The organism is Cyclobacterium roseum (genome assembly GCF_010119225.1).
GTDB classification, from domain to species: Bacteria; Bacteroidota; Bacteroidia; order Cytophagales; family Cyclobacteriaceae; genus Cyclobacterium; species Cyclobacterium roseum.
This window is the reverse complement of sequence record NZ_WNKF01000001.1, coordinates 57,672-115,342: the sequence shown is the minus strand read 5'-3', so window position 1 is coordinate 115,342 and position 57,671 is coordinate 57,672. Positions and strand designations below refer to the sequence as shown.

Here is a 57,671-nt window from a genome sequence, read left to right as displayed (position 1 = left end):
TATTTAAATGAAACAATACACCATTTCACGCTAAGACCGCAACGAAACGCTGAGAAGGCAGTGAGAGGCAATCCATGAAACTTGACAATTAGATTGCCCGATTGTCTTCGGGCAAATAAAAGCTGAAGCATGAACCTTCGCCAAATTTGCTCTGCGCCTGAATGATTCCCCCGTGCAACGCTACGATTCGTTTGCAAATAGAAAGTCCTAACCCATTACTTTTTTCCGATCCGGTGGGTAAGGTACTCGTTTTTTGAAAAGCAGAGAAAAGTTTGTCCATGTCGTCCTCGCGAATACCCTGGCCTTGATCAAAAACGCGGAAGTATAGCTGACCTTCCTCCAATTCGACCACCAATCGCACCGTTGTATCCCTGTGCGAATACTTGATTGCATTGCTTAGCAAATTATCCAGAACCTGTTCAACCCGTTGGGGGTCGAAGGTCCACGAATCCGGACCATCGAATTGCAATTCAAGCAGAATGTCTTTCTTCTCCGCAGACCGCCGGTTCAACCGTATCACCTTGTCCAGAAATCCTCTTAAAGGCACTACTTTTTTCTCAAGAACAAGCTGTCCCGTCTCGATTGCAGAAACATCAAGCAAATCGTCAATCAATCGCAGTGATTTCTCAGCTAGCTCATCTATAAGTTTAAGAAACTCTTTCCTTGTTGCGGTATCAGTCGAATCTTCGGCAATCACATCATGGCACATCTTGATGGTTCCAAGGGGCCCTCTGAGATCATGAGCCACCATACCTATCATTTGGTCCTTCTCCTTGTTGAGCTTAGTCAGTTCAATAGTGCGTGCTTTGACCCGCTTCTCGAGATCCTTGTTTGCTTCCTGCAATTGGTTCACAAGCTCCTTATTACGAACAATTAAATTGTGTCGCTCGAAGGCTTCGCGAACGATTGTATCAAGCTCAACGGGATCCCAGGGCTTTGTAATATATCGGAAGATGTTCCCCTCATTAATGGCTTCAATTACCGACTGTATATCAGCATATCCAGTCAACAAAAGGCGAGTTGCCTCCGGATAGTCATTTTTTACTTCATCAAAAAACGCTGAACCGTTCATTCCCGGCATCCGCTGGTCGGAAATAATGACCTGAATTGATTGTATTTTCATCAATTCCAGACCCTCCTTTGCATTGTGGGCGATATGAACCTGGTAATTTCTACGAAATTGCCGTCTCAATGAACTGAGTATCGAAGGTTCATCGTCAATGATTAGTAAGTTGTTGTCCTTGTCACTATTTTTATCGATTTCAGTGCTATTTTCATTCATGAGTTCATGCGTTTTTAGGTAAACTGATGGTGAAGGAGGTTCCTTTTCCAACTTCACTGTCCACGGTGATTTTTCCATTATGGCCATCTGAAATAATCTTGTAGGCAATCGACAGTCCCAAACCCGTCCCTTCGCCTACTGGCTTTGTCGTAAAAAAAGGATTGAAGATTTTCTCTTGAGTAGCCGCATCCATCCCGATACCATTGTCCGTAAAGGTCAAAACCAATGCATCTGTCGTTTCTGAACCTTTAATTTCGAGGCGGCCATCCTCTTTCACCGCCTGAGCCGCATTCATGATCAGGTTAAGGAAAACCTGATTCAATTCAGACGGGCGGCATTTAATCGGGGAGAGATCATTAAGCTGACAGTCGATCACCAAACGATTCCTAACAACGGACCCTGCAATCTCCAGCGTACTCTCGATGCACTCTTTCATTGATGCAACCTTCTCTTCTGCTTCATCCAGCCGGGAGAAATTTCGCAGGCTCCCAACTATACCCTTGACTCTCTTCAACCCATCGATTGAACTATTAATCAAATCATCAAGATCCTCCGAGATAAAGTCCACATCTGCCTCCTGGCTAAGTTTCCTGGCCAATGCTTTCAAATCCTCATTGCCAGAGGCATCAACAGCCGTATTTAATTGTTCATAAGCACCTTTCAGGTCTTCAGCCATCTGTTTGAGCGCATGCATATTGCTTGCAACAAAAGCCACGGGATTATTTATTTCGTGTGCAACCCCGGCCACCATCTGCCCTAATGCGTTCATCTTCTCCGAATGGATCAGCATTGATTGCGTTTCCTTAAGCCTCTCCAGCGTCTTTTCCAGCTCAATCTGCTTGGCGGCCGTTTCCCTACGCGCCTCCTCCCGGTCTGTTACATCGTTTTGAACGCCAACAAAATGAGTAAGCTGGCCCTCTTTGTCGCGAATCGGAGATATGATTAAGTCATTCCAGAAAAAAGTGCCGTCTTTACGGAAATTTTTTATAAGTACCTGGCAGTGGTTACCTGAATCCAGCGCCTCCCGAATAATATACCTGGCTTTCTGATCACGATTTTCACCCTGAAGGAATCGACAGTTCTTGCCCACAACTTCTTCTTCCAGATAACCACTCATTTCACAAAATGCCCGGTTCACATAAATCAACGGCATATCCGGTTTGCGTGCATCCGAAATAGAGATACCGCAACTCGTAGATTCCATGGCTGCATCATGAAGTTCCAGCTCTTGTTGGATAAAATTATAATCCTGGGATTCATGTTTTTTCATAGTCCTTATCCTCTATTATCACCTCAGTATTTTCGAACTTAATTAGATAGTATTTGCTACAATTAAGAAGCCGGTACAAATATCGTAATGATGCTTTCTTAGCTGCAGCATACCCTATCTATCTCTTTCTTTCCATCACCAATAAATTAGCAAATTGCCTGACATACAGGATCAAAATAAAGCTCATTCCAATTAATGTCCACTTTCGTCATAATACCAACCCAAAGTTTGATTGAATTTTTGAACTTCTCACCATAGGAAGAATATCAAATTGTCAAAATATATATCAAGCACCTGATTTACAGTAGGTTTAACCTGTAGAATAAATGTCTTAAAAAATGAACAGAATCAAAGCCTGATAATTTTTTTCTTCCAAAATAGATCTCATGAATTAAATGTGATGCAATTTCACCCCACAATTTTTTAACATGCCAAAGTTATTTTTTCATGAACAATGAGCCCGAAAATAGCTGTTTAAAGCTTTCTGTAACGTTTAAATAACCCAAAAACCAAAGGATTACCCGTAGGTGTAGGCTTGACACCAGGATGGATAGAAAATAAAAAAGCCAATATACAAGCCCATATCACATGTTCAATTTTTATGCTTAGGGAACCCCAAATTGGATCAGGTGCTGGTCCAGGTGCTTGTAAAATAGGTTGTTCCACTCTTGTTTGGACAACTTACCGAAGGACAAGGATTCCCTTCCTTCGAAATGGTCTGCTCCCAACTCCACGGTTTTATGCAAGTACTGAATCAGTGGCTCTTTTTCCACAGCAAAATCCCGCTCATCCGCAATAACTATTGCCAGTGCCGTTTGAACGTTATTCCTTTAAGGCATTTCGTTCACCAGCATCTTTTTAATAAATACTTTGAGGATCAACCCCATTAAAAGGCTTCCGATTCCGTATATTTTCTTCGGATAGTTTTTTCCAGGGACACCAACACAAAGAGGCACACACCTGCACCCAGCACCCTAATCCAGGAATCCAGACCAATGGGGGCCGAGTGGAACAAGGTATTCATCACCGGCGCATGAATGAATACGAGTTGCAGGAGTAGCATGGTGAAGGCACCCACATACACCCATTTATTGGAAAACCAGCCGATTTCCCGGACCGATCTTCGCAAAGAGCGGCAGTTAAACAGGTAGAAGCCTTCCAGCACGATAAATACCGTGGTGGCCACCGTCTGGGCTTCGGCCAGGCTGGCCCCCAGGGACAACTCGTAACGAAATAGCAAAAACGAACTGAGCATCAGCAAGGTCCCGACCAAAAGGGTCCGCATGATCAGGGGAAAGGTAAGGATGGGCTTGTCCGAGGGAACCGGAGGCCGGTCCATGATGCCTTTTTCCTTGGGCTCAAAGGTAAGCATCAATCCCAACAGCACGGCGGTGGTCATATTAATCCAGAGAATTTGAACCGGGGCTAAAGGCAATTGGGTACTAAAGGCAATGCTGGCAAGAATGACCAGGGCCTCTCCCAGGTTGGTCGGAAGGGTCCATACAATAAACTTAGTCAGGTTGTCCAAGACTCCCCTTCCCTCTTCCACAGCGGCCTCTATGGAAGCGAAATTGTCGTCGGTAAGCAACATATCGGAAGCATCCTTGGCGACTTCGGTGCCTGTAATGCCCATGGCAATGCCAATGTTCGCCTGCTTTAAGGCCGGCCCATCGTTTACCCCATCACCGGTCATGGCCACCACCTTGCCACTGGCCTGCAGGGCCTTCACCAGCCGGAGCTTCTGATCCGGGCTGACCCGGGCAAAGACCGCCACCGCTCCGGCCACTTCCTGCAATTGCTCGTCCGAGAATCCCTGCAGTTCCAGCCCGGTAAGGGCCAGGAGTCTTCCGTTTTCGGTTTGTCCACGGATCCCCAGTTGCTCGGCGATGTTGGCTGCGGTAAGGGCATGGTCGCCGGTGATCATTTTTACCTGTATGCCTGCTTGTTGACAGAGGGAGACGGCGTCTACCGCTTCTTTTCTCGGCGGATCAATCATGCCCTGAAGTCCGGTAAAGACCATGCCTTCAGACAGGTCCTGGTGGTCCAGTTGATGTTGGTCGGGGTTGCTCGTTTTAAAGGCAAAGGCCAGGACCCGCAGGCCTTCTGCAGCCATTTGATCGGCGGCCTGCTGAACAGCGGAAAAATCTAGGGGAACGATTTCTCCGGTTTTGTCCAGCGCCCGATCTGCATAGCGGAGCACCGACTCCACCGAACCCTTTAAGAAAATCACCGTCTGATCTTCGTGCCGGTGAAGGCTGCCCATGTATTGGTTTTCGGATTGGAAGGGAACCTCGTCCAGGCGGGGATATTGCAGATCGGTTTGCTGCCGGGTGATGCCGGCTTTTTCGGCGGCACTGATCAGCGCTGCCTCGGTGGGATCGCCTTCCGCTGTCCACCGCCCCCCTTCTTCCACAATGCGGCTATTGGAGCAAAGCAGCCCTGCAGTCAGCACCTGATGCAAGGCCGGCTTTTCAGAAAGATCTACCGCTTGCCCGTAAAAAAGCACGTTTCCTTCCGGATTGTAGCCTATCCCGGTAAGCTCAAAGGCCTCCCCGCCGGCCAGGATTTTTTGAACCGTCATTTGGTTTTCCGTGAGCGTTCCGGTTTTGTCCGAGCAGATCACGTTGGCACTGCCCAGGGTTTCCACGGCCACCAGTTTGCGGATAATGGCCCGCCTTTTGGCCATCTGGGCCACGCCAATGGCCAGCATGATGGTCACCGCTGCCGGAAGGCCCTCGGGTATGGCACCCACCATCAGCGCCACGGCCACCATAAAGGCATCTGCCAGGCTCTCTCCCCGCAGGTAGGCCAGCGCAAGTATCAACAAGGCCAGGCTCAGAATGACCCAAAGTAAGGTATGACTGAATTTTTTGATTTTCAGGGTCAGGGGGGTATCCAGTTCTTCCGCAGAAGCGATGGATTGGTTGATCTTGCCTACCTCTGTGCGGTCCCCGGTAGCCACCACCAGGCCCTTTCCCGTTCCGTAGGTCACCACCGTGGTGGCAAAGCCCATGTTGTGCCGATCCCCGAGCAGGGCATCCCCGTCTGTGGTCTCCGGATTTTTTTCGGTGGCCACCGACTCTCCGGTCAGGGCCGATTCGTCCACCTGCAGGTTTTTGACGGCGAAGAGGCGCAGGTCGGCGGGAATTTTATCCCCCGGCTGCAACAACACAACATCCCCGGGAACCAGGCCCAGGCTGTTTATCTCTGACTGCCTTCCGTCCCGGATAACGGTGGCCCGGGTGCTCATGCTTTTGGACAGCGCATCGATGGCCTTCAGGGCTTTGGTCTCCTGTACATAGCCGATGATGGAGTTGATCAATACCACGGCAAAAATAACGGCGGCATCGGTGTATTCCTCCAGGAACAGGGTAAGGGCTGTAGCGCCCAGCAAAATATAAATCAGGGGTTGGTGAAATTGGAGCAAAAAGCGAACGATGCTGCTCTGGCTTTTTTTGGTGGTAATGCGGTTTTCCCCATACTGCTGCAAACGTGCCTGCACCTCATCGGGCGAAAGGCCCTGTTGCAGGTTGGTTTTCAGCGCTTCTGCTACCTGCTTGTAGCTGTGTGTGTGCCAGTGCTGCTGCTTGTGTTCCATTCCTATTTATATTATCCAAAAGTCAAAAAAACCGATGGTGAATATAACCTAAAAACGGAACGAATCAAACGGATACGCTTTTCTCGGAGGGGGATTCGTTCACGTTCGGATTTACGGTATTCAAAAGCCTTACCGTCTCCCGGCCCGATTGCATACGAAGCGCACAAATACAGGCTAGTTTCCATACCTTCCGATAAACCCATATCTTTCGGCTTCCTTGGGATTACACAAAAAAGATGATAAATTTACAGCATAATTACAGCAGTTATGGGTAGAAAAACAATCGATTTTGGCGAGACCTTAGATCAGTATATTGATTTTGCCGTAAAGCAAGGTGGGTATAAAACCGAAGCTGAATACTTGCGGTATTTGGTTCGGAAAGATGAAGAGCGCAACAGGGCGTTTTTGATTACCAAAGCGGCTGTTCAGGAAGGACTCGAGAGTGGTGTCAGTCCTAAAGTCAGGACCGCAGAAGAAATCGTAACACTTGCCAAGAAAAGAGCGTTGGGAAAAACGGATGTAAACCAGCATGGCTAATTACGTTTTATCTGTCAAGGCAGACGAAGATGTGGATGCTATTGCTGACTACTCTTTAGAGAAATGGGGTGAAAAACAAACCCTTGTTTATATTGAAGAGTTGTTCAACTGCCTGGAAAAAATCGCTATTAGTCCTGAAATTGGGCGAGATGCATCCGAATTTTCCACACACCTTAAACGCTATAACTACAAAGCCCACAGTATTTTTTTTGTACGTTCCGAATCGAAGATACTGATTGTGCGTATTTTAGGGCAGCAACAAGATTTTCAACGTCACTTATAATCGAAATCCCTGGGAGCGTCCACACTAGAAGTAAGCTTAATTTTATGTTCTCTATCAGCTGCGTAGGCAAGACAGGCCTTAATATCATCAACTGTAAGTTCCGGGAAATCGTAAATAATTTCATCCTGGGTCATTCCGGCAGCTAACCATCCAAGGACATCAAATACGGTGATTCTGGTATCCCGTATGCATGGCTTTCCAAATCTTTTGTTTGGATTGCGTTTGATTATTTCCTTATAATCGATCATATCATTATTGCTTTTTACAAAAATACTAAAAATTAGACATACGCCGATTTTTAATTGACAGACCCTGATTTTGTCAAACTTTTCATCCTGAAAGCTCAATGGCCGCTTGTTTTGATCGTTAGCGAGTTCTCCACTCCTCCACACCACCGAATCGGAATACTGCCAGGGACTGATCAATTCCATCCAACCGGACTAGTTCCGGATGCCCTGCTCCTGGTATTCGAAGGCGAAAAAGTGAGGGAAGTGATGTGGAAGCTATTTGTAGCCGGCTTTGGGTGGACGAACTATACCAACTAATTTCAATTTGCTTTATTGCAGGCAATTCCCATGAACAGAATTTTAATAACGTCCCATACGCAGCATATTGCAAATTTCTTTTTAAATTTAGCTTCTTCCCCTTGATGGAGCTGTTTCTTGTAACGTCCCCCATCGTGGGATAATATGTCTGTACAATAGAAGTCGAATCCATTGAATGTTTTTGACGGTAATAAAATGTTGGGCCACTTACTACTTCAAGCCATTTTTTTTTGACGTTGAGACATTTTACGTTCTATTACCGTCTCGATGCTAAATATCGTTGATCATGAGGAATCTCTTGTTTTTAGTATTGGTTATTTTCTTTCTTTCCTGTGAGGAAGACAAAGCCAATCCGTATGTGGTAATACCCTACGAGGTAGAGGAGGTTCAAACCGATCTTTTCCAATCCTGGGGCTTTCTGTACTTTACCGATCGGATAAGGAACAGGCGCGATCACCCACCGGCGGATTTGGTTCGCTTCAGCAGCGAAGGGTTGTTTGGGCGCATTAGGGTGCGTTTCACCAAAAACCCATCAACCCTTTCAGAGGATGAAGGGATGTGGACTTTTCACGGAGCCGGACCTGTCAACGGCTTTGGAGGAGCGTATCAGGTGGATGAGGAAAAGGGTAAAATTTGGTCGAACGGAAGAATTGGCTCAACCTACAAAGGCTCCACTAAGACAATGATGGATTTTGAAGACCGGTATTTTTCCGCCCTTCGGTCGATGCGAAGTTTTTCTATTCACAAAAACCTACTCACGATCCGCTTTGGCGATAGTACCGACGAGATGGTCTTTGCCCAGATTAATCTTCCTGAAACCCAGACGAGTGATGAATTCAAATTAAATCAGCCTTCGCTTCCTCAGTAAGTCTGTAATGGCCCATTATTGATTGCCCAATTCTTTCTTTGATTGTGCAAGGATTTCTTCGGGACTCGTGTTTGTAAAACCACTATGTTCTGCTTTGATAAGTTTCCTGCGTATCCAGTCTATCTGCCTTTGTTGGGCACGTGCTTGTCGGATTAAATCGTTGACGAGCTCACTTTTGCTGGAATACTCTTCACTATCGACCTGGGCTTTGAGCCAATCGTCGTTTGGTTTGGTTAAAGAAATACGCTGTCTTGCCATGGTTTTATTCTTTACTAGAATTGTTGATGCAACAAATACATCCTTTCAGCACCAAAAACAATTCTATCCTAATTTTGTCGTCTACTATATTTCTAAAAAGAATCCGGTCAAATTTTTTCACCTTAAAAGGTAATGCCATTTGTGTTGATTAGTAGCATTTCACCCCTCCTCCACAATCACCACCGAATCGGTGTATTGCCAGGGACTGATCAGCTCCATCCAGCCGGACCAGTTCCGGATGCCCTGCTCCCGGTACTCGCCTGTAAAAATATTGAACCAGGTGATTTTCATCTTTCCACTAGCCGGCTTGGGAAGCACCGCATTGACCCGCTCGCTGTCTTTGGGAATAAACATCAGGTACAAGCCCTCCCCATTGCTTAGCGCATAGCCATTGGTGGCCAGGTTGTCCGTTCCTACCCGGCTATTGGTAGTAATCTTGGGATAGCTGGGTTGCAGCTCGTTGAAGTTGTATCGGGTAAACAGGCCGGCGAGGTGCTTGTAGTAGTCAAACCGCGGCGGCTCAAAATCCTGCCCCTCCGCAAAAGGATCGTGGACCACGATGTTCCAGGAGCTGTTCTGCCAGTAATAGGAACCGTACACCCCGGCAAATACGCATTCGTAGGTCCGCACCAGGCAGGTTTCGGGGCTGGTGTAATTGCCAACAAATGTTTGGTAGGGGCCGATTTCGTAGCCTCCGTGTTCGATGTTGACCACCGGCTTACCGGCATGAACGGCCCTTCCCTGCAGCATCAGGGAATACAGATTGGAACGCCAACTCTGGATGGAAATAAAATCCACCAGCTCCCCGTACCGGGAATTGAATTCGTAATCGTGCACGGTGATCAATCGGTTGTATCGGTCTTTTTCCCGAATCCGGCGAATCCGTTCCTGAATGTAGGGCGGATCGGCCCGCTCGTAATCCAGCGCTTCTTTGGAAACGTCCCAGATCACGTTGGAAAAGGCTTGGTAGCGGTGAATGATGTAGTCAAAATACAGGTTGTCCCCATGGGAGTACATTTCCGGCCAGTTGACCAATTTGTTCCAGACATAGATCATCAGATGGGCATCCAGCCCTTTGCCTTGCATGCTGGCCAGCACCCGGTCCCAATGCTGAAAAAGGTCCAGGTTCAGGCGGCTGAAATCGGGGTTTTCGTTGCTGCCTTCCCATGCGGTATAGGGTGGTTTGCCGTAGAAGTATTTTTCTGGCACGTCGTCGGCCACTCGCCAACCCACATCGTAGGCGTAGATATTTGCCACCACGTGATTGAATCCGTTTGCTTTTACCTGGTCCAGGAGTTGCTCGGTCTTAGGAAGGCCGGATTCGTTGCCGTAGTCCAGGGCAAACAACCAATCCAGTTCAAAGGCCAGCATAAAATGGGGATCGCCGTTCGCATAGGCAAAGGCCTGGGGATTTTCCGGGTCGATGCCCACCGCTCCTTTTTGCCGGGGCCGGGAGTTCGTTTGCACCTGCAGTTCCCCGGTAAGTCCACTGAGTTTGGGTTCGGAGGAATAGGTCACAAAGGTCCAGTTTCCTTCCCCGGCAGCCGAAAAGCGGCTGATCCATTCGTTTCCGCCATTGTAAAAGCCGGTAAGATCTAGGAGCTGCCCATCGGGTCCGGTATAAATGGCCCCGAATGTGATGTCAAAGGGATTATCATCGGGATCAGTTTTGGCAGAAAAGACGATGTCGTTTACCTGCCATTGATCGATTTCCACTAGGGCTCCCTTTCTGAATGGAGAGGTTTGTATTTGCGCACTGGAAAAATACGGGAGTACCAATACCCCAATCAATAGTAGTAGCAACGTTTTCTTTACCATGAATCCTTCCGATATATTTAAAGTAATGAATATTCGCTACTAAATATAAACGATTTTTGATCGGGGGACGAAAATTGCCCCGGTTTTTATTCGGTTGTCGGGTAGCACCTTGATTAGGTAAATGGGGATACGAACGGAAAGCTGGTTTGTGTACGTTTGAATGGTCGGTATCTTACTTTAAAAGCCTTGCCTTCCCCAACCCGATTACGTCACAAAATTTCAGTGACTCGTCCTGAAATAGGTTTACGCAAATAATGAGGTAAATGGAAAAAAAGAGTAAACCTAATTTAGGACAATGGTGCGTCACCCGGCCTGAAACTGGTCAAAAGACAAAAAAATCCCCCTTGCCCCCTTGATAAGGGGGAATTGTAACCGTTCGGATTAACGGAATTCAAAAAACTTACCATCTCTCTGCCCGATTACATCACTCCATTTAAGCAGAAAACACCCTTTTCAGACACGAAAAAAAACCCTACCCCTCCGCGGAGGGAATTGTAACCGTTCGGGATTACGAAATTCAAAAGCCTTGCCGTCCTTCAGCCCGATTACATTACCTAAATTCAATCTCCTTCCTTATCCTGAATCCCTGGATAGGCAACGCTGCGGGACGTTGATCCTCCAAGTATAGCGACCACCATCCCACTCCTATTTTAGGGCAATGCGCGCTACATAACTATCGGCCGTGACAAAGAGCATATCTTCTTTTTCGTTTAATGCCACATTGGAGCAAAGTTCTCCGAGACTCAACCTTCCCAATACCTGCCCCTCCTGATCAAAGACCCAAACCCCGCCGGGGCCGGTAGCAAAGACGGTTCCGTCGCTGCTAACTTTCAGACCGTCCGGTAGGCCGGGCTGGTTTGCTAACACTTCACTAGCATCATAATAAATCTCTCCTTCGGTGGGAAATCCATTTTCATCCAGGGAATACCGGTACCAATAGGGTTTTTCCGGGTCTGAATTAGCAATCAACAATCCCTTTCCATCCGGTAAAAAGGCCAATCCATTGGGACGGGAAAGGCTGTCCAATAGCAAATCCAATTCGCCGGTGTTGGAGTAACGATACACGCCTTGAAATGGGATGGCTTTTGCGGGATCATCCATTCTGGATTCCAGCCCATAGGGCGGGTCCGTAAAATAAAGATTCCCATCCGCATCGTAAACGGCATCGTTAGGACTGTTAAATGGCATGCCTTCGTATTCGCCGACGATGGTTTCAAAATTGGATGCGGGTTGGTCTAAAGGAGCCAGCATCCTTGCCATCCGCCGGTCTCCATGCTGGCAAAGCACCAGGTTGCCTTGAGGATCGAGCAACAAACCGTTCGACCCCAATTCCCCTCCCCGACTTCCATCTCCGGTAAATCCGGCCGGATCCAGGTAAACTTGCGGGGCTTCTCCTTCTTTCCAGGAATGCACTTTATTGCCTGGAATCTCCGAAAACAGCAACATGCCTTCGGAGGGAATCCACAAAGGCCCTTCCGTCCAGGCATAGCCACTGCCAATAATAACGGTCCTGGCTTCCGGGTCAATAATAGCACTCAACGCATCTTGTGCATCGAAAATCTCCAGGGGAAGGAACGCTTCCTGTACGGTAGCATCGGCCGGGTCCTGGTCTGTCGTATTTTTCGTGGAATTACCCGAACAGGCCGATAGAAACACCAGCAGTACAAAGCCTACTATTTTCCGAGATTCCATTAGTCAATTACTGAAAATTTGTAAATACATTCGTGGGTGTACGTCTCTTCTGGATTCAAGGTCACCGACGGAAATTCCGGTTGATTGGGAGAATCCGGGAAAAACTGGGTTTCCAGGCAAATAGCTCCCCTCTTGGCATAGGTTTTATCTCCCTTGGAGGCAGAGGTTCCGTCCATAAAATTTCCGGTATACACCTGAACCCCGGGTTGGTCGGTGTAGACTTCCATTTTCCGGCCATTTTCAGGCACCCATACCGATGCCGCTAAAATGGTTTCATCGTTCCCTTCTTCTCGATTAATCACCCAGTTATGATCGTAGCCTCCGCCCTTCTGCAACTGCTCGTAGTCATCGTCTATTCTTTCTCCTATCAAATGAGGTTCTGTAAAGTCCATCGGCGTACCGGCCACTGGACGCAATTCACCCAAAGGGATTAGCACCTCGTTTACGGGTGTGAAGCGGTCTGCATTCAATTCCAGCATGTGGTTGTTGACATTTCCTTCCCCATGACCGTTCAGATTGAAAAACGAGTGGTGGGTCAGGTTCACAATGGTCGGTTTGTCCGTTTCGGCTTCGTAGGTGATTTTAAACTCGTTGTCATCGGTCAGGTAATAATTCATCAATACGGTAAGCTCTCCCGGAAAACCGGCCTCTCCATCCGGAGAAACGTACTTCATGGCCAGCTTCTGATCGGTTGCTTCCAGTACCTCCCATACCACAATGTGATAGCCCCCCGGCCATCCATGCAGGTTGTTGGGTCCGTTATTGGCTTCCAGGGTGTAGGTCTCGCCATTGAGTGTAAATTGGGCATCGGCAATGCGATTGCCGTACCGGCCTATGGGCGCGCCATAATAGGAAGTAGGGCTATTGATGTAATCTTCCAGGTTGTCATATCCCAGCACCACATCTTCCAGGTTTCCGCCGCTATCCGGAGCAAAAAGCTCCACCACCCGGGCACCGAAGTTGGTGACGGTCATTTCCATGCCATTGGCATTGGTCAGCCGGTATAATTTCACTTCTTTTCCGTCGATTGTTTTTTCAAATTTTGCTTGGTCCATTTTCGATAGGGTTTTGGTAGTTTGCTCTTCTTCCACTTGTTGCTTTTCTGCTGGCCCGCAGGCTAGCAGCAGTCCCGAAATGGCCAAGGCACTAATGAAGGATATTCTCATTTCATAGGGATTTTAATAGTGTATAATTCCTGGTGCTTGTTCCGCAAAAAGGCGGGGTCAAACTTGATTACTTTCCGGTCATAGGTCATCAATCCGTTTACTTCTACTTCCACGTCGGTAGTTTGCGTGTAGATGGCCGCCGACAGGCCTCTTGGGATCAAGGGTTTCAGGTCCCGGATCAAGCGACTGTAGCGCTCCTGTAGCTCTGATTCATTCTTAAAGCTCTGGTAGCCCCAGTTGTCTTTCTCCTGCCAGGTGTGTCCATCTACCGGCAAGCCCAGGCCGCCATATTCTCCCAGGACGATCACCTGTTCCTCGCCCCAAATTTGGGGATCCGGCATGACCGGGTCCGGATAGTTGTGCATGTCCATGATCTGTCCTTTCAGGGTGTAATTCCCTCCACTGGCACCATTTACCAGGCGGCTGGGATCGTAATCTACTGTCCATTGCACGATTTCATCGGTATCAAACTGCCCCCAGGCCTCATTAAAGGGCACCCAAACCACAATAGAAGGAAAATTGTAATTGGCATCCATGATGGCTTTCCATTCCTTCCTGAAAATTGCTTCCGATTCATCCGTCCGGTCCTTCTCGGTTCCTTTCCCAACTACCCCTGGTCTAGATTCCCAGCGATTTCCCATGTCTCCGCTGGGCATGTCTTGCCAAACGAGCACTCCCATCCGGTCGCAATGGTAATACCAACGGGCGGGTTCGACTTTCACATGCTTCCGGATCATGTTGAAACCCATATCCATGGTTTTCTGAATATCAAAAAACAATGCTTCGTCCGTAGGTGCTGTATACAAGCCGTCCGGCCACCAACCCTGATCCAGGGGACCGTACTGGAAAACAAATTCATTGTTTAGCATCATCCGCTGAATGCCATCGGCATCCTTTTCCATACTTATTTTACGTAAAGCAGTATAGCTGTTTACCTGATCTACTTCCTTTTTACCCTCCATAAGGGTTACTTCCAAATCGTATAAAAAGGGATTTTCCGGACTCCATATTTGAGGATCATCCAGGGTGAATACCGCTTCCTGCTGGCTAGCGACAATGGCTTCTCCCACTTGCACCTCATCTGACAGCAGGCGGACGCGGACGCGGTGATTTTCCCCAGGGGAGGAAATATTGGTTTGCACCCGGATTTGATTATTGTCAACGTCTGGTGTGTTTTTCAGGGAAGCGATGTATTGGTCGGGAACCGCTTCCAGCCAAACCGTCTGCCAGATGCCCGTAACCGGTGTGTACCAGATGCCCCGGGGTTCATTTACCTGCTTGCCTCTGGGCTGCGGTCCCTCGTCGGTAGGATCCCATACCCGAATGGCAATAGATTGCTTTTTTCCGGATTGCAGGGATTCACTGATTTCAAAGGAAAAAGGATCGTAACCGCCCTGATGCACGCCAACGGACTGTCCATTGACAAAAACTTCCGCTTCCCAATCGACTGCCCCAAAGTGCAAAAGCACCTTTCCGCGACGCATGGATCGTTCGATTTCAATGTCCCGGAAATACCATAATTCCTGGTCCTTTCCTACCCGGCTACCCACACCTGACAAGGCCGATTCGATGGGGAAGGGCACCAAAATCTCCCCCTCATAATCCTGGGGCATGCTAGCCCCTTTGGCTGCCAGGGCATAATTCCAAAGCCCGTTTAGATTGGTCCAGGCATCCCGTGTCATTTGCGGTCTGGGGTACTCCGGAAGCGGATTGGCCGGGTTAATTTCTTCCGCCCAGGGGCTTAGAATTTTGGCATCCACCGGGCTCCAGGTTTCCTGCTGGCCAATAGCCGGCAAGCTAAGGAGTAAGGTAATTAGCCATAAGGTAAGAATAGATTTCATAGAATCGGTTAGGTTTACGTAATTGATTTTAAAAATTCTGATTTTAGTAAAAGAGTAAGGCGAAAATATTAAAAAATATGGATAATGACACTGAATCTAAGGTTAAATTCCATAATTTAATGCGGCCTTGCAAAACAAACGTTCGTCCATCATGCTAAACTTCAAATGATTATCCCCATTCCTTTTTACACCCCAAAATACAAATGCTTTTCCATCTCCCTGGGCCTGATGGTAATCCTTCTGATCGATTGTGAGCAGCCAGAGAAATTTGAGCATTCCCTGGCCGCCAATGAGGACGTGGCACGATACATGGAAAATTTTGAAGGCAGAGGAGACCTGACCGATCCCGATTCCCGTCCCACGGACCCAGAAAAATCGATTCAGGCCTTCCAATTGCCGGATGACTTAAAAATAGAATTAGTTCTAAGCGAGCCGGATATTGTCCAACCTATTCACATGAGTTTCGACCAGCGTGGCAGGCTGTGGGTCGTGCAATACCACCAATACCCCTACCCGGAGGGATTAAAAATTACTTCGATAGACAACCATACCCGTGTAAAATTTGACCGGGTACCGAAAGCACCACCGGAAGGGGTAAAAGGAGCAGATGTCATCTCTGTCTTTGAGGACAAGGAGGGTGATGGAACGTTTTCCCATGCCTTTGATGCCATAGAGGGTTTAAATATTGCTAGTTCCGTGGCGTTGGGCAGAGACCGGATTTGGGTTTTAAATCCACCCTACCTGCTGGCTTATCCGGACCCGGATGGAGACGGTAAACCGGACACAGCGCCGGAGATTCATTTGGAAGGCTTTGGACTAGAGGATACCCATGCCATCGCCAATAGCCTTCAATGGGGCCCGGACGGATGGCTTTACGGGGTTCAGGGAAGCACCACCACCGCCAACATCCGGGCTGAAAACAGCAATCCCGTTTCCTTTCAGGGGCAGGCCATCTGGAGGTACCATCCGGAAAACAAAACCTTTGAACTGTTTGCGGAAGGAGGAGGAAACAACCCCTTTTACCTGGAATTTGATCGGAAAGGCCGGATATTTTCCGGCTCCAACGGCTATGGCCGCGGTCCGTATTACAAGCAAGGCGGCTACTATGTGAAAAGCTGGGGCAAACACGGAGCCTTAACCAATCCGTATGCGTTTGGCCACCTTCCCAATATGCCTTTAGATGGTGAAAAAAAGCGGTTTACCCATGCGGTAATGATCTATGAAGGAGATCTTTTACCGGCTGCTTACCACCACAAAATGATGGCTCTCAACCCGCTGCATCATTATGTCCAACTAAGCACCTTCCAGCCATCGGGATCTTCTTTTACTACCCGGGATGAAAAGTTGCTGGTAGAAACGACGGACAAATGGTTTCGTCCGGTGGATATTAAAACCGGCCCGGATGGGGCCGTTTACCTGGCCGATTGGTATGACAGCAGGCTCTCCCATGTGGATCCCCGCGATACCTGGCACAAAAGCAGCGGCAGGATATACCGCATCCTACCCAAAGACACCTCTCTCAGGAAAGAAGCCTTTGATTTGGCTCGTGCCGATTTAGCGGAACTCACTGAATTATTAACGCACCCGAACAAGTGGTTTCGCCAACAAGCCTTACGACAATTTGCTGACCGAAAAGATTCGGCTGCCCTGTCAGCATTGCATTCATTATTTGAATCAGAAAACCCTCAGCATGCCCTGGAAGCCTTATGGGCGATTCATTTGTCCCAGGGTTTTGAAGATACGTTTATCATAAATGCCTTAAACCATAATGACCCCATCGTACGATTGTGGACCTACCGACTGGCAGGAGACCAACAGGCGGTAAGTCCGGTGGTGTTGCAGGAAATGACTGCAAAGGCAAGACAAGAGGAAGATGCGGAAGTGAGCGGGCAAATCGCCTCCACAGCCAAACGGTTACCAGCAGAGCAAGCCCTTCCCTTATTGAAAGCTTTGATCCAGTCAAATCCGGATGTGGAAGATCCGGATATTCCCTTGCTAACGTGGTGGGCACTGGAATCCAAGGTTACCGGAGATCTACCGCTGGTTTTGGACTTTTGGAAAGACCCTCGAATCTGGGAAAGTCCCATAAGCAAGACGCATTTGGCTGGACGTATGATGCAGCGCTTGATTCGGGCGGATCAATACGATGCCGCTACCCAATTGCTTTCGCTTTCTCCGGATGAGTCCTTCGATCAGGTATTGATAGCTGGTTTTTACGAGGGTCTGGTAGGCAGGGATTTAGTGAACCTCCCAAAACCGCTCTTGAATAAGGTTTCAGAAAAAGAAAAGGATACCCAGCCCTTTGAGCTAGCGTTGCGGTCCGGTGACTTTACAAATCTGGACGAGGCCATCGAGCTAATCGCTGACAGCGAGCAAGCCTTAAATGCCCGGTTAAATATGGTTCATTTGCTAGGGGAACTACAGCCAGCGGCGGCCCTGCCGGTCTTAGTTAATCTCATTGAATCCGGTGCCAGTCCGGGATCCCTCAAGCAGGCCTCCATTCATGCTTTAAAGAGATTTGACAGTCCGGAAATTGGAAAAACAATGGCCTCTATTTATCCGGGAATTCGGGCAGATGCCTACGTTCGGGAAGAAGCCATCCGGTTATTTAGCAGCCGGCCGGAATGGGCCAGGGCATTTTTAAAGGAAATAATAGAGACGAAAGTAATCCACAAAGAAGACGTTCCCTATTCCCTTGCTCGTCATTTTCACTCGTTGGATGACGAAGTTGTCCGTCAAAAAGCAGTGCAAATTTGGCCGGAAACCAAATTGATGACTTCCGAGGAGAAAAACAAAGCCATATCAAACTACAAGGCTATTCTAAAATCCGGGCAAGGAAATGCTATTGCCGGAAAGCAGGTTTTCGCTCAAAACTGCGGTAGTTGTCATCGAATGGATGAAGGAGGAGGTGCTATCGGTCCTGATTTGACGGGCTATAACCGCAGTGATTTGGATTACTGGTTGCTCCACACCGTTGATCCAAATGCAGCCATACGAGAAGGGTACGAAACCATGGAGGTCAGGACCAAAGATGGAAGGACCATTTGGGGGAAGTTGGAGAACGATGAAGGGGAAACCAAGCACCTGGTTCCGCCTTTGGGGGGCAAAGGGGAATTCCTTTCCGGGAATGACATCCAAACCATGGAAATACAGCAGGTTTCCATCATGCCTGAACGGCTTCTGGAACCCTTGAACGATCAGCAGATCAAGGACTTATTTGCTTACATTCTAAAATAAATAGATAAAAAAAGAGGCTGTTTGAGCAAAATACTGACACAATTGCTTAATTTTGATTTTGAATGTAGTCATACTCATTAAAATGTATTTCTAATTATTAAATTTGTTTTTTATCGTGAATCATTTTTTTAGAAGGATCTTTTTTAGGCCAAAATTAAAGGGAAGTTTGTGGGTAATGGCTTCGCTAATGGTTATTTTTTCTATTATACAATCCAAAGGAAACGGCTGGAACTTCTTTGCCCCCATTACCATCACCGGGCAGGAGGATGTGAGCATCTATTACGATGAAACGAAAGAAATAACGCTTGACATGCTTACCATTGATTATGGTGGGGACCCGGATGACCTAACCATTCAGGTGGAACCCGGGACTGGCTACACTAATACAGGGAATTCTATTAACCGCACCATCGAATACGACCAAAAATGGGATGCCGCAGGAGAAGAAATTTCGGTAAATGTTCGGGTAAGTGATGGGGCGGATCAGGCGGATTTTGAATTAACGGTGCTGGTCATCCCTCCATTGACCCAGACCAGATATGAAGAAAACCCTTGCATGGGTATGATCACACTGGAAGTTAAAGCATATCGTCCAATTCCAGGAATTCCCTCAGAATCATTCCCAGTCACTTTTACCTTGGTAGATTTGGAGGGAAATGTCATTGAAGAACAAATTTTCACCAGTTCCTTTCCGGGGCAAGGAACCGCCTCCGCTAAATTTGATTTTGAAGAGTTGGATCTAAATAGAATTGGGACGTATGATGTAATTGTAGAAGATAATTTAGGTCGAGTTTTTAACAAGCAAGTTGGTCCACTTGGCGAAGCTTATTCCATTAATTTTGATATTAATGTATCCGGCCCTTTATGTGCTGAAGATCCCGGCGGAGTAGTGGAGTATATTTTATATAATGCCGAGGCGCCTCTAATGTCATTTATTATTTATGATGAGGATAACAACATTGTAAGGGACACTTATGAAATAATTAGTCTGACAAGTGATTATCTGGTAATAAATTCGGATAATATCGGGGCAGGAAATTTTACGATGGAGGTAATTGATAGACTTGGCTGTATGGGTTCGGAGGAATTTGAAATTGTTTTACCTGAGCCTATTGTAGCGACGGAAACCATTCAGAATCCCTCTTGTTTTGGAGAAAGTGACGGTCAGATAGACCTTTCGATAAGCGGAGGCTGGTCCCAACCTTTTGATGGCAGTCCGATCGAAGCGGCAAGGGACTATTCCATTCAGTGGTACAACTCCTCCGGTGACGAATTGGGTACCGGCACCAACAGCCCAATCGAAACCGCGGGTGAGATCGTAGGCATGGAAAGCGTTCTTTCCGGACTGCCTGCAGGTAGTTATTATGCTGAGATCACTGAAAGCGTCCGACGTTTTGAAATCCCCGATGCCGATCCGCTGGTATGTGCTTTCGTTACGCCTATCTACGTAGTTGAAGGTCCGGAACCCCTTGATTTGGGTGCAGTTGCCAACGACATTTCTTGCCATGGAGCCGGAGATGGGTTCCTATCCATTTCACCTACCGGAGGCACGGAAGCCTACACCGTCAACTGGTACGAAGGCAACTTTGCGGATCTGGATGCGCCGGATGCTTCGGGGCTTAGTCCTTTGCCAGAACAAGGAGGGGAAGGCTCCTTCCAACGTCAGGGAATCCCTGCAGGTGACTATGCCGTGTGGTTGACCGATGCCAACGGATGTTTTATCGCCGAAAACTTTAGCATTTCGGAACCCGATCCCCTTTCTATTGTTGAACGAACGGATCTTCGGGAAAATGTGCAGTGCTTTGGAGAAGAAAGCGGTACCATAGTGGTAGAAGTAGATGGGGCTACCACTTCTCCCTATTTCTTTGAGGCATTTAAAGATGGGGCCGCCACCGCAATCACAGCTGACCCCATCGTTTCCCTGGGCTTTAGCCCGGTATATTTTACGGAGCTTCCGGCTGGGGAATACCGGATTCGGGTTACTGACTCCAATGGGTGTACGTTTGATATTGATGGCATCTTGATCGAGCAGCCCGCTACAGGGTTGGTGATAGAGGAGCCTGTTATCTCGGATTACAACGGATTCGCTATTTCTTGCGCCAATGCTTCCGATGGAAGCATTGAATTGACCATAACCGGAGGAGCAGGATCCTTGGAATACTTATGGACGGGCCCTGGTGGCTTTGAATCGACAGAAAGGGATATTTACGACTTGTCGCCGGGCCAATACCAGTTTTTAGTGACCGATGAAAACAACTGTACGGCCACCATTGGTTCCATCGAAATGATCGCTCCTCCCCCGCTTACATTAGATGCGAATATCCCATTGTATAATTTGTTCGAAATCAGTTGCAATGGCAGTGAAGATGGAAGCATTACTTCCCTTCCAAGCGGGGGAACCGGTAATTACACCTTTGATTGGACGGGTCCGGATGGCTTTACCGCTGCCGGTCCTGCCATTGATAACCTTGGACCCGGGCTTTATTCTTTGACCGTCACCGATGAAAATGGCTGCTCCGCCCAGGCTGATTATAACTTGGAACAACCGGAACCGCTCGGCATTAGCGAAAATCCAGATGAAAGGGAAAATATCACATGTTTTGGGAATGATACCGGAGCCTTAACCATAAGCCTCGTTCCAAGCCTACCTCCATTTGAACTTGAACTGGGACTTACGGGGGAGACCGACCCCCTTCGAACCATTACCAATTTTTCGGAAGAAATGTATGAATTCAGTGCTTTGGAAGCGGGAAATTACTGGGTGCGTGTTCGGAACATCAACGGCTGCACGGATATCGTAGAAGACATTCCAATCACGCAACCGGCTATCGGCCTGGAGTTTAGTAATGTAATGGTCTCGGATTATAATGATTTTGAAATCTCCTGTGCCGGCGCCAATGATGGATCCATTTCCCTGGAAGTAACCGGCGGTCAGGGCGATGTCAATTTTTCCTGGACCGGACCGGGTGGCTTTACTTCAGAAAGCAATGTCCTCACTGATTTGGCTCCCGGTAGCTATGAATTGCTGGTAACGGACGAATCTGGCTGTACACTCGCTGAAACCTTTGAGTTGACCGAGCCTGAAGCCTTAACGGTATCGGAGGACATTTCTGATTTTAATGGTTTTGGCATTCAATGTCATGGCGGAGATCAGGGGTTCATAACGCTTTCTCTCTTGGGAGGGGTGGCTCCCCTGTCCATTAATTGGACCGGACCGGGTGGCTTTGTATCCAGCGAACCCGCTCTAGAAAATCTGGAAGCAGGCCTGTATGAAGTTTCCATTACCGATCAAAATGGCTGCGAGATAAGCAGCAGTTACAACCTGTTGGAGCCAGAAGAACTGGAAATAATAGAACTAGCTGAGGAGAAGATAGACGTAGCTTGTTTTGGACAAGAAACCGGCCAGCTTGGTGTAAGCTTAAGCAGGGCATCCACCGGCCCGTACCAATTTACCCTTGAAAATTCAGACGGAACGATCACCCGCGAGGAGCTTTCCAATCCGGATACTACCTGGATCGTGGAAAACCTTCCCGCTGGTACGTATCGCGTTCAGGTAACCGACGGAAACGGGTGCCAGCAAGAAATAAACGATTTGGAAATCACCCAACCCGAAGAAGGTGTGCAAATAGAATCCATTGACGTATCGGATTACAATGGCCTCAATATCAGCTGCTTTGGTGCTGGGGATGGATTTATCGAGGTACTTGTCACCGGTGGTTCCGGAAATTATGATTTCTCCTGGACTGGCCCTGAAGGCTTTTCCTCTGACCAGGCTGTCATAACCGATCTGGGTCCGGGTACTTATCAGCTAACGATTGCTGATGAAAATGGATGTACGCTATCCGAAACAGTGGATTTAACCGAACCGGAGGTTTTAGCCCTTTCCGAGGAAATAGCTGACTATAATGGCTTTGCCATCCAATGTAATGGAGGTAATGAAGGTTTTATCAATTTAACCCTCTCCGGAGGGGTAGAACCGCTGTCCATTAGCTGGAGCGGTCCGGATGGTTTTAGCTCCAGTCAACCTTCAGTGGAAAATCTGGCTGCAGGTGTCTATGAGCTGACAGTCCTGGACCAAAACGGATGTCAAATAAATCGTACCTACACTTTGCAGGAACCGGAAGCCCTGGAAATCAAAGAGTTGGACGACGAAAAAATTGATGTGGCTTGTTTTGGACAAGAAACGGGACAATTGGGAGTAAACTTGCTGCAAACTTCTCTGGCACCCTATCACTACCGCCTACTGGACGAGGAAGGATCTATCATAAGGGAACTGGAAGACAGCAACGATACAAATTGGATAGTAGAAAATCTTCCGGCAGGAACCTACCGGGTTCAGGTAAGCGATGGAAACGACTGTTTAGAGGAGCTATCAGACCTGGAAATTACGCAACCAGAAGCAGGCGTACAAATCGATTTTATTGATATATCGGAGTATAATGGATTTAATATCAGTTGCTTTGGTGCTGGTGACGGATTTATAGATGTGACGGTTTCAGGCGGCTCCGGAAATTACGCCTTTTCCTGGACCGGACCCAATGGATTCAGTTCGGATGAAGCCAGAATCGAAGGTTTGGAACCGGGAACCTATCAGGTAACCCTGACGGATGAAAATGGCTGCGCTATCCGTTCGGAAGCGTTGGAAATTCTTAGTCCGGAGCCGCTGGAAATAAATCCGGAACTTTCCGAATTCAACGGTTTTGAAATTAGTTGCTTCGAGGCAGCCGATGGATTCGTCCGCCTGGCAACAGATGGAGGAACGGGTACCTATACCTACACCTGGAGCGGTCCGAATGGTTTTTCTTCGGAGGACTCCGAGATTTCCGGTCTTTCTCCCGGCACTTATGAAGTCCTGGTTCAGGATGAAAACGGGTGTGACGTCCGACAAGCGTTTGTACTCAACCAGCCTGAAGCACTGACGGTAGACCTAACCAACCAGGTGGATGTTTTATGTTTTGGAGAAGCGACCGGGTCCATCGATATTGCCGTAGGTGGCGGTGTGCCAAACTCCTATGTCTTTGAATGGAGGCGGGATGGAGCGGTGATCGAATCAACATCCCAAAACCTGGATGCCATTCCGGCAGGAAGCTATTCGTTAACGGTGACCGATGCCAATGGATGTACCGCGAGAATCCCTGAAATCAACATCTCGCAACCGGATGCAGCCCTTGAGCTTACGCTTAATCAAACTCCGATTTCATGTTACAATGCCAATGATGCAAATCTCTCCGTGGATATCGAGGGAGGGGTTGAACCCTACCAGATCAGTTGGAATATCGGTTCCACTCAAAGAGAGTTTACTGGTATCGGACCAGGCTTTTATCAGGTAACCGTCACCGATGCGAATGGCTGTACCCAAATCAGGGATACGGTCATTGAAGACCTTCCGGTTTATGAAATCAGCCCTGAGGTCGTTCCGATTTCTTGTCACGGCGCCGCAGATGGTAGCATATTATTGAATCTGGAAGGAGGCGAAGCCCCGGTAAGGGCCGTTTGGGATCATGGCCCGGAACAGTCCTCTTTGTATAATTTAGGACCGGGTGAATACCGCGTGGTGGTGGAAGATGCCAAAGGGTGCACCATTGAACAAACCTTCAACATCGTAGAACCGGATCTGCTGGTAGTAGTAGAACAAATACAGGACGCCCTTTCTTGTGAGGATGGACAGAGTGGATCCATCGACCTGATTGTTTCCGGAGGCACGCCACCCTATGCTTACAATTGGAGCAATGGAGCTACTAGTCCCGGAATTTCAGGCTTGACCAATGGTACTTACTCGGTGGAAATAACCGATCAATCCGGATGTTTTGTAAGCCAGTCTTTTCGGGTAAACCGGCCTGCTCCCATTGTTATTGATATGGTTTCTACTACCTCGACTAGTTGCGAACCCAGGGAAATCATGGAAACCTTTGAAATCAATGTAGATGGCGGGGTGGCTCCTTATGATATTCAATGGAGCAACGGGGAGGTTTCCGAAGATGGGTATCGCATGGAAACAGACGAACCGGGAACCTATTTTGTCACCGTAACAGATGGCTACGGCTGCGTTCAGTCCCGAAGTTTTGAAGTTGACAATAGCCAAATTCTCGTAGATGGTGACTTTGCCTCCAGCTCCTTTCCGATTTATGGTGAAAATCTGGTTAATTTTGACGTGCAGTTTATTAATAACAGCAGTGGAAACATCCGCTCTTATTACTGGGATTTTGGGGATGGGAACAATAGCCTGGAAGCGGCTCCCTTACATCGTTATCAGGAAGCTGGGCTATACCAGGTGGAACTGACCGCCTTTGATGCCTGGGGTTGCGAAACTTCCACCACCTTTGAAATTGAAATCCTGGATTACTTCCTGGAAGTGCCAAATGTTTTCAGTCCAAATGGGGATGGGATCAACGATTTCTTCTTTCCAAAATTTCTTTATATAGAAACGCTGTCGTTTACCATTATGAATAAATGGGGAGAGATCTTATTTCATACTGAGGAGTTGGATTCCCAGGGATGGGACGGTACCTATCGTGGGCAAAAGGCTATTCCCGGGAATTACATTTATAAAATTAATTTTACCACCACCGATGGCAGAACGTTTTCTGATACCGGTGCATTGATGCTGTTGGAATGAAGTACATACGAAGCGCAGCCCTGGTCGGCTGGTACCTATTAATGGTTTTTTCAGAGGCTAAGGGTCAGGATTTTCACTTTACCCAATTTTATGCCGCCCCCTTGAACCTGAGCCCGGCTTTTGCGGGTGCCATGGAAACCACCCGGGCAGGAGTTAATTACCGCAAACAATGGCCAGGTTTTGGCTATGATTTTAATGCCGCAGGTTTTTATTACGACACCTACTTTACCGAATCCAACATTGGCATCGGTCTTTCTGCCTCCCAGTTTACCGAATCCTTTTTAAAAATCCGCTCCGCCGACCTATCCGGATTTATTTCTTATCGGCTGAAATTGTATGAGGAGACTTTCTTGCGCTTCGGAGGGCAGTTTGGAGTGGTCAATAGAAGCTTGACGCTGCAGGAATTGGTTTTTGGGGATCAGATCGACCTGCTTACCCGCAGCATCAATCCCTCTACCATTGACCGGCTTCCCGGAGAGGACAGTAACTGGTACCCGGATATTTCCTTTGGAGCCCTGGTTCAGGGGACAGATTTCTGGTTTGGCCTTAGCAGTGCCCATGTCACCCAACCCAATATCGGCTTTCTGGATGATGGCATTGGAAATAACTTGCCGATTAAATGGGGGGTACACGGCGGGTATGTCAAAAACCTGGACAACCGTATGTTTAAAACCTATCCCATACGAAAGGTTTTCTCCGTTTCTTTTAATTATAAACGACAGGGCACTTTTCAGCAAATCGAAGTCATTCCGCAATTACAGGTAGAAAATTTTATTGGAGGCCTGGGCTTTCGAAATATTACCCGATTCAATGAGCTGCCCGACCAAAATTCCATCAATGCCGTTTTGGGTTTTAGTCTGCTGGATGGCATTACCATGGCCTACAGCTACGATTACATGCTAAACCGCTTTAGCAGCCCTGCCCACGTATCGCATGAAATCTCCATCTATTTTACCGATTTAAAAAAGAAACGGATGATGCAAACCATACTCCCCTGTCCTCCGGGCAATGCAAATTGGCGGTACTAAAAATGAAGATCCGCAAAATCCAGGTATTGCATCCAGTCGTATTCCAGCAAACCATGGCCGCCCGACCGGACATGGTAACCAATATGCCCCATTTCCGGATGATTTACCGCTGGCGGGGAGGATACCGGCATACCTTCCAGGTCAAAAAGCCTGTAAACGGGACTGGCGGCTACACAGGATAAGAATTCGCCTTTGGGATCCGCCCAGCGATCTTCTACCCCACTCGCTACATAGACCGGTCTGGGAGCCATCAGGGCAAGCAACTGATGCTGATCAATTGGTAATTCCATTTCCCTTTCGTTGTATTGATTAAAGTTCTCCGCAAACCAATGTGGAAAAGACCGGTTAATCCTTGCCACGGTTTCCCCGTATTGTCTTCTGGAAAGTGCCGCTCCCCCGCAGCCGGAATTATTGGAAATGACCAGGGCAAAGCGGTCGTCCATGGCACCAGCCCATAAAGCCGCCTTACCTAGGCGACTGTGACCCAATACCGCCACTTTTTCCGAATTTAGCCAGGATTCGGTTTCCAGATAGTCCATTACCCGGGAAAGGCCCCAGGCCCATCCGGCCACACTACCCCAGGATGCTGCGTCTCTGCTTTCCTCCGGAAAAAGGCCGTGCACGCCATTCTGAAAACCGTCGTCAAAATCCGGATCCAACTCCCCATAATACAGGCTGACCAGGCCATAGCCTCTCGCGACTATTTTCTCATAAGGCCAGTTTGAAATTCGTTTCCCCCTGCCAGCCTCGGAGGCTTTATTGTCACTACTCCCCATGGTTTCGTTGTTTCGAATCCAGGCAGTGGGAACGACAACCTGAGAATCAGTAGCAAGGGTATGGTTGCCATAGAAATTCAATCCCAGAAAAGCCGGTACCGACTTCCGGGTATTGGGGTAAAAAATAAGCAAATCCAATGGCAGGTCCTGACCGTTTCTTTTTAAGTGCAACCGTATCCCTTTCCGGGTAGCCTTTCCATCCATAAAATCCGGATTGACAAATAAAACCTCGGCTTCCAGTTCCCCATCCCATTCAGGCGACTTGCCATACACTTCTTTTTCAAATATTTTAAAAATTTCCTGCCTTCGGCTATTCCATTCCTCCAGACTGGTTACGGTATCACCATTGGCAAACAGCAAGGGATCAGGAAGCGAGTAAGAAGGCACTAGTCCCTCCTCATAGTTGGGCTCAAAATCCTGGGCTTGGATGGGTTGGAAAAAGATTCCACTACCTACTAGCAGACTAATGCAGAAATTTCTCATAAGGGCTATTCTTTGATACAAAAGTTATGAAAAAATTTTAATTTGGCAGGACTTATTTTTATAAATCCAGAAATGATAGGAATCATTTTTAAATGAAAGAGGGTTGGTGCAGGATAAGGCGCATAATAAGGACCATTCGTTCCCTCCTTTTCCACAGATAGCTTTATATTTGCGGTCGCAATAAACAAGCAGCGCAAGCATGAATGACTTTATAGAGGAATTAAAGTGGCGGGGGATGTTGCAGGACATGACCGCCGGTATTGAGGAACACTTAGAAAAAGGGCGGGCAACGGCCTATCTGGGCTTTGATCCAACAGCCGACTCCCTTCATATCGGCCACCTGGTGGGAGTCATGACCTTGCTGCATTTCCAAAGGGCAGGACACCAGCCGGTAGCACTGGTTGGCGGAGCTACCGGAATGATCGGTGATCCCTCGTTTAAATCGGCCGAACGGAACCTACTGGATAAAGAAACGCTGGATCGTAATATTGCCGGAATACAAAAGCAGCTGGGAAAATTCCTGGACTTTGGTTCAGAAAAGGCCAATAAGGCAGTCCTGGTCAATAATTACGACTGGATGGCTGACTTTTCTTTTCTGGAGTTTATCCGGGATGTTGGTAAATACGTTACGGTCAACTACATGATGGCCAAGGACTCTGTCAAACGCAGGCTGGAAGAGGGAAACGGCTTATCCTTCACCGAATTTACCTATCAACTCATACAGGGCTATGATTTTTACCATTTGTGGAAATTTCAGAATTGCAGCATACAGCTGGGTGGGTCCGACCAATGGGGAAACATTATCACGGGAACCGAACTCATTCGAAAAAAAGGAGGCGGAGAGGCCTTTGCCCTTACCGTACCCTTGATCACCAAGGCAGATGGAAGCAAGTTTGGCAAAACAGAGGGTGGAAGTGTCTGGTTGGATCCCGAGAAAACTTCACCCTATGCCTTTTATCAATTTTGGCTAAATGTATCCGATGAGGATGCATCGAAATACATCCGTATCTTCACCACACTCGATAGAAATACCATTGAGGAACTGGAAAAAGAGCATCAGCTTGCCCCACACCTTCGGCTGCTTCAAAAGGCCATTGCTAAAGAAATAACCATCCTTGTTCATAGTGAAGCCGACTATGAGATGGCGTTAAAAGCTTCCGTTATTCTTTTTGGGAAATCCTCCCTGGAAGATTTAGCAACTCTGGACGAACGGACATTTCTGCAGGTATTTGAAGGCGTACCAGTGATGGAAATCAACCGCAATGAGTACGATCAGATCGAAAACATATTGGAATTGCTTTGCAGGGATCAAACCATCTTTGCTTCCAAAGGCGAGGCCAGAAAGTTAATACAGGGAGGCGGGCTTTCTATCAATAAGGTAAAAATCACGGATCCACAGTCAAAAAACGAGGTTCCGCTGCTTCAGGACAAATACCTGCTGGTACAGAAGGGCAAAAAGAACTATTTTATCATTACCGTTCGTCATTAAACAAATCTTTTGCAAAAATTCTAGAAAGACAACTCCAACCAAACCCAATCAACCAATATGGGTGTTTACGAGAGACAACAAAAGGAGAAAAAAATCCTGGAAGCAGCCATACGGCTAGTTGGCGAAAAGGGACTTCATGCCACTACGGTAGATGAAGTTGCGAAAAAAGCAGGCATTAGTAAAGGCCTGGTTTATTTCTACTATAAGAGTAAAGAGGATCTGTACATGGCGATCACTAAAAAGGGCTTCGATGAACTAAGGGAATTATTTCATAAGTCCTTTGGAAAATCAAAAGAAAAAACCGGCTTGGAAGTCATGACGGATTTGGCAGAGAGCTACCTTGCCTTCGCCAGGGAAAAAAATGTCTTTCACGACGCCGTCCTCCATTTTTTAGGACTCCTAGACCAATACCGGGTGGATAAAGAAATGGTTAATCCCCTTATCCGGGATAGTCAGTTTTTTACCAAACTGGTTCAAAGTCATCATGACCTAGCCAAACTGGGCATCAAGGCGATTTCTACAGGCATTAAAGACGGAAGCATTAGGCCTGATTTGCACGCAGAGAGCACATTTTACACCTTGTGGAGCATGATGATTGGATACTGTCGGATTTCCGGATCAATCTCCCTGGAGCCGGGTGAAATAAAAATCAATACAGAAAGCTGGAAAAATGGATTCAAAAGACTATTTTTTGAAATCCTGAAAGGAAGTAATACTCCTTCTGTAAGTGCCCCCGTGCAAGGAAAATTGTTTTAGGAGCTTCCCTTCTTACCAGAAACCCGGTCATTCGAATCTTAAAATAAGCACACAGGCAAAACTAAATCATAGGTTTAAACGATTAGGCACCTTTCTTGTTCTAACTTTGTAAAGCATGTTTAATCAAACCAAAATATCATGGATTTAGTAATAGGCGCTTTATTTGTTTTTGCCATTGTACTGGCACTTTATTTATTATTTAAACGTATTTTTAATAAACGGAAGGACAAGGTCGACCAGACACAGGAATTGGCCTCTAAAGAGGTCATAGGCAAGGAAGTCTCCAATTTTGACTCCGATTCCAAACGGAAAGACGAGCCATCAGATCACAAGGAGTAATCATTGGATCTGCCATCCCACAGGACGATCATGTGAAATGGTCAAAAAAAAATTGATCGGCAAGCATGATAAAAGGCATAATAGTGGATTAAATTCGTAAGAATAGTTTAAATTGAACATAAAATAATATCCCGATTTTTCGACCAATAATAATATGGATTTAAGCACACTATTTTCCCTTCAAAATAAGGTAGCCATCATCACCGGTGCCAGCAGAGGCATTGGATTTTCGATTGCTCATTATTTTGCCGCCGCCGGAGCCAAAGTCGTTATCAACAGCCGGAATCAGGAGCGGCTGGATGAAGCAACGCGTCGATTAAGGGATAAAGGGTATGAAGTAACGGGGATTGCCAATAATATAGGGGATCCGGAAGGCCGCCAAAACCTTATAAATCAGACCGTTGAAAAGTATGGGCAAATAGATATTCTTGTCAATAATGCGGCCACTAACCCGGTTTACGGGCCAATTGAAGAAACCGATCTCTCGTTGTTTGATAAAATATTGGACGTGAACCTGAAAGCACCATTCGAACTTTCCAAACTCAGCCTTCCTTTTTTGAGGCAATCCTCCACTCCGTCTATCATTAATGTGAGCTCAATTGCGGGTTTGTCTCCCGAAAAAGGACTGGGCCTTTACAGCGTTAGCAAATCTGCTTTGGTTTCCCTAACGAAGGCATTTGCCAAGGAGTGGGGAGCATACAACATTCGTGTGAATGCCATTTGCCCCGGATTAATCAAGACAAAGTTTAGTGAGGTTTTGTGGTCTGATGAGGCAATCAAGGAAAATTTTCTTTCTCAACTACCGTTAAAACGAATTGGTGAGGAAGGGGAAATAGGCGCAATGGCATTGTTTCTGGCCTCACCGGCATCCAGTTATACAACCGGAACCATTTTTACCGTGGATGGTGGTTTTAATGCCTAAGAATGGATAGGCTCCCCTTCTTCGGGTTCATCCTCGTCCAGTTCGATTGTCTGTATCTTAACTGCCTGTTTAATCGGCGTAATATGTCCACCGACATTCTCCGCAATAAAATAGGTCAATTGAGCTCCAAACAGAAAAATGACTGCTGAATAATATACCCAGATCAAAATGATCACCAGCGATCCGGCCGTTCCGTAATAGCTTCCCACATCGGCATTGCTCATGTATAAGCCAATCAGGTATTTGCCAAGGCCGAATAACAGCATGGTGACAAAAGCTCCCAACCAAACGTCTTTCCAATTGACCACCGCATCCGGTAATATTTTATACATTAGCCCAAACACCAAGATCAATATTCCCTGCGTAACGAAGAAATTGATGACCGACGCTAGCCGTAAGGTACCACTATCGAAAAGCTCTGAGAAATAATTTAAAAAGATGACGATTAATGCGTCCGCTACCAAAGATGCCAGTAATAAAAATCCGATGGAAGCCACCATTGAAAAGCTTAGTAAGCGGTTTATAATAAATTTTAAGATGCCTTTTTCTGGTTTAGACTTTATTCGCCAGATATGATTGATGCTGTTTTGAAGACTTACAAATACTGTCGTAGCTGAAAAAACAAGTACCCCGATTCCCAGAATCCTGGCATAAATACTCTGTCCGCTGACCGAAACATTTTGCATGACAGCATCGAGGGTATTGGCACTATCGTCCCCAATTAATTCTGAAACCTGGTTGAGCAACTCATCTTTCACGGTACTTTCACTATACAAAACCGAGGCGATGTTAAGAACAATTATCAGCAAGGCAGGTAATGAAAAAATGGTATAGAAGGCAGTGGATGCGGCAAAAGTGATGGAGTTATTCTTTCCAAATTCCTTAACGCTGTCTATTAAAATTTCAAAAACAGTATAGTTTTTTAGCTTCTTAAATTTTCGCTTGATCATAAAAGAGGTTGATTTTATCTGAAAAATGTGGTTCAAAAATCATTCCTCAAATCCCTAAAAGAACTTAATATTTAAAATCTTAGCGAATGCCCTGTTCAGGGTGTTTTCCTGTAATGGTTCTTCCAAACGCTTTCATCTCGTCTATTTGTTCATCCATTTGACCATTGGGAACAATCACCGGCCCAATTCCGGCCAGTTTCCTTTTATAATCAAGAAATCCCACCACCACGGGCACGCCTGCCCCCTGGGCTATATGGTAAAATCCCGATTTCCATCTGGGAACGTATTTCCGGGTACCCTCAGGTGTGACCATGATGACCAACTCCTCCCTATCCTTTAACATTTGAATCATTGCTTCGGTATAGGTCTGTTTTCTTCTTCCTGGCCTCCGGTTTCGGTCGATGGATATGCCGCCAAGTGCCTTGATCAACCAGCCCAGCGGTCCTACCATAACTTCCTTTTTTATGGTAAACCTGACCGGTACGTCCATCAGGTAAAAGGCAGATCTTGCATACAACAAGTCCCAGTTGCTGGTGTGGGGTATGGCGATCAATACGGCCTTTTTCAGCCCTTCAGGCCATTGGCCGGAAATCTTCCAACCTGTTATCCAAAATATAAAGCGAGCAAGTAGCTTCATGGCCTGATAGAATCCAAATTTTGATTACCGAGTGCTGTCAGTTGGGGGGAATCTTCTAAATATTCCCGGCAAGAAGCATATCCTGCCGCATAAATATCTTTGGCCCTCTTTATTTCCAATACGCCAAAACTGGCGAGACCAGGGGGTTCAATAAAGTAATCGCATAAATTCCTCCTGCTATACACATTGTAATTCATGGATAAAATCACTGATCTTTCGATTAATGCCTTGATATGGCTGATAGTTTGTAGCTCGGGTAAGTGGTTGCAATTCACGCCAATAATCGTTTGGCACTTATCTCTCAGAGGCTCCACGGGCAGGTTATTCAACACACCTCCGTCTACATACAAGGCTCCATCCAGGGAAATCGGCTCGAACATTCCCGGAATACAGGAAGAAGCCATTAGCTTTTGAATGATGGATCCCTCTGAAAAGTAAACCGTTTGTCCGGTCAAGATATTGGTAGACGCTATATACGTGGGGATTTCTAAAGCAGAAAAGTCATCTACCGGGATGTATTTTGCAAAAAGGCCTTCGAAAAGATCCATTTTCAGAAGTGCCTTGAAGCTGATCGCCGGTTTGAAAAACTTAAAATAGTTTGTTTGAACGATGATATCCAGAATCTGCTCCGGTTTGTATCCGGAGGCATACATAACGGCTGCAATCGCCCCTGCACTGCTGCCAGACAAGTAATCCGGGTATATCCCTTTTTCGTTCAATGCCTGTAGCACTCCCAGGTGGGCAATTCCCCTCACCCCACCACCGGAAAGAACAATGCCTATTGAATGGTTGTGTTTCAAAATGATGTACTGGATTTCGGAGGGTATGATTTACCCTGGTTATTCATTAACAACACCCATGGAGCAGAATTTATCAATCCGTGTCACGATCCGTTTGTCGGGATTGATTTTGTCCAATTCCTTTAGCGATGTAATGATGGTTTTTTTCATTCGGGTGGCCATATCCTGCATGTTTCGGTGGGCTCCTCCCAGTGGTTCTTCTATAATGGCATCAATCAGGCCATTAGCCTTCATGTCAGGACTAGTTAGCTTCAGTGCTTCGGCAGCTTGTTCTTTATAATCCCAGCTCCGCCATAAGATGGAGGAACAGGATTCCGGTGAAATAACCGAGTACCAGGTGTTTTCGAGCATAAAAACCTTGTCACCAATAGCGATCCCCAGCGCACCTCCAGAGGCACCTTCCCCAATCACGATACAAATAACCGGAACTTTAAGCTTAAACATCTCCCGAAGGTTTCTGGCGATCGCCTCCCCTTGGCCGCGCTCCTCTGCTTCAATACCCGGAAATGCACCAGGAGTGTCAATCAGGGTAACGATGGGCTTTTTAAATTTCTCCGCCATCTTCATCAACCGCAGTGCTTTACGGTATCCTTCGGGATTCGCCATTCCAAAGTTTCTTTCCTGGCGCTGTTTGGTATTCCTGCCCTTCTGCTGACCAATAAACATAACTGTTCGGCCATCCAGATCTCCCAATCCTCCGATCATGGCTTTATCGTCTTTCACCGTACGATCGCCATGCAATTCGATAAAATTATCGGTCATTTCGTAGATGTAATCCAAGGCATAAGGCCTGTCACCATGACGGGAAAGTTGTACCCGCTGCCACCTGGTCAGATTCTGGAAAGTCTCTTTTTTTAAGCTATGAAGTTTTTCTTCCAGCGATTGAATATCAGCCGATAAGTCAACGTTTTTCCCCTTTGCCAATTGAATCATTTCGTGAAGTTTATGCTCCAGATCAGCAATAGGTTTTTCAAATTCTAATACCATAAAGTGCAGTTTTGAAGTTACAAAGATAAAAATTAATTTTTGAAACCACCGTTAACCTTTATCAAAGATACCGGATATCGTTTTCATTTTATCTTAAAATTTTCCCATCTTCCATGGTAAGCATGCGATCCGACATTTCGGCAAGTCCCTGGTTATGGGTTACGATGATAAACGATTGGCCAAACTCATCCCTTAATTTGAAAAACAGTTCGTGCAAGGCCTGCGCATTTTGCGTGTCCAGGTTACCACTGGGCTCGTCTGCAAAAATCATATCCGGATTGTTGACCAATGCCCTGGCGACTGCCACCCGCTGTTGCTCCCCGCCAGATAATGCCGCCGGTTTATGCGATAGCCGGTTTTGGATGCCCAGCAATTTAGCCAGCTCTTCGGTTCTCTTTTTAAGCGTAATTTCGGTTTTTTTTCCCATCAGTCCCGGGATCATGATATTTTCCGCTGCCGTAAATTCGGGTAACAGGTTATGAAATTGAAATATAAACCCGATTCTGTTATTTCTAAAAGTAGCCAATTTATCTCCATTTAATTTCAACAAATCCAGGCCTTCCACTTCCAGATTGCCGGAATCTGCTTTATCCAGGGTTCCCAATATATGTAGCAAAGTACTCTTTCCAGCACCCGAAGCACCGACTATCGAAACAATCTCCCCCTTTTCAATGGAGACATCTACTCCTTTTAAAACGTGAAGTTCACCGTAATATTTATGAATGGATTGTGCAATGAGCATAGACAGGGGTACTATATTAAAAGGTATTGAAATAAGAGAACATGGGTAAAATTAATCAAAAATTTAAAAAAGCAGGACACGGTCTTCGTTAATCGCCGGCAATTTTGGTATTCTTCTGATTTATAATGGTATAGCCTTTTTATTAATAGAATAGAACGACAATCTTTCCCCGTTTGGCCAAAAAGGCCAAAGCAAACCTTGAATTATCGGACATTTGACATTAACTTCGGGCAAAAATTTGATCCGAATGAATATACACGAATATCAAGCCAAGGAAGTTTTAAAATCTTACGGAGTAAAAATACAGGAAGGAATCGTAGCAGACAGTCCCGAAGCAGCCTTAGAGGCTGCAAAAAAGCTGAATGCAGATACCGGCACTTCCTGGTACGTGTTAAAAGCGCAGATCCACGCTGGAGGAAGAGGAAAAGGGGAGATAAAGGAAACCGGCTCACGAGGGGTGGTTTTGGCCAAATCGCTGGAAGAGGTTCCGGAGAAGGCAAAAAATATATTAAACGGAACCCTTGTAACCATCCAAACTGGTGAGGACGGAAAATTGGTGAAGAAAATTTTGGTAGCCCAGGATGTTTATTACCCTGGAAAATCAGAACCAAAAGAATATTACCTGTCCATCCTGCTTGACAGGGCCACGGGCAGTAACGTAATCATGGCATCCACGGAAGGCGGAATGGACATTGAGGAGGTAGCTGAGCATACCCCTGAAAAAATTATTAAGGAGTGGGTAGATCCATCTTTGGGTATTCAGGCCTACCAGGCAAGAAAAGTGGCTTTCCAACTTGGTTTGGAAGGAAATGCTTTTAAAGAGATGGTCAAATTTATTCTGGCCTTGTATGCGGCTTATGATGCTACCGATGCCTCACAATTCGAAATCAATCCGGTATTAAAAACCTCTGATGATCAAATACTCGCTGTAGATGCAAAAGTAAACCTGGACGACAATGCTCTTTTCAGAAACAAGTCTCTTGCAGCGATGCGGGATATTGCCGAAGAGGATCCGTTGGAAGTAGAAGCCGGGGAATCAGGCCTGAACTATGTCAAACTTGATGGGAACGTTGGCTGTATGGTTAACGGCGCAGGTCTGGCAATGGCCACCATGGATATGATCAAACTTTCAGGTGGCGAACCAGCCAATTTTCTGGATGTTGGAGGAGGGGCTAATGCCCAGACGGTAGAAGCTGGATTTAGGATAATCCTTAAAGATCCCAAAGTAAAGGCCATACTCATCAATGTCTTTGGAGGTATCGTTCGTTGTGACCGGATTGCTACAGGGGTGGTGGAAGCCTACAAATCAATCGGAGACATACGCGTCCCCATTATCGTTCGATTGCAGGGAACCAATGCCGAGGAGGGTGCGAAAATAATCGATGAATCGGGCCTAAAAGTTACCTCTGCCATTACTTTAAAAGAAGCTGCAGAAAAAGTACAAAATGTACTGAAACCTTAAATAAATTTTATTACTTTTGCGCCACACTAACGCAAAAGGCACCCGTAGTTCAACTGGATAGAATATCGGATTTCGGCTCCGAGGGTTGAGGGTTCGAATCCTTCCGGGTGTACAAAAAAGCCTCCTTTTAACCAAAAGGAGGCTTTTCACTTTTCTACATCACAAGCCACGTCACCCTATTACTAATAATGATGGGGAGCCATGATATAGATGGATTAGCGGGCTATCAGGCCTCTTTAATCCACTTGAATAAGGTTTGATAGGTAACACCTGTCTCTTTACTAAAGTCGGCTTTTGTTTTACCTTCTGCTTCTGCTTTTTTCCAGGCTTTGAGGATATTCGCTTTTTCCTGATCTGAATAAGTTCTCCTTCCCCTACTCATTGGCTTGTCACCTTTACCTTCTACTCCATAAATAAACTGAAGTAAACCAATAAATTTTGAAGCCTCATTTTTAGAATGAATTCCAAGCTCACCCAGGTCAGCAAGTGCAGTATCTTTTACATTCTTTGTAACGAATGGATGCGTGCCCTTCTTGTGTGCTTCATCTATTGAGTGAAATACGTTGCCTTCTGCATCTTCCATGTAAACGATAGCATCTGATTTTGAAAGATCTGCATACTTGTTTAAAAACTCCTGAATAGTCATTAATAAATTGATTTTAATTGATCGATATATAAATAAACTTTATTTCCGCCAAATATACAAATAAATTATTATACCCTAACACAATACAATTTAATTCTATATAAAAAGGTATGGTTATCTAATTTCGTATATCTAAATGAAAACTATATAAAGCAAAAGCTGTTCCAATCCTGCGAATTAAAAAGCTTGCCATTTACTGAAATCCAAACTAACATTTTCCTTCCGGACCATTTCCCAACCGCCCAGGCCATTCTTTCATACTTCTCATACCTTTTTCTGATTTCTTTAAAAAAAAATTGTCTTTGATTTGGATGTTTAAAACTAAATGGTTAAGTTTATTTCGTTCTACAGGTCGATTTAAAGACATGCATCGAATTCATTTATTATAGTAAAAGAAAAGGTATGCTAAATCCTTCCTGCAAATGAGGAATACAATGTTTGTATTTGAAAACCTCATGAGCGTATCCATCACCCATTTAAAATCATCCAACTGGTAAACTGAATAAATATGGCAACCATTATCAATTATGTATGGCAAAGTACATTCTGTCTTGGCTTTTTCTATGGACTTTATTGGGTATTCCTGAAAAACGAAAAAACTTTTTTATTCAACCGGATTTTTTTATTGATAACTCCCCTGTTAGCAATTCTATTTCCATTGGTGGAAATCCCGGTAACGTTTGATAAGCCCAGCATATCGCTGGAAGATACCGCCTTTTTAAAAGCATTCGATGTTATGGAAACATCGGAAATCGTTGGAACGTTTGGCTTACCGGAAGTAACGGTTACGGGCAGTAAATTACCCGTCCTATGGGGAATTACCGATTACCTCTTTTTAAGTTACCTGATCGTGGCAATGATACTTTTTTGTCACTTATTGTGGCAATATTTACAATTAAGGCAATTAGTCGAAAGGGGATGGTATCAAACGGTCTATATCCTAAAGGGGAACTATTTTAAAGTTCCAACGTACGGCATGGCTCCGGTTTTTTCTTTCTTAGATAAAATCTTTTGGGTGGACAATCCACAGTTGCAGCATCAGGAAAAAGAGCAAATATTGGCGCATGAGCTGGAACACGTAAGGCAGCGGCATACCTACGATGTGCTGTACTATCAGGCACTCAGCATCCTTTTCTGGTTTAACCCAATGATCCACCTAATGCGCATGGCATTGGTAGACCTCCATGAATACCAGGCAGACGCTCGGGTGTTGCAACATACAGAAAACAAACTATCCTATGCGCAACTCATTGCCAGGATGGCCTTCAAAGGGCTGGACTTGCCCTTAGGAAGTTATTTTGTAAGGTCCACCACCCTAAACAGAATCCTAATGATGAAACGAGCCCAAAAAACCAATTGGTTGAAAATAGTGATGTTGCTACCCCTTATGGCGATGCTTTTTGGATTGGTCTCCATGAAAACCAAAGAAGGGGTTACCTTATTTAGCAAAATAAACACCCGCCCGGTGCATCAACTTAAAAGTCAAATCCTTGCTGCCCAGGATTCCATTCAGGTAGGGATCAAAGTCAAAAACGTGAAAAACCCGGTACACTACGAAAGCATTGGTATATTGGAAGACCAGCGTTTGGTCGCCCAACTAGGGGAACTTTCCTATGAATTTCTGGGAATCCAAAATGAAAACGACTATTTCAAGGTTTTGGAACTGATAGAAACCCTTCGTTCCAATTCAACCATGGTCCGGCAGTATGGCAATGCACTTACTTTTGATAAGGTTGACCATAAACCAATCCCGGAATCTGGTTGGGACAGTTGGTACGACTACCTCCAGCAAGGCCTGCAACCCTATCAGGAGGAGCTGGCACCTGCCTCAGGTCCGGTGGAGTTGGAGTTTATTATCGACCAGGAAGGAGCCCTGCTCCATCCGGTCATCCGAAAAAGCTTCAATAGCACCGTTGACCAGCAGCTGTTGAAGGCTGTCAGCAGTCAGAAGGCTCCGCAGTGGAATCCAGGTATTCAAAATGGAAAAACCGTACCCGTGGTTGTGCACACCAAACTCTTCATTTCAGGTAAATTGGACGCGACCCGAAACAGAAAGGTGGTTAATCCTGACCCTGTATTTCCAAACGAGGCAATCGAATCTGCTGAAATTGAAAAAGATAGACCAACCTCATCCCTACATATTTCCAAAATTGAGACCGATACTAAACCCACCAACGACCTGAAGTCCGGTGCCATTACCTTGGGTTCGGAAGCCACCAGACATTTTACAAAAAACCTAACCTATCCGTCAATTGACCGAAAAAACGTAACTGTAGGTACGAGCCTGATTCAAATTAGAACCGATAGGCTGGGTAAGGTAGTCGATTACCAAGTTATCGATCCACTCTCGTCCGAAATTCAGCAAATGTTACTTGAGGTGTTAGAAGATATCCCGGCTCTTGAGCCTGTTGATCCCAAAGATGAATACCATGTCATCCTCCCAATTACCTTTCGGCTTCTTGAAAAAGACATTCCACTACCTCCATCTCAGAAAAAAATGTATGGAGAGGAAATAACCGTCAATGGATACGGAGCATCAAACGCAGGAATGAATAAGATGCCGGCTCTTCCACCCCTGACAAAAAAAGTTTCTCTGAAAATTATCAACAAAGACTACCTTACCATTGATGGATTTACCCTTCCTTTATCCATAGGTCTATCGAATAGTATCAAAAGCATCATCCGATACCAACAATGGAATCCGGATAAAATCGAAGTGGTATTTTATGCAGCCAAAGGAATTAAAATGGAAACCATACAAAAAGTGCAGGAAGCATTACGGATAAATGGGGTCAGAAAAATCGACTATGCAAACCAGTTTCAGTCCGAGCCTTTTGATTCCTCGAAGGACCCCTTGATTCTTATCGATGGCGTAGTGCAGAAAAATAACATTACCTTAAGCAATACCCGTTCCGAAAGTATTAAATCCATCCAGGTGATGAAAGGAGACCAAACTAATTTGTTTGGGAAAAAGGCTAAAAATGGTGTCATCTTAATTGAAACAAAAAATTAAATTACCAGCAACCTTTAATCAAAGACTCCTGCCAACTTACGGAAGATCCTCTTCAGTAAATTGGTAGGATTTTTTATATTGCATGCTATATATCCCTAATAGAAACCCAATTCAATAACTTCCCATGACATTCAAATATTTATTATTCCTTTCATTATACGTGCTGTTTGCTTACCGGACCCCTGCACAGGAGGTATTTAATTACGATGAGTCCAACGTTCCCTCTTTCTCCCTACCCGATCCTTTTGTATCTCAAAAAGGACAAGTAATTGAAACCGTTCAGGATTGGGAGTTTCGGAGAAGGAAGGAGATTATTACCTTGTTTGAAAATCAGGTGTACGGACAACTTCCCCGGGAATTGGATAATATACGTTTCCAACTTGTCTCGGAAGATAAGCAGGCGATGGGCGGCAGTGCCCATTTGAAGGAAATCGACATTCAAGTGGAGCGGAATGGAAAAAACATCACCATTCGACTGATTTTGTTTGTTCCAACCCAGACGAGCAAACCAGCCCCGGTATTTTTACTGATTACACACCGGGACCCGGAAAATATTGATCCTACCCGAAACGTGAAAATGGGATTCTGGCCCGCCGAAGCTATTGTAGAAAGAGGGTTTGCTGCGGCAACTTTTCATGTGAAAGACGTTTCGGATGATAACAACGATACGTTTAAGGAGGATATCCTGAATACCTTGTATCCCGAGCAACTGGAAATGGATAACGGGATGCGGGGCCTGGGATCCTGGGCCTGGGGCGCGATGAGAGCCATGGACTATTTCGAAGCAGACCCGCTTATTGATGCCAATAGAGCTGCCGTGGTAGGCCATTCCAGAGGAGGAAAAGCCTCTCTCTGGACCGGAGCACAAGATACCCGCTGGGCCATCACCATTTCGAATGAATCCGGGTGTGGAGGGGCTGCGTTGTCTCGAAGAAAGTTTGGAGAAACGGTCAAAAGAATCAATACCAATTTCCCCTATTGGTTTACGGATAATTTCAATCAATACAACGACCGCGAAGAACTACTTCCCCTGGATCAACACATGCTGGTTGCGGCCATTGCTCCCCGAGCCGTGTATGTAGCGAGTGCCTCTGAAGACGAATGGGCGGATCCGAAAGGAGAGTTTCTCTCCCTAAGCCTTGGAACCCGGGTACATCGCGAAATATACGGTATGGAGGGCCGCTTCCCATCCGCCCTTCCCGACGTTGAATCGCCCGTACATTTGCCTTATGCCGGACACCATATTCGGGAAGGTAAACATAACCTGACCCCTTACGATTGGGATCGTTTTATGGATTTTGCCGATCAACTGTATGGGATACATCATGAGTGAAAACGGAAGTATCTTCTGAAAAATACAGAGGACAGCAACGTAAAACCGGGCTATAGCACCATCGGTAGGTACTATGCCATCGAAATACATTTGGGGAATGATGGAGGGAGGGGGAGAAAGCGGCTAATAAAGATTCAAGTACCCACGATATCTGAAATGTTTAGGTAATACATTTGCCGGCTACCTTCGTGGGTGGAATCAAAAAACACCCTCCTTCCCTGCTGGTCGCAACGTGGGTGCAAGTCGCAACGCCATTCCCCCACGAAACGCTCCGGAGAATGGAACTTCCCTAAAATGACCTTTTTATTGCTGGGAATGTGGTACAAATAAAGCGTTATCATCCTTTCCTTATCCGGATACGTGTCGTTTAAGACCCATTCTTCATTGGTATGCGGGACATAAGTATTGTGCCCGTTTCGATCCATGGCCTCCTCTCCTATCAGCTCCATCTCTTCGGTCTTGTCTTTAATTAACCAAAATCCTGCTTGCTTACCCACGGGACGGGTCCAGACGAAGATATGGTTTGGGTCCCTCCAGACAAAATGGGAGGAATTTCCGGATGGATCCGCTACAAATAGGTCCTCCCCCCTTGTATTGACTGTTATCATTCGGGTGACAAAGCCGGTTCTTGCCATGATTTGATTGTCCAGGATTTCGGGTCGCCAGCGGTGAAGAAAGAGCAGCCGTTCACTATCGGGACTCACCAGCAAGTGATTGAACCAATGCCAATTGTCAGAAACATGCGCTCCCAAATGAGGAATTGCCGCCAAATCGGCTAAACTCAGCAAAGAAGTGGTACGCCCGGTTTTTAAATCCAGGGTATACAAGCCTATCTCATCAGGTGCTTTGATAGACTGGTAAGGATCGGGAATGCCCGCATAGCCATAGCCCGGCCGCAGGTTCTGAATTCTATTAAAAGCTGTTCCTATACCAAAGGAACCATTCGGAGCCAACGTATAAACAGGCTCCGGCAAGGTTCGGGTTTGCCCGGTTTGAATATGGTAAATACGGCTGACATAGCTGTCGTTTTGCCGGTCATTCCAAATCAGCTCATGAGCGGAACCCGGTATCCACTGCAGCATGCAGGACTGTTGCCAGCTCCAGGCATGGGTTTCACCAATTTTCTTCCAGCGATTACCATTTTCCAGGTCGATCAATCCAATCTCCAGTTTGTCAGTACCCAACGGAGACCTGCCTTCAAAGCCCACCCGGCATCCCAAGGCATAGCGTCCGGATGGATCCACCTGCCACTTGTCGTAATACCCAAACCAGTGGCCGGAAGGCCCTTCAGTAATCCGTACTGGGGTTTTATTAGCTGTCTTACCCATCCAGGCCGGACCGGTCGCCAACAGGGCACTACAAGCTGCCGATGAGCGGATAAAATTCCTTCTATTCATCATTATCGGTGGTATTTCGACGTGGGTTGCAAATTAACGGTATCCCCATAATGAATTCTGGCCTCCTGCAACTGTTCCTTCATTGAATTTACAAGTTCCTGATATTCCGGATCGCCATACTGGCTGTTCATTTCATTGGGGTCAGTCTTTAGATCAAAAAACTCCCATTCATCAATCGTATAATAGTGGATTAGTTTGTATCGATCGGTGCGAATGCCGTAATGCTGCCGTACCATATGCCAATCGGGATAGGCATAATAATGATAGTAGATGTATTCCCTCCAGGTTTGCACACCTTCCGGGTTTTGCAACAGGGGTACCAGGCTTCGGCCCTGCATGTCCCCGGGAATGGGGCTTTCAGCCATGTCCAGAATGGTTTGGGCGAAATCCAGGTTTTGCACCAGGTGGTCGATCCGGTGACCTGCTTCCGTTACTCCAGGCCATTTTATGAGCAAGGGCATGCGCAAGGATTCCTCGTACATCCAGCGCTTGTCATACCAGCCATGATCTCCTAAATAAAACCCCTGGTCCGAACTGTAAATCACAATGGTGTTTTCCGCCAGGCCCGACTCCTCCAGGTAATCCAACACCCTTCCTATTTCCTTATCCATACTGGTTACCGACCGCAGGTAATCTTTCAGGTACCGTTGGTATTTCCATTCGGTCAATTCCTTACCGGAAAGGTTGGCTTCTCTGAATGCCTCGTTTTCCGGTCCATAGGCAGCTTCAAATTTGGCCAGCTGTTCCTCGTTCATATAATCCGGGTAAATCAGCTTTAGGTCCCGCTCGTTCATATCGGCGGCGATCTCCATTTCCTGTTCGCGGGTAGCACTGGTCCGGTTTTCGTATTCATCGTAAAAATTAGAAGGCAGGGGTAGATCCACGTCTTTGTAAAGATCGTATTCCTCCGGGGCGGGTACCCATTCCCGATGAGGGGTTTTATGGGAATAGGCCAGAAAAAACGGCTTGTCCTTCCCGGTTTGTTTTTTCAGAAAATCGATGGCTTTATCGGTAATAAGAGTAGCTGTGTAGCCCGTTTCCTCCTGCTGTCCGGCTGCTTCCGTAAAGATCGGATTGTAATAAGAACCCTGCCCGTTTCCTCGGGTCAATACCGACCAATGGTCAAAGCCGGTAGGGTCAGACAACAAGTGCCACTTCCCTATCCAGGCGGTCTGGTAGCCAGAACGCTGAAGAAGTTTCGGAAAGGTTTGTTGGGCTGCATTAAAGGTCGTATCGTTGTTCAGCATCCCGTTAAAATGGCTGTGTTTTCCGGTCAAAATTACCGCCCTGCTGGGACCGCAAATGGAGTTGGTACAAAAGGCATTGGTAAACAATACGCCTTCCTTCGCTATTCTATCCAGGTTTGGGGTTTGAAGAAAATCGACTAATTCCGGGTTATTTTCCTTTGATCCATAGGCTTTTATGGCATGTGTGGCATGGTCATCGCTAAAAATAAACAGGATATTGGGCCGTATAGGTTCTGACGCTTTCCGGGATTCGCAGGAAATCAACAGTAGTAGAAAATTACCCACCAACAGATAGAGAAAATATTTCATATTCAGGAATTAACAAAATTATTATTTAATTTACGTTTCGATATTACCTAATTGATCCTAAAAAAGAAAACAGTCGCCCGAAAATTACACCTTTGCTACCTTCCCATATTGCTTAAATGCCAAGCCATTGTTTTTATTAAATCCTATTGGCATAGCCCATAATTCCCTTACCCGGTATACCTATTAAATTCAAGAAAAAATGAAAACCTGGATAAAAATCACGCTGGCGGTACTGGCAGTTTTAATTTTCCTGGTCCTAGGTTATGGTACTTATCAGTTTCGGGACCGTCATTCCGGCTATTCGATAGACCTGTTTTTGGAAAACCAGCGCCCGGGACCCTTGCAGGCAGGCTTTGCAAAGGTAGATATCAGCCCGGTTGGATTTGATACCTGGGAGGATACCAATGGAGATGCCCGCTATCAGGAAGCGGACGGGGATCGGTTTCATGATCTTAACCAAAACGGAGAATTTGACCCCATATGGGTGGCAGGTTTTCATCAAAATAAACCCGCTTCTGGCATAAATGACCCCCTATGGGCCAGAAGCATGGTCCTAGAGGACGGAGAATTCAAATTAGGGCTTTGTATCATCGACATGATTGGTTTTGGTAATGATGAGGTGCTGACACTTAGGAAACGGATTTTGGCGAAAACAGACCTGGACCACCTCATCATTGCCAGCACCCATGTTCATTCTTCTCCTGATATGATGGGCATGTGGGGACCGGGGCCTTTTACCAGAGGAGTCAATAAAGAATACCAACAGCGTGTTTTTGAGGGAATCGAGACGTCCGTTTTACACGCCATGGAAAATAGCCGACCGGCAAAAATCAAATTTGCTATCAATGAAAGTGATGCCTTGCCGTTGGTGGGCGATAGCCGGGAACCGGTCGTATTGGATGCCGCCATTCGACTGATGCAGGTATGTGACCGGGAAACGAATGAAACACTGGGAACGCTGTTAAATTGGGGAAATCACCCGGAAACACTATGGTCCAAAAACACGCTGATCAGCTCGGATTTCCCCCATTACTGGAGGCATTACATGGAAGAGGGCATCGTTCATGAAAATGAAATTATCCATAAAGGTCTGGGGGGTGTGGCTATCTTTATGAATGGAGCCCTGGGAGGATTAATGACTACCCGCCCGGGTGATGCCATCAATCATCCTTTCACCGGAAAAGTCCATACCGAAGCCGGGGTGGAGAAGATTGAGGCACAGGGCCTGGCATTGGCAAAGATAAGTTTCGAAACCCTTCAATCGGGCGGGGATAGCATCACGGAAGGCAGCCTCTCCCTGCGGGCGAAAACAGTAGCTTTGCCAATGAGCAATAAGCTATTTCGTTTGGCGGCCTTTGTTGGTGTTTTTGACAGGGGCTTTATTAAATGGGGCCACGTGCGGTCGGAAGTAAATGCCTGGACACTGGGACCGGCTTCCTTCATCCATATTCCTGGAGAGTTATATCCGGAAATTGCCAATGGTGGTGTTGAATCACCAGAAGGTGCGGACTATGCCATTGACCCGGTGGAAGTTCCGGCTATCCGTAGTCAGATGCCCGGTAAATATCGTTTTTTCAGTGGGATGGCCAATGATATGATCGGCTATATCATTCCAAAAAGCCAATGGGACGAAGAAGCCCCCTTTACCTATGGCAGGGATTCCGCTCCCTATGGCGAAGTCAATTCCCTGGGACCGGAAACGGCACCTATTTTACACCGCGAAGCCCTGAAATTGCTGGAAGATCTGAACTAAGCGATTGCTGATAAAAAAATAGGGTTGAACCTAAATTCAACCCTATCAAAATCATGTTTCGAAAATCCCGAATCCGTTATTTTTTAGAAATATACTGAACCAGATCTACTACTTTGGTGGAATAACCCCATTCGTTGTCATACCAGGCGACCAGCTTAACAAATTTATCGCTCAATTGAATGCCGGCACCGGCATCGAATATGGAGGTCCGGGCATCACCGATAAAATCATTGGATACCACGGCATCTTCGGTATAACCCAAAATCCCTTTTAAGTCTCCTTCTGAAGCTTCTTTCATTTTAGCACAAATTTCTTCGTAGCTGGCTCCTTTAACCAATCTAACGGTAAGATCTACCACCGATACATCAGGCGTGGGAACTCTAAATGCCATTCCGGTCAATTTGCCGTTCAATTCGGGAATCACCTTCCCTACCGCTTTGGCGGCTCCTGTGGAAGATGGAATGATATTTTGACCTGCACCTCTTCCGCCTCTCCAATCTTTCATGGAAGGACCATCTACCGTCTTCTGGGTAGCGGTAGTAGCATGAACCGTCGTCATCAGTCCTTCTTCAATACCCCAGTTGTCATTGACCACTTTCGCAAGGGGAGCCAGACAGTTGGTCGTACAAGAAGCATTGGATACATATACCATGTCCGAAGTATAGGAAGATTCATTTACTCCCATAACAAACATAGGGGTATCGTCTTTGGATGGAGCAGACATCACGACTTTCTTAGCACCTGCATCTATATGACCTTTGGCGGTTTCTTTTGTCAGGAATAAACCGGTAGACTCCACGATTATTTCAGCACCGATATCAGACCATTTCAGATCGGCAGGGTTTTTCTCGGATGACACACGGATGGCATTTCCATTTACCACCAGTTTCCCGTCTTTTACTTCCACATCACCCTCAAATCGACCGTGGGTGGAATCGTATTTAAGCATGTAGGCCATGTAGTCTACACCAATCAAATCATTGATGCCTACGATTTGTACATCATCTCTTTCCTGGGCGGCGCGGAACACAAGTCTTCCAATCCTACCGAATCCATTGATACCTACTTTGATTTTTTCCATAATGTTACTTGTCTAATCTAAGGTTTAAAAGATTAATAGAAATTGTAAACCTTGCCTAAACTACCCTGATTCGAACCCATTGGAACAAATCAAAATTAGCTAAAGAAGGTTTTTATACAATCCCATCGAAATTTTCAATGGTCAAATTTATAAAAATTAAACTTATCATTGAAATTTTGCATTTGATTACTTGTAAAAACTTTCAAATAAAGAAAACCGCTCTTTTCTTGTTGATTTATACTATTTTTGAGCTTTTTAATAGGCAATATGGAAGAATTAGATCAGTTGCAGATACACTTTGACGGGGATTCCTTGTTTCTGATGAATGTTTCCCTGGCAGTGATTATGTTTGGCGTGGCGCTGGATATCGACCTTCAGGATTTCAGACGCATCTGGGCTCGTCCCAAGCCGTTTTTTTTGGGTATACTGGCCCAATTTCTGGTGCTACCTCTTTTTACCTGGCTGTTCATCCTGCTGGTTAAGCCTCTTCCGAGTGTTGCCTTAGGCATGTTTCTAGTAGCGGCTTGTCCCGGTGGAAATATTTCCAATTTCATGACCCATCATGCCAGGGGAAACAGTGCCCTATCGGTCAGTCTTACCGCATTTGCTACCATTTCCTCCATTGTGCTGACCCCTCTGAATTTTGCCTTGTGGTCAGGTTGGTACCATCCGGCTTCCGCACTGCTTATCAGCATTCAGCTTGATTATTTCGAAGTTTTCCAGACGGTGGCTTTGATTTTAGGAATCCCCCTGGCCCTGGGAATATATGTTCATCACCGAAAACCATCCATGGCTCGTAAACTGGCTGGTTTACTAAAGCCACTCAGCATAATGGTCTTTATTACAATCGTAGTCGTCGCGTTTTACAGCAATTTTAATCTGTTTACCAAAGTGATCGGACTTATTTTTGGATTGGTACTCGTACACAATCTCCTGGCCCTCCTGTCGGGTTTCTCTCTTGCCAAACTAGCAGGACTGAAGTTGGCGGAAACCAAAACGCTGACCATTGAAACCGGTATACAGAATTCCGGACTGGCCCTGGTGCTGATTTTCAACTATTTTGAGGGACTGGGAGGCATGTCCATCATTGCCGGATGGTGGGGAATCTGGCACATTATATCCGGGCTAACCCTGGCTTCCCTCTGGAAACTGCAAAAAAGGGAAGCAGCTGTTTCTCTCTAACTCATCCGCAGGTGAATCATACTTTGTAATATTCTACCATTCGTCCATCAAATCCAGCCACTTTTTCTACCAACTGGTTTCTTTTGGCAGCATCAAAAGATCGGAACCTTTTAGCGTAATCGATTTTTTCGGAAAGCATATCGGCATCATCCGCTCCGGTGATCAGCACACTGATCGGTAGGGACCATGAAAAATGCACCGCTTCCTCTACCGTGAGGGCATTGGGAATGATTTTGGGCTTATCGCCATGATTGAAATGCGAAGTTCCACCAAAAAAACCACCATTCGCCAGGGTTTTCATCGCCATGGGGGCCATTTTTTTCTCGACCAATTTCGGCATTACGTTGGTAATAAAACTCTTATAGTTGGGATCAAAGGCATTTACCGGCATCTGGCAGGCCTGAAGTAGGTCCGTACGCTCCAGCATCCGCAGATGAGCATTGAAATCGGAATGACCTGAAAACCCAACATACCGAACTTTTCCACTATCACGTGCCTGCTGAACCACATCCAGCACCCCATTGGCCAGCCTGCCATCCACATCCGATGGGCTGGTCACCGCGTGAATCAACCATAAATCCAGGTAATCCGTTTTCATACGTCGGAGGGTTCCCTCCAGATGCGCCTGGGCAGTCTTCCCATCTCTCGCCGTGGATTTGCTTTGAATAAAAGCCACATCCCTGTATTTTGGGCTAAGGTATTTACCATACCTTTCTTCTCCCCTGCCATTTCCGTAGGATTCCGCATTATCAAAAAAACGGATCCCTCCTTCGATGGCGCGTTCGATGGTTTTTTCGGCTTCGGTTTCAGGCATTCGGGCAATATGGGCTCCTCCCAGGCCCAACATGGTAACCGCTTCTCCTGTATTTCCAAATTTTCGTTGGGGAAGCAATTCTCCCCATTTATCCCTTGCATAAACTGCTTTTGATCCGGAGTCGGAGGTTGCGCCTTGCAATCCGGAAAAAGGGACGGGCAACATGATTCCAGCCGTCAAGCCCGCAAGGGATTTCAGGAAGGAACGCCTTTCATTTTCGTATTTCATGGTTTTCTTGGTTAAAATTGAAAATTGACACCAGCGGAGAAGTTAATTCCCGGCATGGGGTACCCGTTTTCTAGCTGGTATTCACTGTCCAGCAGGTTATTCGCCTGAATATGAGATTTCAGATTTTTCAATATCTGGTAGTTTACCTGCACATTCAGCAAGGTGTAATCCACCGGTTGGGCCTCCCCTGCCATTGAATTGTTCAGCCCAAAAACCTGCTGGGCAAAGGGCATCACCCGCAACTTCCCAACCTGTGCGTCCATCTGAAGCTTTAGGTAATGCTCAGGTGCAAACAACACATTTTCAGAGACATCTGCAAAATTATAGCTGAAAATAAACCCAGGAAAGGCATCCGGCCGGTAATTGATTTGAGCTTCGAATCCTTTATTTCTGAAGGCTCCTGTGTTTCTGTTTCTGGGAGGAGCCTGGGCCGGATCCACTTGGATCAGGTTATCCCCTTTGGCATAATAAACAACCAGCTCCAGGTCCCATAGACCATCAGGAGACCTGCGAAGGAATCCCAGCTCATGGTTCCACATGGATTCAGGTTGCAGTTCTATATTGGAGGGTGGAAATAAAAACAAATCCACCACTGAGGGGCTTCTGAAAGCTTTTGAAGAGGAAAACTTGAATACTTTTTGCGCATCCATTTCGAAAGATAGCCCGAAACCGGGAACGGTAGTCCAGCCAAATTGAGAATTATAGACCTCCCGAACCCCTAAATTGAGGTGAAGCGTTTCCCAAAGGGTTTGCTGCCATTGCATGTAAACCTCCGTTTGATGCACCTGCTGGGATTCGTTCAATCCAACCGCCGCAGGAGGCGGAAGGTTCTCGTTACTGGCCTCCCCCCCAAACCGGTTAAAATCGATTCCCAGGGTGATGGTCTGACCGGGGACAAGTTTTATATTTTGATAAGCAGCAATTCCCTGATTAAAATCACTGGATTCAAATCCACTGGTAAATTGATGTTCTCCAAAATTGTGAAAAAACAACGTGGCCCCGGAGATCTTATCTCCCTCGTTGGTAAGGCCCAGAGCTGCCCGACCTCTAAAATAGGTTCTTTTATCGTCAAACAATGGAACCTCCAAGGTCCCCGGGTGCTCGTAACGGGCGTCGGATAATTGAAAATCTCCTGATAGTTCCAAATTGGAATCGATCTGGTGACTGAGTTTGTAAAAAATTGCCGTGTTTTCGAATCCATCTGCCGCATCTTTTCGGTACCCCTCCGTTTTGCTCCGGTTTAAAGAAAGAACAGATTCCCAGTTTGCAGAATGATATTCCACTTTCCCGGAAAGGTTGTGGGTACCATATGAGCCTGCAGCCGCACCTACCTTTCCGGACCAACCCGGTTCGGCTGTTTTGGTGGTAATTAAATTAATGGCACCGCCCATGGCATTGCTACCGTAGAGGATCGATGCCGCTCCCCGGATCACCTCTACCCGCTCGATATCCGTGGAATGGAAAGAATCGGCAATGGGATGACTGAATATCCCCATGTATTGTGGTTGTCCATCAATTAAAATCAAAATACGATTATTGGGAGAGCCACTTATGCCTCGGATAGATATATTCCCTCCCGATCCCGGACCTACTCCGTATCCCAGTGTTGATCGATCATTAAGCATGAGTCCCGGAACATGCTGTACCAGCGAAGGCAGTACGTTGACATGTGCAGATTGATCCAACTGCTCTTTATCGATAATCGTAATGCTGGCGGAAACCTCAGAGGCCGCCCGGGCGGCACGGGTACCGGTCACCACCACCTGATCCAGTGCCATGCTAAGAGAGTCTGAATCCTGTGCCTGCAAAGGCATCCGGAAAAAAACCGTCCCTAGAATAAAGCAGGCAAGGGTTAGTCTATTCATCCACCGATCGCGTCTTTCCAAGGCCATGCCACACAGGATTTTACTTTGGGAAATAATACGAAATCGCCCACCCCTTTTAAAACAAAAGTGTACACCTCATGTCCGGAAAGCTTGTCCTTTACGGTAGCCAGTGTTTTTCCGGTGACTGACACGTCATCTACAATGAGTATGCGGTGATGGCTAAAAAAATCCCAATCGAAATCAGTAAGCGTCTCCGGAGATTCGTAAATGGGTTCGTTGTCATCGTTTCTGTAACTTATTCGGACAATTTTTAACGCTGCGCCCAACTGATGAGCGATCATGCAGGCAGGAGAGGTTCCCCCTCTGCCGATTCCCAACACCATGTCTATTTCAGGGAAATCAAAAGCATGCAGTGCTTCGCTGATCGCATCAAAAGTAATCTCCAGCTTTTGAGTCATTGGGGCTCTTTCTATTTATAGTGTACAAAAATTTACAGCATACGCTCCTTTTTCGCTTTCTCCATAAACAGGTAACTTAGCAACAGGAGAATCAAGATCCCTGGAAGGCCGTTATATAGAGATTGGATAAAATAACCTACAGGAGGTAGGGGCAATAAACCGAATCCCAAAATAAGTCCTGCGCCTCCGACTTTAGCTAAAAGAATCCCTGGTACTACTGCCCAGAACGGAACCTTTTTTGAAAACAAATAGCTGATAACGACTGTAAATACCATTAATTCCAGCGTTAAAAGAATTAACAGCGACCATTGCTCGTTTCCGGAAATTAGAAAATTAAGCAGCGGTGAAAGGGCTGCTGCTACGAGAGCCGGAACCTTATCAATTAAAATGAAGGCAAGCAAGGGGACATAAAACATCGGAAGCAAGATAGCACCTAAAGGGATACCCTGAACGGGGGGACCCAAGTGTACCACGATAGGAAAGAGTACAGCTACTAGCAATGTCACTAGCATGATCGGTACGGGGCTGTTTTTGTATTGGTATTTTATCAAATGTATCATCGGTAACCGGTAAATTGTTGTGTTTAAAGTAGGTAAAAATTTTCAAGCATACAATTTTTAAAGCGAAATTCCTGCCAACAGGCTGAATTCGGATCGTTTGGGTTTCTGGTCTGATAATTGTGCAACCATTTTTTATAGAAATTTTGATAATCATTAGCTAAGAGAATATGCCAGTAATCGGTGAATTGATAAAAAAAGCAATTGCTATAGGAGAAAAACTGAATACAGATGCCAGCCCTTTGGAAAAGCAAACCAAAGTATTGCAGGAATTACTAGAAAAGGCCAACGAAACTTCTTTTGGCATCTACCATGGATTTGATCAGATACTGAAGGAGGAGAATCCCATCGATAAATTTCAGGCTAAAGTACCCTATCATGATTATGATAAAATCTATCAGGACTGGTGGCATAAGATAAGGGAAGGGCATAAAGACATTACCTGGCCGGGTATAAATCGATTTTTTGCAGTAAGCTCCGGTACCACCAGCAATAGTAAGTACATCCCTGTGACGGATGATATGTTGGATGCCATTCGGAAAACAGGTGTTCAGCAAATCGTAAGTTTGTCTCATTACAATTTACCTGCTGACTTTTTTGAGCGACAGATCATGATGTTGGGTAGCTCTACAGAATTAAAGAAGAACGATGGGTTTTTGGAAGGTGAAATTAGCGGAATTAGTGCCAGCCAGATACCTTTCTGGTTCAACAATTTCTATAAGCCCGGACCTGAAATCTCAGCCATTGAGGATTGGGACGAACGCATTGAAAAAATTGCAGAAAAGGCCGGGGAATGGGACATAGGGAGTATTTCCGGAATTCCATCCTGGATTGAATTGATGATGAAACGGGTGATTGCCTATCATAAGGTAGATACCATCCATGACATCTGGCCACACCTGGAAGTATACACTCCGGGAGGCGTTGCGTTTGAGCCCCACCGGAAAAGTTTTGAAAAAAACCTGGCGCATCCATTGGTCTACATTGATACCTACCTGGCATCGGAAGGGTTTCTTGCGTTTCAAAAAAGACCCGACACCGATGCGATGGCTCTGGTATTGGACAATGGGGTCTTTTTCGAATTTGTACCGTTTAAACCGGAAAATATGGACGAGTCAGGTAGTGTCCATCCGGATGCTCCGGCGTTGACCATCGATCAGGTTGAAGAAAACCAGGATTATATATTGGTTATTTCTACGGTTGCCGGTGCCTGGCGATACATGATTGGCGATACCATATCGTTTACCAATAAAGAGAATGCCGAGATTAAAATTACGGGCAGGACAAAGTTTTTTCTCAATGTAGTCGGCAGCCAACTCAGCGTTCATCAAATGGATAAGGCCATGGAAGCCCTACAGGACCAATTCAACCTTACCATCCCGGAATATACGGTCAGTGCCGTTCAGGAAAACGGGGAATACCTGCATCGTTGGTATTTGGGAAAGGAAACCGGGGAAGGCAATAGAGAGGAAGTAAAGGAATTCCTGGACCAATTCCTGCAGGAAAATAACAAAAACTACAAGGTAGCCCGCAGCAAGGCATTGAAATCCATAGAAGTAGAAATTATTCCGGCTGCTGCTTTTGTCGATTACAATGAAAAGCAAAAAAAGAAAGGAGGACAGACCAAATTTCCCAGGGTGATGAAAGAAAACACGTTTTCCAAGTGGGAATCTTTTCTGAGTCAACAAGGCCATATTTCCAGCAGGTAAAAACCGTTCCGCACTGACATTTTGGCAAAATAAGCGTACTTTTGAGCGATCATTCAACCACCGGAACGAATAAAAGGGAACGATTGTACGGGGAATTACTATGTTGATTTTTAAGTCACTGTCTTCTAAAAATTATCGCTTTTTCTTTACCGGTCAGGCCTTTTCCAACCTGGGAAACATGATGAAACAAGTGGCAGTGGGTTGGCTAGTCTACCGGATTACCGGCTCTGCATTGCTGTTGGGGTTGGTGTCTTTTTCCAGGGAAATTGCCGCCTTTTTATTTTCCACAGTCGCTGGAGTATTGGCTGACCGGTATAACAAGCATCGCCTGCTGATGATCTGCCAATCCATCATTGCTATCAATGCTTCCGCTCTGGCTCTTTTAACCATTTTCGACCGCATTAATTTCGAGCTGTTATTAGGGTTGGAACTCCTTTTCGGAATGGTCAGCGGCCTGGAAATGCCCTCCAGGCATGCCTTTGTTAATGATTTGGTAGAAGATAAAAACAACCTGACGAGTGCCATCGCGTTAAATTCCTCTCTTTTTAATACCGCCCGGATCCTCGGTCCGGCGCTGGCCGGAATGCTGATTCCGGTTATTGGAGAGGGATATTGTTTTTTGATTTATGCGTTGGCCAGCTTTTCGGTGGTTGGCTTTTTTGCTGGCATCCGCTACCAGCCCAGTGCCAAAAAAGTGCCGAATAAAAATTTCAAAAATTCCTTCCTGGAAGGAGCCGCTTACTCCATATCCACCAAATACATTCGCTTTATCATTCTCTTTGTCGCGGGAGTGACCCTTTTGGGCGTATCGTATATGGTGGTATTGCCCGTCGTTGCGGCCGAGGTGTTTCAGGGTGATGCGGTCATTTTTGGGTATATGACAAGCGCAGTGGGCGTAGGCAGCCTGATCGGTGCCTTTTTCATGGGATCTAAAACCAATGCCCTTGGCCTGGATAAATTGATCCTTCTGGGTACCCTTGTTTTTGCCCTTGGCCTGGCAGTTTTTTCCTTTAGTACCTTACTATGGTTATCCTTGCTAGCCCTGCTGACCACGGGTCTGGGAAGAGTGATCATATTCACCGGCTCCAACACCTTACTTCAAACCATTGTACCGGAGGAAAAAAGAGGTCGGGTGTTGAGCTTTTATATCATGCTCTTTATGGGTTCCTTGTCCCTGGGAAGTTTCTTGATCGGTTTGGCCACTGATTGGATCGGAGCTCCGCTTACCTTATTTTGCGGAAGTATAGGGGTCTTACTAATGGCTGCCTATTACGGTAAAAGTCTTCCCCTTTTACGCAAAAGAACCTATAGAGCGATAAAAAAATCGGCATTACTTTGGGAAAGAAATTGACATGATCCTAATCATTAAACGCCTGTTAACATGAAACCATTACCATTACTGCTGCTAAATACTTTTAGTTTTGTTGTCGTATTGTTGTTCAATTATCTGGGAGGAGCCGGAGATTATTTCGGCAATTCGGTCGGGGAAATCAGTTCCTATTACCAGACTCTGCTGACCCCTTCCGGCTACGCGTTTTCTATTTGGGGTTTAATTTACCTGGGGTGGCTGGGCTTTCTGGTCTTCCAGTGGTACGGCTATTTGTCAGATAGCAATTCAACCTCCCTTCTTCCTGCAGGGATTTGGTTTTTTATTGCCAACCTGAGCAATGTGCTTTGGATTTGGGCCTGGACCTCCGGGAACCTTTGGCTTTCCCTGCTTATCATCGGCTGTTTGTTATTTTCCTTAATGCGCCTGGTGATCAAGCTTGATCTTGAATTAGGAGATGCTCCCTTACGCACCGTTTTCTGGATTTGGTGGCCTATCACTATATACAGCGGATGGGTGATTTTGGCTACCGTCCTGAATGCCTCCATTGCTTTAAAAAGCCTTGATTTTTTGGCCAGCCCGGATGGAGAAGTGGTCTGGGCGGCAATCGTATTGTTAATCGCCACCGGCATATACCTGCTGCTTACCCTTTATAGAAATATGCGGGAAGCCGCCCTGGTCGGCACCTGGGGATTTGCTGCCATTGCTGTCAATCAGTGGGAGCAGTCTGCCTTCGTCGGCCTGTTAGCAGCTATTTTAGCCGGGGTATTGCTGGTAACGGCTGGTATCCACGGATACCTTAACCGAAAAACAGCTCCACTGGTAAAAATTCAGAAAGGTGAATGGAAGTGATTGGGATTCAAAGGATTCGTCACCTATTTTCCTTTCCTTTGGTCCCATTTCCTAAGAAAAAAGTCTTCATCACCCCCTGAGCCAATTTATCTTGGGGGGTAAAGTCAGGAACCCGCTCTCGCGACTTTGGGTACCATTTCCAGAAATACACGCCTTGAAACCAGGGTTTGTCCCATACCGCCTCAAAAAAGGCCTGGTAGCATCGTGCCTGCATTTCCTGGGATATGGGGACCTCTTTGCGCTGGTTGGGCCATAACCAAGGCTCCTGTGCGGCATCATGTGTATCGCAATACCCCAATTCGGTAAACAAAATCGGTTTTCGAAATTCCCGGCTGACCTTTTCCAGGATTGGTAGTACATTTTGCCAACCCTTGTTCAATCGAGTCAAGCCCGGTTCTGCACCCATTGCGAGCGGGAAATAGGCCTGAACCCCGATGTAATCCAAGGCGTCCCAAAAAGATACCTTTTCGTATTCGGTAAAGTTTGCGGCATAAGTCAGCTTTCCCGAGTATACCTCCCTTACGGCAGTGATGATCCCCCTCCAGTCGGCTTCCCGATGACTGGTTTTTTCCAGCTCTGTCCCCACGCAAAGCAGCGGCATACCATTTTCTTCAGCAAAATGGGCATAATACAAGATAAAGGCTTTATAATTCCGAAACCAGGTTTGCCAGTCGGCTTCACTCTTCATTGAAATTTCACCAGGCCAGGAACCGCGCACCCAGAGATGAGGCTTTAGCATGCTACTCAGGCCCAGAGCCCTTGCCGAATCGAGGGTTGCCTTTAAGCCATTCAAACTTTCTCCCCACCACATTTTGTCCGTGTGGGCCTCCCAACGCAATTCCGGATCCTGTACCTGTGATTGCCAACCAAAGGGGGTCTGAGAAATATGACTGGCCCCGATAGCTGTCAAGGCCAGCAATTCTCCACCTTCAAGAGGATTGGGACTGGCCACCCAACAAACACCCCGGTGTTTTACGCCATCCAGCGAAGCCAATGTTTCAGCATTTTTGGAAGCAGAGCATGCCAACGACCACATCACCAGGAAGGTCAGGTTAAGCGTATGATTACCAATTCGTTTCTTGCAGCTCATGACTATCTCCTACTATATAATGAATAAAGAAAAGACCCGATCATCAGCAGGTAAATCCAACTAAAAGGCAAAGCCATTACTATTAATAATTGACTTATTGATTCCAGCAATCGTTCCTTTCCGATAAAAAGCGTAGCAACGGTGAAAAGGACCAATATCAATCCCCATACGAGCAAGTTTCGTTTTTGTGGGTCCCTGTTACCATTATCGGCAAACATGCCCAAGACATAAATCGCCGAATCGATGGAAGTAATCAAAAAGGTGAAAACCAAGAGCAAGGACAATGGTTTAAGCAAGCTTCCCAAAGGAAGTTTGTCAAAAAAAACAAATATGGATCCGTACAGGGAATCAAACTGTCCCTGATAGGATTCCGGGCTTCCGATAAGCACAAAGGCTTCTGTTCCGAATACCGCAAACCATATGAACGTTCCAAGGGTTGGAACCAATAATACGCCTAAGATAAATTC

44 protein-coding genes and 1 tRNA gene (1 of these 45 only partly in view) are annotated in these 57,671 nt (G+C 46.2%); 19 read left to right on the top strand and 26 right to left on the bottom strand.

Translation table 11 applies throughout. The features are described 5' to 3' along the window. Positions 1–88: 88 nt before the first annotated feature. From GJQ68_RS00400 to GJQ68_RS00385, 4 genes are all read right to left on the bottom strand, one after another. A complete protein-coding gene (locus GJQ68_RS00400) occupies positions 89–1,282 on the bottom strand; it encodes a hybrid sensor histidine kinase/response regulator (protein WP_162415339.1) in 1,194 nt (397 codons plus the stop codon). Between the two features lie 4 nt (positions 1,283–1,286). Continuing rightward, on the bottom strand, positions 1,287–2,552 hold the full coding sequence (locus GJQ68_RS00395; protein WP_162415338.1) for a PAS domain-containing sensor histidine kinase: 1,266 nt from the start codon (positions 2,550–2,552) through the stop codon (positions 1,287–1,289). A 605-nt stretch (positions 2,553–3,157) separates the two neighbouring features. Further along, positions 3,158–3,325 (bottom strand): hypothetical protein, encoded by a 168-nt coding sequence (locus GJQ68_RS00390; protein ID WP_162415337.1) that lies wholly within the window; start codon positions 3,323–3,325, stop codon positions 3,158–3,160. 113 nt (positions 3,326–3,438) lie between these two features. Next, positions 3,439–6,150: a cation-transporting P-type ATPase gene (locus GJQ68_RS00385; RefSeq protein WP_162415336.1), complete on the bottom strand. Its 2,712-nt coding sequence runs from the start codon at positions 6,148–6,150 to the stop codon at positions 3,439–3,441. A 267-nt stretch (positions 6,151–6,417) separates the two neighbouring features. Between GJQ68_RS00385 and GJQ68_RS00380 the strand changes: the two genes are divergently transcribed. Continuing rightward, positions 6,418–6,687: a ribbon-helix-helix domain-containing protein gene (locus tag GJQ68_RS00380; protein WP_162415335.1), complete on the top strand. Its 270-nt coding sequence runs from the start codon at positions 6,418–6,420 to the stop codon at positions 6,685–6,687. Next, on the top strand, positions 6,680–6,970 hold the full coding sequence (locus GJQ68_RS00375) for a type II toxin-antitoxin system RelE/ParE family toxin (protein WP_162415334.1): 291 nt from the start codon (positions 6,680–6,682) through the stop codon (positions 6,968–6,970). The genes GJQ68_RS00380 and GJQ68_RS00375 overlap by 8 nt, the downstream gene beginning before the upstream one ends. On the opposite strand, the gene GJQ68_RS23595 is transcribed toward GJQ68_RS00375, so the two are convergent. Further along, entirely contained in the window at positions 6,961–7,401 is a 441-nt protein-coding gene (locus GJQ68_RS23595) for a DUF433 domain-containing protein (protein ID WP_317174406.1), read from the bottom strand. The genes GJQ68_RS00375 and GJQ68_RS23595 overlap by 10 nt on opposite strands. A 400-nt stretch (positions 7,402–7,801) precedes the next feature. On the opposite strand from GJQ68_RS23595, the gene GJQ68_RS00365 reads away from it, so the two are divergent. Next, a complete protein-coding gene (locus GJQ68_RS00365; RefSeq protein WP_162415333.1) occupies positions 7,802–8,383 on the top strand; it encodes an META domain-containing protein in 582 nt (193 codons plus the stop codon). A gap of 15 nt (positions 8,384–8,398) precedes the next feature. On the opposite strand, the gene GJQ68_RS00360 is transcribed toward GJQ68_RS00365, so the two are convergent. The 5 genes from GJQ68_RS00360 to GJQ68_RS00340 form a co-directional block, all read right to left on the bottom strand. Next, positions 8,399–8,641, bottom strand: a complete 243-nt coding sequence (locus GJQ68_RS00360; protein ID WP_162415332.1) for a ribbon-helix-helix domain-containing protein — start codon at positions 8,639–8,641, stop codon at positions 8,399–8,401. A 159-nt stretch (positions 8,642–8,800) separates the two neighbouring features. Next, positions 8,801–10,459, bottom strand: a complete 1,659-nt coding sequence (locus GJQ68_RS00355; RefSeq protein ID WP_162415331.1) for a DUF5060 domain-containing protein — start codon at positions 10,457–10,459, stop codon at positions 8,801–8,803. A gap of 645 nt (positions 10,460–11,104) precedes the next feature. After that, positions 11,105–12,151 carry an SMP-30/gluconolactonase/LRE family protein gene (locus GJQ68_RS00350; RefSeq protein WP_162415330.1) on the bottom strand — a complete coding sequence of 349 codons (1,047 nt, stop codon included), beginning with the start codon at positions 12,149–12,151 and terminating at the stop codon, positions 11,105–11,107. Continuing rightward, a complete protein-coding gene (locus GJQ68_RS00345; RefSeq protein WP_162415329.1) occupies positions 12,151–13,317 on the bottom strand; it encodes an aldose epimerase family protein in 1,167 nt (388 codons plus the stop codon). Before GJQ68_RS00345 ends, GJQ68_RS00350 begins: the two co-directional genes overlap by 1 nt. Continuing rightward, the gene (locus GJQ68_RS00340; protein WP_162415328.1) at positions 13,314–15,158 is read right to left on the bottom strand and encodes a glycoside hydrolase family 2 protein; all 1,845 of its coding nucleotides are present in this window, start codon (positions 15,156–15,158) and stop codon (positions 13,314–13,316) included. The genes GJQ68_RS00345 and GJQ68_RS00340 overlap by 4 nt, the downstream gene beginning before the upstream one ends. A 165-nt stretch (positions 15,159–15,323) precedes the next feature. Here GJQ68_RS00340 and GJQ68_RS00335 point away from each other — a divergent pair, with 165 nt between their 5' ends. The 3 genes from GJQ68_RS00335 to GJQ68_RS00325 all read left to right on the top strand — a co-directional run bounded on the left by GJQ68_RS00335 (position 15,324) and on the right by GJQ68_RS00325 (position 26,039). After that, positions 15,324–18,395, top strand: a complete 3,072-nt coding sequence (locus GJQ68_RS00335; protein ID WP_162415327.1) for a PVC-type heme-binding CxxCH protein — start codon at positions 15,324–15,326, stop codon at positions 18,393–18,395. A 187-nt stretch (positions 18,396–18,582) separates the two neighbouring features. Further along, a complete protein-coding gene (locus GJQ68_RS00330) occupies positions 18,583–25,011 on the top strand; it encodes a PKD domain-containing protein (RefSeq protein WP_162415326.1) in 6,429 nt (2,142 codons plus the stop codon). After that, entirely contained in the window at positions 25,008–26,039 is a 1,032-nt protein-coding gene (locus tag GJQ68_RS00325) for a PorP/SprF family type IX secretion system membrane protein (protein WP_162415325.1), read from the top strand. Before GJQ68_RS00330 ends, GJQ68_RS00325 begins: the two co-directional genes overlap by 4 nt. Here the strand turns inward: GJQ68_RS00325 and GJQ68_RS00320 are convergent. Beyond that, positions 26,036–27,298: an alpha/beta hydrolase family protein gene (locus GJQ68_RS00320; RefSeq protein ID WP_162415324.1), complete on the bottom strand. Its 1,263-nt coding sequence runs from the start codon at positions 27,296–27,298 to the stop codon at positions 26,036–26,038. The two genes, GJQ68_RS00325 and GJQ68_RS00320, sit on opposite strands and share 4 nt — an antisense overlap. Before the next feature lie 199 nt (positions 27,299–27,497). Between GJQ68_RS00320 and tyrS the strand changes: the two genes are divergently transcribed. From tyrS to GJQ68_RS00300, 4 genes are all read left to right on the top strand, one after another. Continuing rightward, the gene (tyrS, locus tag GJQ68_RS00315) at positions 27,498–28,787 is read left to right on the top strand and encodes a tyrosine--tRNA ligase (protein ID WP_162415323.1); all 1,290 of its coding nucleotides are present in this window, start codon (positions 27,498–27,500) and stop codon (positions 28,785–28,787) included. 57 nt (positions 28,788–28,844) lie between these two features. Continuing rightward, the gene (locus GJQ68_RS00310; protein ID WP_162415322.1) at positions 28,845–29,543 is read left to right on the top strand and encodes a TetR/AcrR family transcriptional regulator; all 699 of its coding nucleotides are present in this window, start codon (positions 28,845–28,847) and stop codon (positions 29,541–29,543) included. A 138-nt stretch (positions 29,544–29,681) separates the two neighbouring features. After that, positions 29,682–29,882 carry a hypothetical protein gene (locus GJQ68_RS00305; RefSeq protein WP_162415321.1) on the top strand — a complete coding sequence of 67 codons (201 nt, stop codon included), beginning with the start codon at positions 29,682–29,684 and terminating at the stop codon, positions 29,880–29,882. A 154-nt stretch (positions 29,883–30,036) separates the two neighbouring features. Further along, positions 30,037–30,804 carry an SDR family NAD(P)-dependent oxidoreductase gene (locus tag GJQ68_RS00300; protein ID WP_162415320.1) on the top strand — a complete coding sequence of 256 codons (768 nt, stop codon included), beginning with the start codon at positions 30,037–30,039 and terminating at the stop codon, positions 30,802–30,804. Here GJQ68_RS00300 and GJQ68_RS00295 read toward each other — a convergent pair. The 5 genes from GJQ68_RS00295 to GJQ68_RS00275 all read right to left on the bottom strand — a co-directional run bounded on the left by GJQ68_RS00295 (position 30,801) and on the right by GJQ68_RS00275 (position 34,920). Beyond that, positions 30,801–31,754, bottom strand: a complete 954-nt coding sequence (locus tag GJQ68_RS00295; RefSeq protein WP_162415319.1) for a YihY/virulence factor BrkB family protein — start codon at positions 31,752–31,754, stop codon at positions 30,801–30,803. The two genes, GJQ68_RS00300 and GJQ68_RS00295, sit on opposite strands and share 4 nt — an antisense overlap. A 79-nt stretch (positions 31,755–31,833) precedes the next feature. Then, a complete protein-coding gene (locus tag GJQ68_RS00290; RefSeq protein ID WP_162415318.1) occupies positions 31,834–32,391 on the bottom strand; it encodes a 1-acyl-sn-glycerol-3-phosphate acyltransferase in 558 nt (185 codons plus the stop codon). Then, positions 32,388–33,191 (bottom strand): patatin-like phospholipase family protein, encoded by an 804-nt coding sequence (locus tag GJQ68_RS00285; RefSeq protein WP_162415317.1) that lies wholly within the window; start codon positions 33,189–33,191, stop codon positions 32,388–32,390. The genes GJQ68_RS00290 and GJQ68_RS00285 overlap by 4 nt, the downstream gene beginning before the upstream one ends. 39 nt (positions 33,192–33,230) lie before the next feature. After that, positions 33,231–34,178, bottom strand: a complete 948-nt coding sequence (locus GJQ68_RS00280) for an acetyl-CoA carboxylase carboxyltransferase subunit alpha (protein WP_162415316.1) — start codon at positions 34,176–34,178, stop codon at positions 33,231–33,233. An 88-nt stretch (positions 34,179–34,266) separates the two neighbouring features. After that, positions 34,267–34,920, bottom strand: coding sequence for an ABC transporter ATP-binding protein (locus tag GJQ68_RS00275; protein ID WP_162415315.1), 654 nt, complete (start codon positions 34,918–34,920; stop codon positions 34,267–34,269). A gap of 247 nt (positions 34,921–35,167) precedes the next feature. On the opposite strand from GJQ68_RS00275, the gene sucC reads away from it, so the two are divergent. After that, on the top strand, positions 35,168–36,382 hold the full coding sequence (sucC, locus tag GJQ68_RS00270) for an ADP-forming succinate--CoA ligase subunit beta (RefSeq protein ID WP_162415314.1): 1,215 nt from the start codon (positions 35,168–35,170) through the stop codon (positions 36,380–36,382). A gap of 38 nt (positions 36,383–36,420) precedes the next feature. Continuing rightward, positions 36,421–36,494: transfer RNA gene (locus GJQ68_RS00265), tRNA-Arg, on the top strand. Positions 36,495–36,608: 114 nt separating this feature from the next. On the opposite strand, the gene GJQ68_RS00260 is transcribed toward GJQ68_RS00265, so the two are convergent. After that, positions 36,609–37,028, bottom strand: a complete 420-nt coding sequence (locus tag GJQ68_RS00260; protein WP_162339870.1) for a transposase — start codon at positions 37,026–37,028, stop codon at positions 36,609–36,611. Positions 37,029–37,536: 508 nt separating this feature from the next. Here GJQ68_RS00260 and GJQ68_RS00255 point away from each other — a divergent pair. Together GJQ68_RS00255 and GJQ68_RS00250 are read left to right on the top strand one after the other, a co-directional pair. Further along, on the top strand, positions 37,537–40,041 hold the full coding sequence (locus GJQ68_RS00255) for a M56 family metallopeptidase (protein WP_162415313.1): 2,505 nt from the start codon (positions 37,537–37,539) through the stop codon (positions 40,039–40,041). A 124-nt stretch (positions 40,042–40,165) separates the two neighbouring features. Next, positions 40,166–41,374 carry an alpha/beta hydrolase family protein gene (locus tag GJQ68_RS00250; RefSeq protein ID WP_162415312.1) on the top strand — a complete coding sequence of 403 codons (1,209 nt, stop codon included), beginning with the start codon at positions 40,166–40,168 and terminating at the stop codon, positions 41,372–41,374. A gap of 134 nt (positions 41,375–41,508) precedes the next feature. Here the strand turns inward: GJQ68_RS00250 and GJQ68_RS00245 are convergent, their stop codons facing one another. Further along, positions 41,509–42,774: a twin-arginine translocation signal domain-containing protein gene (locus tag GJQ68_RS00245; protein ID WP_235940977.1), complete on the bottom strand. Its 1,266-nt coding sequence runs from the start codon at positions 42,772–42,774 to the stop codon at positions 41,509–41,511. Further along, a complete protein-coding gene (locus tag GJQ68_RS00240) occupies positions 42,774–44,327 on the bottom strand; it encodes a sulfatase family protein (RefSeq protein WP_162415311.1) in 1,554 nt (517 codons plus the stop codon). The genes GJQ68_RS00245 and GJQ68_RS00240 overlap by 1 nt, the downstream gene beginning before the upstream one ends. Before the next feature lie 199 nt (positions 44,328–44,526). Here GJQ68_RS00240 and GJQ68_RS00235 point away from each other — a divergent pair, with 199 nt between their 5' ends. After that, positions 44,527–46,080, top strand: coding sequence for a hypothetical protein (locus tag GJQ68_RS00235; protein WP_162415310.1), 1,554 nt, complete (start codon positions 44,527–44,529; stop codon positions 46,078–46,080). 76 nt (positions 46,081–46,156) lie between these two features. On the opposite strand, the gene gap is transcribed toward GJQ68_RS00235, so the two are convergent. Beyond that, positions 46,157–47,161 carry a type I glyceraldehyde-3-phosphate dehydrogenase gene (gene gap, locus GJQ68_RS00230; RefSeq protein WP_162415309.1) on the bottom strand — a complete coding sequence of 335 codons (1,005 nt, stop codon included), beginning with the start codon at positions 47,159–47,161 and terminating at the stop codon, positions 46,157–46,159. 267 nt (positions 47,162–47,428) lie between these two features. Here gap and GJQ68_RS00225 point away from each other — a divergent pair, with 267 nt between their 5' ends. After that, entirely contained in the window at positions 47,429–48,343 is a 915-nt protein-coding gene (locus tag GJQ68_RS00225; RefSeq protein WP_162415308.1) for a bile acid:sodium symporter family protein, read from the top strand. A 16-nt stretch (positions 48,344–48,359) separates the two neighbouring features. Here GJQ68_RS00225 and GJQ68_RS00220 read toward each other — a convergent pair whose 3' ends face one another. The 4 genes from GJQ68_RS00220 to GJQ68_RS00205 are packed head-to-tail and all read right to left on the bottom strand — an operon-like array spanning position 48,360 to position 52,229. Further along, positions 48,360–49,385: an aldo/keto reductase gene (locus GJQ68_RS00220; RefSeq protein ID WP_162415307.1), complete on the bottom strand. Its 1,026-nt coding sequence runs from the start codon at positions 49,383–49,385 to the stop codon at positions 48,360–48,362. An 11-nt stretch (positions 49,386–49,396) separates the two neighbouring features. Then, entirely contained in the window at positions 49,397–51,277 is a 1,881-nt protein-coding gene (locus tag GJQ68_RS00215; protein WP_235940976.1) for a TonB-dependent receptor, read from the bottom strand. Beyond that, positions 51,247–51,669, bottom strand: a complete 423-nt coding sequence (locus GJQ68_RS00210; protein WP_162415306.1) for a phosphoribosyltransferase — start codon at positions 51,667–51,669, stop codon at positions 51,247–51,249. Before GJQ68_RS00210 ends, GJQ68_RS00215 begins: the two co-directional genes overlap by 31 nt. A gap of 32 nt (positions 51,670–51,701) precedes the next feature. After that, positions 51,702–52,229 carry a hypothetical protein gene (locus tag GJQ68_RS00205; RefSeq protein WP_162415305.1) on the bottom strand — a complete coding sequence of 176 codons (528 nt, stop codon included), beginning with the start codon at positions 52,227–52,229 and terminating at the stop codon, positions 51,702–51,704. Positions 52,230–52,396: 167 nt separating this feature from the next. Here GJQ68_RS00205 and GJQ68_RS00200 point away from each other — a divergent pair, with 167 nt between their 5' ends. The 3 genes from GJQ68_RS00200 to GJQ68_RS00190 all read left to right on the top strand — a co-directional run bounded on the left by GJQ68_RS00200 (position 52,397) and on the right by GJQ68_RS00190 (position 56,114). After that, the gene (locus GJQ68_RS00200; protein ID WP_162415304.1) at positions 52,397–53,935 is read left to right on the top strand and encodes a GH3 family domain-containing protein; all 1,539 of its coding nucleotides are present in this window, start codon (positions 52,397–52,399) and stop codon (positions 53,933–53,935) included. A 100-nt stretch (positions 53,936–54,035) separates the two neighbouring features. Beyond that, positions 54,036–55,286, top strand: a complete 1,251-nt coding sequence (locus tag GJQ68_RS00195) for an MFS transporter (protein ID WP_162339880.1) — start codon at positions 54,036–54,038, stop codon at positions 55,284–55,286. Positions 55,287–55,316: 30 nt separating this feature from the next. Further along, entirely contained in the window at positions 55,317–56,114 is a 798-nt protein-coding gene (locus GJQ68_RS00190; RefSeq protein ID WP_162415303.1) for a hypothetical protein, read from the top strand. A 19-nt stretch (positions 56,115–56,133) separates the two neighbouring features. Here GJQ68_RS00190 and GJQ68_RS00185 read toward each other — a convergent pair whose 3' ends face one another. Together GJQ68_RS00185 and GJQ68_RS00180 are read right to left on the bottom strand one after the other, a co-directional pair. Then, positions 56,134–57,204, bottom strand: a complete 1,071-nt coding sequence (locus tag GJQ68_RS00185) for a glycoside hydrolase family 113 (protein WP_235940975.1) — start codon at positions 57,202–57,204, stop codon at positions 56,134–56,136. Positions 57,205–57,206: 2 nt separating this feature from the next. Further along, on the bottom strand, positions 57,207–57,671 hold the 3' end of the coding sequence (locus GJQ68_RS00180; RefSeq protein WP_162339882.1) for a BCCT family transporter. Its footprint extends 999 nt past the window's final position; 465 of the gene's 1,464 nt are visible here — the last part of the coding sequence; its start codon lies off the right edge, out of view; it ends in the stop codon at positions 57,207–57,209.

Coding starts and splice junctions, on each gene's coding strand:
- GJQ68_RS00290 (WP_162415318.1), bottom strand. CDS start 32,391: ATGAAGCTACTTGCTCGCTTTATATTTTGGATAACAGGTTGGAAGATT.
- GJQ68_RS00195 (WP_162339880.1), top strand. CDS start 54,036: ATGTTGATTTTTAAGTCACTGTCTTCTAAAAATTATCGCTTTTTCTTT.
- GJQ68_RS00190 (WP_162415303.1), top strand. CDS start 55,317: ATGAAACCATTACCATTACTGCTGCTAAATACTTTTAGTTTTGTTGTC.
- GJQ68_RS00300 (WP_162415320.1), top strand. CDS start 30,037: ATGGATTTAAGCACACTATTTTCCCTTCAAAATAAGGTAGCCATCATC.
- GJQ68_RS00210 (WP_162415306.1), bottom strand. CDS start 51,669: ATGACTCAAAAGCTGGAGATTACTTTTGATGCGATCAGCGAAGCACTG.
- GJQ68_RS00215 (WP_235940976.1), bottom strand. CDS start 51,277: ATGGCCTTGGAAAGACGCGATCGGTGGATGAATAGACTAACCCTTGCC.
- GJQ68_RS00365 (WP_162415333.1), top strand. CDS start 7,802: ATGAGGAATCTCTTGTTTTTAGTATTGGTTATTTTCTTTCTTTCCTGT.
- GJQ68_RS00200 (WP_162415304.1), top strand. CDS start 52,397: ATGCCAGTAATCGGTGAATTGATAAAAAAAGCAATTGCTATAGGAGAA.
- sucC (WP_162415314.1), top strand. CDS start 35,168: ATGAATATACACGAATATCAAGCCAAGGAAGTTTTAAAATCTTACGGA.
- GJQ68_RS00330 (WP_162415326.1), top strand. CDS start 18,583: ATGGTTATTTTTTCTATTATACAATCCAAAGGAAACGGCTGGAACTTC.
- GJQ68_RS00245 (WP_235940977.1), bottom strand. CDS start 42,774: ATGATGAATAGAAGGAATTTTATCCGCTCATCGGCAGCTTGTAGTGCC.
- GJQ68_RS00335 (WP_162415327.1), top strand. CDS start 15,324: ATGATTATCCCCATTCCTTTTTACACCCCAAAATACAAATGCTTTTCC.
- GJQ68_RS00360 (WP_162415332.1), bottom strand. CDS start 8,641: ATGGCAAGACAGCGTATTTCTTTAACCAAACCAAACGACGATTGGCTC.
- GJQ68_RS00320 (WP_162415324.1), bottom strand. CDS start 27,298: ATGAGAAATTTCTGCATTAGTCTGCTAGTAGGTAGTGGAATCTTTTTC.
- gap (WP_162415309.1), bottom strand. CDS start 47,161: ATGGAAAAAATCAAAGTAGGTATCAATGGATTCGGTAGGATTGGAAGA.
- GJQ68_RS00280 (WP_162415316.1), bottom strand. CDS start 34,178: ATGGTATTAGAATTTGAAAAACCTATTGCTGATCTGGAGCATAAACTT.
- GJQ68_RS00310 (WP_162415322.1), top strand. CDS start 28,845: ATGGGTGTTTACGAGAGACAACAAAAGGAGAAAAAAATCCTGGAAGCA.
- GJQ68_RS00355 (WP_162415331.1), bottom strand. CDS start 10,459: ATGGTAAAGAAAACGTTGCTACTACTATTGATTGGGGTATTGGTACTC.
- GJQ68_RS00305 (WP_162415321.1), top strand. CDS start 29,682: ATGGATTTAGTAATAGGCGCTTTATTTGTTTTTGCCATTGTACTGGCA.
- tyrS (WP_162415323.1), top strand. CDS start 27,498: ATGAATGACTTTATAGAGGAATTAAAGTGGCGGGGGATGTTGCAGGAC.
- GJQ68_RS00350 (WP_162415330.1), bottom strand. CDS start 12,151: ATGGAATCTCGGAAAATAGTAGGCTTTGTACTGCTGGTGTTTCTATCG.
- GJQ68_RS23595 (WP_317174406.1), bottom strand. CDS start 7,401: ATGGAATTGATCAGTCCCTGGCAGTATTCCGATTCGGTGGTGTGGAGG.
- GJQ68_RS00260 (WP_162339870.1), bottom strand. CDS start 37,028: ATGACTATTCAGGAGTTTTTAAACAAGTATGCAGATCTTTCAAAATCA.
- GJQ68_RS00345 (WP_162415329.1), bottom strand. CDS start 13,317: ATGAGAATATCCTTCATTAGTGCCTTGGCCATTTCGGGACTGCTGCTA.
- GJQ68_RS00275 (WP_162415315.1), bottom strand. CDS start 34,920: ATGCTCATTGCACAATCCATTCATAAATATTACGGTGAACTTCACGTT.
- GJQ68_RS00340 (WP_162415328.1), bottom strand. CDS start 15,158: ATGAAATCTATTCTTACCTTATGGCTAATTACCTTACTCCTTAGCTTG.
- GJQ68_RS00385 (WP_162415336.1), bottom strand. CDS start 6,150: ATGGAACACAAGCAGCAGCACTGGCACACACACAGCTACAAGCAGGTA.
- GJQ68_RS00240 (WP_162415311.1), bottom strand. CDS start 44,327: ATGAAATATTTTCTCTATCTGTTGGTGGGTAATTTTCTACTACTGTTG.
- GJQ68_RS00205 (WP_162415305.1), bottom strand. CDS start 52,229: ATGATACATTTGATAAAATACCAATACAAAAACAGCCCCGTACCGATC.
- GJQ68_RS00220 (WP_162415307.1), bottom strand. CDS start 49,385: ATGAAATACGAAAATGAAAGGCGTTCCTTCCTGAAATCCCTTGCGGGC.
- GJQ68_RS00380 (WP_162415335.1), top strand. CDS start 6,418: ATGGGTAGAAAAACAATCGATTTTGGCGAGACCTTAGATCAGTATATT.
- GJQ68_RS00325 (WP_162415325.1), top strand. CDS start 25,008: ATGAAGTACATACGAAGCGCAGCCCTGGTCGGCTGGTACCTATTAATG.
- GJQ68_RS00225 (WP_162415308.1), top strand. CDS start 47,429: ATGGAAGAATTAGATCAGTTGCAGATACACTTTGACGGGGATTCCTTG.
- GJQ68_RS00185 (WP_235940975.1), bottom strand. CDS start 57,204: ATGAGCTGCAAGAAACGAATTGGTAATCATACGCTTAACCTGACCTTC.
- GJQ68_RS00295 (WP_162415319.1), bottom strand. CDS start 31,754: ATGATCAAGCGAAAATTTAAGAAGCTAAAAAACTATACTGTTTTTGAA.
- GJQ68_RS00400 (WP_162415339.1), bottom strand. CDS start 1,282: ATGAATGAAAATAGCACTGAAATCGATAAAAATAGTGACAAGGACAAC.
- GJQ68_RS00255 (WP_162415313.1), top strand. CDS start 37,537: ATGGCAACCATTATCAATTATGTATGGCAAAGTACATTCTGTCTTGGC.
- GJQ68_RS00375 (WP_162415334.1), top strand. CDS start 6,680: ATGGCTAATTACGTTTTATCTGTCAAGGCAGACGAAGATGTGGATGCT.
- GJQ68_RS00250 (WP_162415312.1), top strand. CDS start 40,166: ATGACATTCAAATATTTATTATTCCTTTCATTATACGTGCTGTTTGCT.
- GJQ68_RS00395 (WP_162415338.1), bottom strand. CDS start 2,552: ATGAAAAAACATGAATCCCAGGATTATAATTTTATCCAACAAGAGCTG.
- GJQ68_RS00235 (WP_162415310.1), top strand. CDS start 44,527: ATGAAAACCTGGATAAAAATCACGCTGGCGGTACTGGCAGTTTTAATT.